At 64.4% G+C, this 57,671-nt stretch carries 48 protein-coding genes (1 of these 48 only partly in view); 12 read left to right on the forward strand and 36 right to left on the reverse strand.

What is annotated here, in order from left to right:
• The 3 genes in view from AC1RP5_RS18285 to AC1RP5_RS18295 are tightly spaced (at most 42 nt apart) and all read right to left on the reverse strand, a layout consistent with a single transcriptional unit that may run on beyond the window.
• Positions 1–380: the start of an AAA family ATPase gene (locus AC1RP5_RS18285; protein WP_493112850.1), read on the reverse strand. Its footprint begins 595 nt before the window's first position; only the first 380 of its 975 coding nucleotides appear in the window; its start codon is at positions 378–380; its stop codon lies beyond the left edge, outside the window.
• Between the two features lie 17 nt (positions 381–397).
• Positions 398–2,023 carry an arylsulfatase gene (locus AC1RP5_RS18290; RefSeq protein WP_493112852.1) on the reverse strand — a complete coding sequence of 542 codons (1,626 nt, stop codon included), beginning with the start codon at positions 2,021–2,023 and terminating at the stop codon, positions 398–400.
• Positions 2,024–2,065: 42 nt separating this feature from the next.
• Positions 2,066–3,718, reverse strand: coding sequence for an arylsulfatase (locus AC1RP5_RS18295; RefSeq protein WP_493112854.1), 1,653 nt, complete (start codon positions 3,716–3,718; stop codon positions 2,066–2,068).
• A 163-nt stretch (positions 3,719–3,881) separates the two neighbouring features.
• On the opposite strand from AC1RP5_RS18295, the gene AC1RP5_RS18300 reads away from it, so the two are divergent.
• Entirely contained in the window at positions 3,882–4,841 is a 960-nt protein-coding gene (locus tag AC1RP5_RS18300) for a Gfo/Idh/MocA family protein (RefSeq protein ID WP_493112856.1), read from the forward strand.
• On the opposite strand, the gene AC1RP5_RS18305 is transcribed toward AC1RP5_RS18300, so the two are convergent.
• From AC1RP5_RS18305 to AC1RP5_RS18335, 7 genes are all read right to left on the reverse strand, one after another.
• Complete coding sequence (locus AC1RP5_RS18305) at positions 4,838–5,401, reverse strand: cytochrome b (protein ID WP_493112858.1); 564 nt, start codon at positions 5,399–5,401, stop codon at positions 4,838–4,840. The two genes, AC1RP5_RS18300 and AC1RP5_RS18305, sit on opposite strands and share 4 nt — an antisense overlap.
• Positions 5,398–6,459 carry a catalase family peroxidase gene (locus AC1RP5_RS18310; RefSeq protein WP_493112860.1) on the reverse strand — a complete coding sequence of 354 codons (1,062 nt, stop codon included), beginning with the start codon at positions 6,457–6,459 and terminating at the stop codon, positions 5,398–5,400. Before AC1RP5_RS18310 ends, AC1RP5_RS18305 begins: the two co-directional genes overlap by 4 nt.
• A 300-nt stretch (positions 6,460–6,759) precedes the next feature.
• Positions 6,760–7,503 carry a glycerophosphodiester phosphodiesterase family protein gene (locus AC1RP5_RS18315; protein ID WP_493112862.1) on the reverse strand — a complete coding sequence of 248 codons (744 nt, stop codon included), beginning with the start codon at positions 7,501–7,503 and terminating at the stop codon, positions 6,760–6,762.
• A gap of 14 nt (positions 7,504–7,517) precedes the next feature.
• Positions 7,518–8,438 (reverse strand): ABC transporter permease subunit, encoded by a 921-nt coding sequence (locus AC1RP5_RS18320; protein ID WP_493112863.1) that lies wholly within the window; start codon positions 8,436–8,438, stop codon positions 7,518–7,520.
• 1 nt (position 8,439) lies between these two features.
• Positions 8,440–9,423 (reverse strand): ABC transporter permease subunit, encoded by a 984-nt coding sequence (locus AC1RP5_RS18325; RefSeq protein WP_493112864.1) that lies wholly within the window; start codon positions 9,421–9,423, stop codon positions 8,440–8,442.
• Positions 9,407–10,735 carry an extracellular solute-binding protein gene (locus AC1RP5_RS18330; protein ID WP_493112867.1) on the reverse strand — a complete coding sequence of 443 codons (1,329 nt, stop codon included), beginning with the start codon at positions 10,733–10,735 and terminating at the stop codon, positions 9,407–9,409. Before AC1RP5_RS18330 ends, AC1RP5_RS18325 begins: the two co-directional genes overlap by 17 nt.
• Positions 10,736–10,764: 29 nt before the next feature.
• The gene (locus tag AC1RP5_RS18335; protein WP_493112870.1) at positions 10,765–12,129 is read right to left on the reverse strand and encodes a sn-glycerol-1-phosphate dehydrogenase; all 1,365 of its coding nucleotides are present in this window, start codon (positions 12,127–12,129) and stop codon (positions 10,765–10,767) included.
• Between the two features lie 131 nt (positions 12,130–12,260).
• Here AC1RP5_RS18335 and AC1RP5_RS18340 point away from each other — a divergent pair, with 131 nt between their 5' ends.
• The 3 genes from AC1RP5_RS18340 to AC1RP5_RS18350 are packed head-to-tail and all read left to right on the forward strand — an operon-like array spanning position 12,261 to position 16,237.
• Positions 12,261–13,217, forward strand: a complete 957-nt coding sequence (locus AC1RP5_RS18340) for a sugar-binding transcriptional regulator (RefSeq protein ID WP_493112871.1) — start codon at positions 12,261–12,263, stop codon at positions 13,215–13,217.
• A gap of 11 nt (positions 13,218–13,228) precedes the next feature.
• Positions 13,229–14,686 (forward strand): xylulokinase, encoded by a 1,458-nt coding sequence (xylB, locus tag AC1RP5_RS18345; protein ID WP_493112873.1) that lies wholly within the window; start codon positions 13,229–13,231, stop codon positions 14,684–14,686.
• On the forward strand, positions 14,687–16,237 hold the full coding sequence (locus AC1RP5_RS18350; protein WP_493112875.1) for an alkaline phosphatase D family protein: 1,551 nt from the start codon (positions 14,687–14,689) through the stop codon (positions 16,235–16,237).
• A 2-nt stretch (positions 16,238–16,239) separates the two neighbouring features.
• On the opposite strand, the gene fghA is transcribed toward AC1RP5_RS18350, so the two are convergent.
• Positions 16,240–17,085, reverse strand: coding sequence for an S-formylglutathione hydrolase (fghA, locus tag AC1RP5_RS18355; RefSeq protein WP_493112877.1), 846 nt, complete (start codon positions 17,083–17,085; stop codon positions 16,240–16,242).
• A 184-nt stretch (positions 17,086–17,269) separates the two neighbouring features.
• On the opposite strand from fghA, the gene AC1RP5_RS18360 reads away from it, so the two are divergent.
• Positions 17,270–19,609: a Tex family protein gene (locus AC1RP5_RS18360; RefSeq protein WP_493112879.1), complete on the forward strand. Its 2,340-nt coding sequence runs from the start codon at positions 17,270–17,272 to the stop codon at positions 19,607–19,609.
• A 15-nt stretch (positions 19,610–19,624) separates the two neighbouring features.
• Here AC1RP5_RS18360 and AC1RP5_RS18365 read toward each other — a convergent pair whose 3' ends face one another.
• Together AC1RP5_RS18365 and AC1RP5_RS18370 are read right to left on the reverse strand one after the other, a co-directional pair.
• A complete protein-coding gene (locus AC1RP5_RS18365) occupies positions 19,625–20,806 on the reverse strand; it encodes an SAM-dependent methyltransferase (protein ID WP_493112881.1) in 1,182 nt (393 codons plus the stop codon).
• Between the two features lie 25 nt (positions 20,807–20,831).
• Positions 20,832–22,262 (reverse strand): hypothetical protein, encoded by a 1,431-nt coding sequence (locus tag AC1RP5_RS18370; RefSeq protein ID WP_493112883.1) that lies wholly within the window; start codon positions 22,260–22,262, stop codon positions 20,832–20,834.
• Between the two features lie 517 nt (positions 22,263–22,779).
• On the opposite strand from AC1RP5_RS18370, the gene AC1RP5_RS18375 reads away from it, so the two are divergent.
• From AC1RP5_RS18375 to AC1RP5_RS18385, 3 genes are all read left to right on the forward strand, one after another.
• The gene (locus tag AC1RP5_RS18375; RefSeq protein ID WP_493112885.1) at positions 22,780–23,484 is read left to right on the forward strand and encodes a C40 family peptidase; all 705 of its coding nucleotides are present in this window, start codon (positions 22,780–22,782) and stop codon (positions 23,482–23,484) included.
• 231 nt (positions 23,485–23,715) lie between these two features.
• Entirely contained in the window at positions 23,716–25,629 is a 1,914-nt protein-coding gene (locus AC1RP5_RS18380; protein ID WP_493112887.1) for a diguanylate cyclase domain-containing protein, read from the forward strand.
• Positions 25,630–25,651: 22 nt separating this feature from the next.
• Entirely contained in the window at positions 25,652–26,806 is a 1,155-nt protein-coding gene (locus tag AC1RP5_RS18385) for a GGDEF domain-containing protein (RefSeq protein ID WP_493112889.1), read from the forward strand.
• Positions 26,807–26,816: 10 nt separating this feature from the next.
• Here the strand turns inward: AC1RP5_RS18385 and AC1RP5_RS18390 are convergent, their stop codons facing one another.
• The 12 genes from AC1RP5_RS18390 to AC1RP5_RS18445 form a co-directional block, all read right to left on the reverse strand.
• Positions 26,817–28,034 carry an EAL domain-containing response regulator gene (locus AC1RP5_RS18390; protein ID WP_493112891.1) on the reverse strand — a complete coding sequence of 406 codons (1,218 nt, stop codon included), beginning with the start codon at positions 28,032–28,034 and terminating at the stop codon, positions 26,817–26,819.
• 104 nt (positions 28,035–28,138) lie between these two features.
• On the reverse strand, positions 28,139–29,182 hold the full coding sequence (locus tag AC1RP5_RS18395; protein ID WP_493112893.1) for a family 8 glycosyl hydrolase: 1,044 nt from the start codon (positions 29,180–29,182) through the stop codon (positions 28,139–28,141).
• A 2-nt stretch (positions 29,183–29,184) separates the two neighbouring features.
• Positions 29,185–29,673, reverse strand: coding sequence for a cellulose biosynthesis protein BcsD (gene bcsD / locus AC1RP5_RS18400; protein ID WP_493112895.1), 489 nt, complete (start codon positions 29,671–29,673; stop codon positions 29,185–29,187).
• A gap of 23 nt (positions 29,674–29,696) precedes the next feature.
• Complete coding sequence (locus AC1RP5_RS18405) at positions 29,697–33,623, reverse strand: cellulose biosynthesis protein BcsC (RefSeq protein ID WP_493112897.1); 3,927 nt, start codon at positions 33,621–33,623, stop codon at positions 29,697–29,699.
• A gap of 174 nt (positions 33,624–33,797) precedes the next feature.
• On the reverse strand, positions 33,798–36,584 hold the full coding sequence (locus AC1RP5_RS18410) for a cellulose biosynthesis cyclic di-GMP-binding regulatory protein BcsB (protein WP_493112898.1): 2,787 nt from the start codon (positions 36,582–36,584) through the stop codon (positions 33,798–33,800).
• Complete coding sequence (gene bcsA, locus AC1RP5_RS18415) at positions 36,581–38,743, reverse strand: UDP-forming cellulose synthase catalytic subunit (RefSeq protein ID WP_493112899.1); 2,163 nt, start codon at positions 38,741–38,743, stop codon at positions 36,581–36,583. Before bcsA ends, AC1RP5_RS18410 begins: the two co-directional genes overlap by 4 nt.
• Positions 38,740–39,516, reverse strand: coding sequence for a cellulose synthase operon protein YhjQ/BcsQ (locus AC1RP5_RS18420; RefSeq protein WP_493112900.1), 777 nt, complete (start codon positions 39,514–39,516; stop codon positions 38,740–38,742). Before AC1RP5_RS18420 ends, bcsA begins: the two co-directional genes overlap by 4 nt.
• Positions 39,516–39,959 (reverse strand): hypothetical protein, encoded by a 444-nt coding sequence (locus AC1RP5_RS18425; RefSeq protein ID WP_493112901.1) that lies wholly within the window; start codon positions 39,957–39,959, stop codon positions 39,516–39,518. Before AC1RP5_RS18425 ends, AC1RP5_RS18420 begins: the two co-directional genes overlap by 1 nt.
• A 454-nt stretch (positions 39,960–40,413) precedes the next feature.
• The gene (locus AC1RP5_RS18430; RefSeq protein WP_493112902.1) at positions 40,414–42,018 is read right to left on the reverse strand and encodes a GMC family oxidoreductase; all 1,605 of its coding nucleotides are present in this window, start codon (positions 42,016–42,018) and stop codon (positions 40,414–40,416) included.
• Between the two features lies 1 nt (position 42,019).
• Positions 42,020–42,496, reverse strand: coding sequence for a hypothetical protein (locus AC1RP5_RS18435; protein WP_493112904.1), 477 nt, complete (start codon positions 42,494–42,496; stop codon positions 42,020–42,022).
• A 29-nt stretch (positions 42,497–42,525) separates the two neighbouring features.
• Positions 42,526–43,302, reverse strand: coding sequence for an SDR family NAD(P)-dependent oxidoreductase (locus AC1RP5_RS18440; protein WP_493112905.1), 777 nt, complete (start codon positions 43,300–43,302; stop codon positions 42,526–42,528).
• Between the two features lie 10 nt (positions 43,303–43,312).
• The gene (locus AC1RP5_RS18445; RefSeq protein WP_493112906.1) at positions 43,313–44,197 is read right to left on the reverse strand and encodes a LysR family transcriptional regulator; all 885 of its coding nucleotides are present in this window, start codon (positions 44,195–44,197) and stop codon (positions 43,313–43,315) included.
• Positions 44,198–44,297: 100 nt separating this feature from the next.
• Between AC1RP5_RS18445 and AC1RP5_RS18450 the strand changes: the two genes are divergently transcribed.
• Entirely contained in the window at positions 44,298–45,620 is a 1,323-nt protein-coding gene (locus AC1RP5_RS18450; RefSeq protein WP_493112907.1) for an aspartate aminotransferase family protein, read from the forward strand.
• Positions 45,621–45,638: 18 nt separating this feature from the next.
• Here the strand turns inward: AC1RP5_RS18450 and AC1RP5_RS18455 are convergent, their stop codons facing one another.
• Complete coding sequence (locus AC1RP5_RS18455; RefSeq protein WP_493112909.1) at positions 45,639–46,616, reverse strand: Bug family tripartite tricarboxylate transporter substrate binding protein; 978 nt, start codon at positions 46,614–46,616, stop codon at positions 45,639–45,641.
• A gap of 404 nt (positions 46,617–47,020) precedes the next feature.
• A complete protein-coding gene (locus AC1RP5_RS18460) occupies positions 47,021–47,452 on the reverse strand; it encodes a DUF6173 family protein (protein ID WP_493112911.1) in 432 nt (143 codons plus the stop codon).
• A 247-nt stretch (positions 47,453–47,699) separates the two neighbouring features.
• On the opposite strand from AC1RP5_RS18460, the gene AC1RP5_RS18465 reads away from it, so the two are divergent.
• Together AC1RP5_RS18465 and AC1RP5_RS18470 are read left to right on the forward strand one after the other, a co-directional pair.
• Positions 47,700–48,350 carry a hypothetical protein gene (locus AC1RP5_RS18465; protein WP_493112912.1) on the forward strand — a complete coding sequence of 217 codons (651 nt, stop codon included), beginning with the start codon at positions 47,700–47,702 and terminating at the stop codon, positions 48,348–48,350.
• Between the two features lie 181 nt (positions 48,351–48,531).
• Entirely contained in the window at positions 48,532–49,296 is a 765-nt protein-coding gene (locus AC1RP5_RS18470) for a hypothetical protein (RefSeq protein ID WP_493112913.1), read from the forward strand.
• Positions 49,297–49,540: 244 nt separating this feature from the next.
• Here the strand turns inward: AC1RP5_RS18470 and AC1RP5_RS18475 are convergent, their stop codons facing one another.
• Both AC1RP5_RS18475 and AC1RP5_RS18480 read right to left on the reverse strand, forming a co-directional pair.
• A complete protein-coding gene (locus tag AC1RP5_RS18475; protein WP_493112914.1) occupies positions 49,541–49,945 on the reverse strand; it encodes a GFA family protein in 405 nt (134 codons plus the stop codon).
• A gap of 21 nt (positions 49,946–49,966) precedes the next feature.
• Complete coding sequence (locus tag AC1RP5_RS18480) at positions 49,967–50,176, reverse strand: hypothetical protein (protein ID WP_493112915.1); 210 nt, start codon at positions 50,174–50,176, stop codon at positions 49,967–49,969.
• Between the two features lie 362 nt (positions 50,177–50,538).
• On the opposite strand from AC1RP5_RS18480, the gene AC1RP5_RS18485 reads away from it, so the two are divergent.
• A complete protein-coding gene (locus AC1RP5_RS18485) occupies positions 50,539–50,931 on the forward strand; it encodes a response regulator (protein WP_493112917.1) in 393 nt (130 codons plus the stop codon).
• A gap of 542 nt (positions 50,932–51,473) precedes the next feature.
• Here AC1RP5_RS18485 and AC1RP5_RS18490 read toward each other — a convergent pair.
• From AC1RP5_RS18490 to AC1RP5_RS18520, 7 genes are all read right to left on the reverse strand, one after another.
• Positions 51,474–51,746 carry a hypothetical protein gene (locus AC1RP5_RS18490; RefSeq protein WP_493112919.1) on the reverse strand — a complete coding sequence of 91 codons (273 nt, stop codon included), beginning with the start codon at positions 51,744–51,746 and terminating at the stop codon, positions 51,474–51,476.
• Positions 51,747–52,107: 361 nt separating this feature from the next.
• A complete protein-coding gene (locus AC1RP5_RS18495) occupies positions 52,108–52,656 on the reverse strand; it encodes a hypothetical protein (RefSeq protein WP_493112921.1) in 549 nt (182 codons plus the stop codon).
• 577 nt (positions 52,657–53,233) lie between these two features.
• The gene (locus AC1RP5_RS18500; protein ID WP_493112923.1) at positions 53,234–53,791 is read right to left on the reverse strand and encodes a hypothetical protein; all 558 of its coding nucleotides are present in this window, start codon (positions 53,789–53,791) and stop codon (positions 53,234–53,236) included.
• Positions 53,791–54,333 (reverse strand): N-acetylmuramidase family protein, encoded by a 543-nt coding sequence (locus AC1RP5_RS18505; protein ID WP_493112924.1) that lies wholly within the window; start codon positions 54,331–54,333, stop codon positions 53,791–53,793. Before AC1RP5_RS18505 ends, AC1RP5_RS18500 begins: the two co-directional genes overlap by 1 nt.
• On the reverse strand, positions 54,330–54,749 hold the full coding sequence (locus AC1RP5_RS18510; protein WP_493112925.1) for a hypothetical protein: 420 nt from the start codon (positions 54,747–54,749) through the stop codon (positions 54,330–54,332). The genes AC1RP5_RS18505 and AC1RP5_RS18510 overlap by 4 nt, the downstream gene beginning before the upstream one ends.
• 54 nt (positions 54,750–54,803) lie before the next feature.
• Entirely contained in the window at positions 54,804–56,891 is a 2,088-nt protein-coding gene (locus AC1RP5_RS18515; protein WP_493112927.1) for a hypothetical protein, read from the reverse strand.
• Positions 56,891–57,655 (reverse strand): hypothetical protein, encoded by a 765-nt coding sequence (locus tag AC1RP5_RS18520; protein WP_493112929.1) that lies wholly within the window; start codon positions 57,653–57,655, stop codon positions 56,891–56,893. The genes AC1RP5_RS18515 and AC1RP5_RS18520 overlap by 1 nt, the downstream gene beginning before the upstream one ends.
• Between the last annotated feature and the right edge of the window lie 16 nt (positions 57,656–57,671).

Genomic DNA, 57,671 nt, shown 5'->3' on the forward strand with positions numbered 1-57,671 from the left:
TCCTCCATGGCCTCGAGCAGCGCGGACTGCACCTTGGCCGGCGCGCGATTGATCTCGTCGGCCAGCACGAGGTTGCCGAAGATCGGCCCTTCCCGGAACTGGAAGGTGCCGGCGCCCGCCCCCTGGCTGAGATAGATCTCGCCGCCGGTCACGTCCGACGGCAGCAGGTCGGGCGTGAACTGGATGCGGCTGAACTGCGATTCGAGGGCACGCGAAAGGCTTTTGATTGCCCGTGTCTTGGCGAGGCCAGGCAGGCCCTCGACCAATACGTTGCCGTCAGCCAGCAACGCGATGATCAGGCGCTCGACGACGCGCTCCTGCCCGATCACCGAGGCGTTGACCCTTCGCTGGATCTCTCCGATCTGATTGCGGGCGCTCATGACGCGCGGCCCTACCTCTACTTCGGTAATGCGTCGAGCGACCGTTGCATCCTCTCGACGGCCTGATCGATACTGAAACTGTCGGGCCGCTGGCTGGGTGGATACTCCTTGAAGGTCGCCAGGAACTTGCCCACCACTTCCTGCGCCGCGAAGATGATGTAGGGCTGGGAGATGAACCAGTCGTAGTAGGTGTTCGACGTGACGTCGGCCCGTTCGTAGGGATCGGATCGCAAGTCGAAGAGCTTGGGCAGCCGCAGCTTGGTGAAGGGCTCGGCCCAGACCCGCATCGTGCCGGGTGCGCGTTGCTCCTCGAACACGACCTTCCAGTTCTCGTAGCGGATGCCGACGAGATCGCCATCGTCGTTGAAGTAGATGAACTCCTTGCGCGCGCCCTTCGGCTGCTGGCCCGTGAGGTAGGCGAGCTGGCTGTAGCCGTCGAGATGCACCTTGGCCGTCTTGTTGCCGAGCGGCATGCCTTTCAGCAGCTTTTCCTTGATGTCGGCGTCACCGGCGGCCGCCACCAGCGTCGGGAACCAGTCGAGGCCGCTCACGATCTCGTTGTAGACGGTGCCGGGCTGGACCCGGCCCGGCCAGCGGATGAAGCAGGGAACGCGGTAGGCGCCTTCCCAGTTGGTGTTCTTCTCGCTGCGGAACGGAGTCGTGGCGGCATCGGGCCAGGAGTTGGCATGCGGCCCATTGTCGGTCGTGTAGATCACGATCGTGTCGTTGGTGACGCCGAGATCGTCGAGCTTCTTCAGGATCTGCCCGACATGGCCGTCATGCTCGATCATGCCGTCGGCATACTCGGTGAGCGCCGTCAGGCCGGCCGGGCTGCGGCGATCTTCCTTCACGTGGGTGCGGAAGTGCATGCGCGTCGAGTTGAACCAGCAGAAGAACGGCTTGCTGGCCTTCACTTGCCTGTCCATGAAATCCATGGCGGCGGCCGACGTCTCGTCGTCGATGGTTTCCATCCGCTTCTTGGTGAGCGGTCCGGTGTCCTCGATCTTGCCGTCAGCGGACGAGCGGATGACGCCGCGCGGGCCGTACTTCTTTCGGAAATCTGGATCCTTCGGATAGGTGCGCTGCTCGGGTTCTTCCTCGGCGTTGAGGTGATAGAGGTTGCCGAAGAACTCGTCGAAGCCGTGCGCGGTCGGCAGGAACTCGTCGCGATCGCCGAGATGGTTCTTGCCGAACTGGCCTGTGGCATAGCCCATCGGCTTCAGCGCCTCGGCGATGGTGACGTCGCGCGCCTGCAGGCCCGCCTTCGCGCCGGGAACGCCCACCTTGCTGAGGCCGGTGCGCAGGGTGGCCTGGCCGGTGATGAAGGTCGAGCGGCCGGCGGTGCAGCTCTGCTCGGCATAGTAGTCGGTGAACATGCCGCCTTCGCGGGCCAGGCGGTCGATGTTGGGCGTCTTGTAGCCCATCAGGCCGAACGTATAGGCGCTGATGTTCGACTGGCCGACATCGTCGCCGAAGATGACGAGGATGTTCGGCCGGCGCGTGCCGCCGGTCGGCGGGGTCGCGGGGCGGGGCTGTTGCTGCTGCGCCTGCGCGAGTTGCGTCGTGCCGAGTCCCACCGTTCCCAGCACCGTGAGGGCCGATCCTCCCAGCAGCAGGTTGCGCCGTCGTGTATCGCGGTCCATGGACATCCTCTCCCCGTTTTTCAAATCATGAAGTGGCGCACGTCAGCGCGGCCGCAGGTTCTCAAGATCCTTCAGCCGCTTCAGCGCTTCCTGCTGTCGCAACAGGCCGTAATTGATGTTGGCCGCGTTCAACGTGCTGCCGGTCTGGTAGGGGAACTGTTCGAAGTCGGAGAAGAATTCCTTCAGCTTCGCCTGGACAGGCACAAGCAGCCACATCTGCCGGGCGATGAAGTCCATCGCACCAGCGCCCTCCTTCGCTCCCCTCTCGTAAGGATCCATACGCAGGTTGGTGATCAAGGCCCATGACGGCGTCTCGCGCAGCGCCGTCGCGATATTGCCTTCCGACGATACCGCGAAACTCACCTTCCAGTCGTTCCAGCGGATGGCGTTCAGATTGCCGCCCTGATCGAAGTAATAGAGGGCGTCACGCGGGCCCTTCTTCTCGTCGCCCTTGAAATAGGGCATGAAATTATAACCGTCGAGATGGACCTTGAAGGTCTTGGATCCCGCCTGGAAGCCCGTCTTCATCTTGTCCTTGATGTTCGGTTCTCCGGCCGCCGCGCACAGGGTCGGGAACCAGTCGAGCAGCGAGATGATGTCGTTGTACTGGGTGCCCGGCTTGATGACGCCGGGCCAGCGCACCATCATCGGGATGCGGAAGCCGCCTTCCCAGGTGGTCCCTTTCTCGCCGTGGAACATCGTCATGGCACCGTCCGGCCACAGCGCGATCTCGGCGCCATTGTCGGTCGTATAGAGCACGATGGTGTTGTCGGCGATCTTGAGGTCGTCGAGCTGCTTCAGGAGTTCACCCACCATCGCGTCGTGCTCGACCATACCGTCGGCATGGATACCCACGCCCGTCTTGCCCTGCGATTCCTTCTTGAGGTGAGTGAAGATGTGCATGCGGGTGGAATTGAACCAGCAGAAGAACGGCTTGTCGGCCTTCACCTGCCGATCGATGAAATCCTTGGCGCCGGCCAGGAACTCCTCGTCGATCGTCTCCATGCGCTTGGACGTGAGCGGTCCGGTGTCCTGAATCTTGCCGTCGGTCGAGATCTTGAGCACGCCGCGCGGTCCGTACTTCTTCCGGAACTCGGGATCCTTCGGATAGAAATAGCCTTCCGGCTCCTCCTCGGCATTGAGATGGTAGAGGTTGCCGAAGAACTCGTCGAAGCCGTGGTTGGTCGGCAGGTGCTCGTCGCGGTCGCCGAGGTGGTTCTTGCCGAACTGGCCGGTCGCATAGCCCTGGACTTTCATCACGTCCGCGATGGTCGGCATCCAGGCCTGGATGCCATGCGGATCGCCCGGCATGCCGATGGTGAGCAGGCCGGTGCGAAACGGCTCCTCACCCAGGATGAACGAGGCGCGGCCGGCGGTGCAGCTCTGCTGGCCATATGAATCGGTGAAGATCGCACCTTCGTTGGCGATACGATCGATGTTGGGCGTGCGATAGCCCATCATGCCCATGGTATAGGCACTGATCTGCGGCACGCCGATATCATCGCCGAAGATCACCAGGATGTTGGGTTTACGGCCACCAGCCGGCGGCGTCGCCGGCCGGGCCGGTGTCTGCTGCGCCTGCGCAAGTTGCGGTCCGCCCAATCCTACCGTGCCGAGCACGGAGAGTGCTGTGCCTCCGAGGAGGAGGTTGCGTCGCTTCGAGCCCTTTGAACCGTTCCGGCCATCGTCACTCATCTGCCCCTCCACGTCAGGAGACCAAACGCTAGCACCAAAAAAGCGACAGCGCGCCACGGTTTCGTCTATGCAGCCGCGCATTTCTCGCAGTATCCCGCTCCGGCACCGCAGGTAGTAATCTTGCGCGAACCAAATGGATGAAATGGACATGACGAACAGTAGCGTGGCGATCGGCATCATCGGCGCCGGCATCATGGGCGAGCGGCTGCTCAATGCGATCCTCCAGCAGGATCCCGCCCTGGTGCGCGTTTGCGGTATCTGGGATCCGTCGATGGAAGCGATGCGGCGCATGGAAAAGACCTTTCCCCAGGTGCGGCGATTGCCCGATGCCCCCGCGGTCATCGCCGCGAGCGACTGCGTCTACATCGCCTCGCCGCCGGCCTCGCATCTCGAGCACGCGCGCGCGGCCCTTGCTGCGGGCAAGAGCTTCTTCGGCGAGAAGCCGCTGTCCGTCGACGTCGCCGACGCGCGCGCCTTCGTGGCAGAGGCCGGCGACCGCGGCGCCGTGAATTTCCCCTTCGCCTCATCCTTCGCCGTGGCCTCGATCCGGAACTGGATCGACAAGGGCGGTATCGGCAAACCGCAACGGATCGAGATCGAAGTGGGCTTCGCCAGATGGCCACGCCCGTGGCAGGCCGATGCGGTGGGCTGGCTGGACAAGCCGATGCAGGGCGGCTTCACACGCGAGGTCGTTTCACACTTCCTGTTCCTCTCGCGCCGACTGGTGGGACCGCTGCATGGCTTGACAGGCAAAGCGTCGTTTCCGGAAGCCGGCAAGTCCGAGCGCAGCATCACCGCGACCCTGAAAGCGGGCGATTTGCCCGTCACGCTGACGGGCGCAGTCGGTGAAACAAAGAAGGACGATCACAACATCTGGATGCTGGAAGGCGACAAGGGCGCCGTACGGCTCTGCGACTGGTCGTTCGCGGAACGGCGCCTGCCGGATGGCACGTGGCAGCGCGCTCCGGATGCGATGCCCAATGAGCAGGCCCGACCTCTCGCGCTGAAGCGTCAGCTTGAAGGCGTGGCGCGTCTCTCGCGCGGTGAGCCCCACCACCTCGCGACGCTGGCAGAGGCGCTCAACGTCCAGGAGATCGTCGAAGCTATCCTCGCCGCTCGCTAATCGGGAGCGCCACTGCGAACCGGCAATGGCGACATCGCCTCGAAGACACCGTCACGCCGAACCAGGGCGTGGAACAGCGCCGCCGCGACGTGGAGCAGGATCAGCGCAAAGAAGGCGAAAGCCAGCCAGCGATGCGCAGCCCACAGCAGCGTATGCAGCGAATCGCTCTGCGGCAGGATCGGCGGCAGCCGGATGCCGCCGAACAGGACGATCGGATAAGCAGCCGTCGACATCATCGCCCAGCCGATCAACGGCATGGCAATCATCAGTCCGTAGAGCGCCCAGTGCGAGAGAATCGCGCCGAGCCGCATCAGCGGCGGCAGGTTCGCGGGCAGCGGCGGTGCGCCCAGCACCAGGCGCAGGCAAAGACGCACGAGCACCAACAGGAAGAGCGCGAAACCCAGGGTCTTGTGCGTGGCAACCAGCGGCACGTAGGTCGGCGCGACGGTCGAGAGCATGCCGACGCCGATGAACAGCATCGCCACGATGCCGGCGGCCATCAGCCAGTGCACCAGGCGCTGCGCGCCCGAGAAGCGTGTGTGAGTCATGGCGCGGCTCATGGCTTGGCACTCCCGGTGGCCGGCGTGCGGGGATAGTCCTTCGCTTCCGCCGTACGCGCGTCATAGGACCTCGCATAGGCGGACGAGCGCGCCGCCGGGAACGGATCGTCGGACACACTGACGCCGCGCGGCAGAACGGTGGGATCGAAGTTGATGTCGCGGCACGGACCGTCGGGCTCGGCGATCACCTTCGTCACCACCAGCGTGCCCACCTCGGCCTTGCGCCGTTCCGGCGGCCAGGCCTTGCTGGGATCAGCTGTGACGTCGCCCGGCTCGGCCACGGTCACGACCATCGTCCAGCGCTGCGGTTGGGTAGCGACGCGCTGCGCGATCTCCTGCTCGAGATAATTCGGTCCCTTCTTGGCCAGCTCATCGGGCTTGATCGGTACCGGCGTCGCGGCCGGCTGCAGCGACCAGCGCACCGCGCGCGACGCGCCCGATGCATCGGTGAACAGGAACGAGTTGAGACCGTTGAACGGATCCTCGGCATAGCTCGACGTCCAGGGTGCTGTCCCCGCCCAGCCGGCGAAGGCCGTGAACTCCGGATGGCGGCCGATGAAAGCCTTCATCGCCTCCGCTCCCTTGGGCGCGGACTGCAGCAGGTCGTAGAAAGCCTGCGGCGTCGCCACCGCAAAAACCGGCGCGTCGATCATGGCGCTGCGCCAGACATCGCCGTCCGGTGTCGCGATCTGCAAGCCCATGCCGCGCACCCGGACCGTCGCATCTGCCGCATTGGGATTGGGCGTGGCGAGATTGAACCGACCCAGCACGGGATAGCTGCCGGCCTTGAAGACCTGCGCCGTGGAAAGCGACGCGCCGCTGCCGTTCGACTGAAACTCGCCCGTGAAGCAGACGCCCTTGGCGTGATTACGCCTGTGACCGAGCGCGGGACCGTCGGACGGCGCCAGCGCGGCGACGAGCCTGGTCGGCGTCAAGCGCTCGGGCGACAGCCAGCCCGCGGTGTAGGCGAAGGCGCCCGCTGCACCAGCGACCACGAGCGCGATGACGGCGAGCGAGGCCAAGGGGATGCGGGAGGGTGGAAGGGAAGGTCGTGACATGGGTAAGCACCTGCCTAATCGTTGGCTCGAAGTATGCCTGCAAGACGGAGTACGCGTCGCTCAAGAGCACGTGAATGTTCCATGGAACCACCACCTGCGCCCCGATCCGGGTCTCGACGAGATCAACCTCGCACACCGCCTCGTTGGACAGACGGTTGGCCCAGCTCGTCAATCCCGGCAGCGGCCCTTACGCCGTGTTCAAGGCCACACTGGAAGTGCTGACGAGCTACGAGGCAAGGAACTTGGAACGCGCCGGATCGTGGCCAACGCGGTCGCGTAAGGGGGCAATCAAGACTGACTTCAGCGGCGGGACGATCGCTCGGCAAGCGCCGTATCGGGCCGATCGGTCGTGATCCGGCTGATCGGCTGGGTGAGCCAGAAGGCAATGTCATCCGGCTCGTTCGGCACCCAGGCCCCGAGCCGGTCGCTGCCCAGGCGCTCCCGGCAGAGGTCGAGACTGTCGACCAGCAACCCCTTCTCGACGGCGACGAGGCAGCCGTCGATCCAGCCGAAGCGGGCGAGCGCACCTTCGAGGCCGCCCATCAGCTCGGCCGAACGCCGGTCGAGCGATCCCAGTACGCGCTGGCACGGATCGAGGCGGCGCACCGTCTCGAGCACTTCCGGCACGAAGCACGTCAGAATGGCCTGCTCCTGGAGCTTTCTCCGGGCGATGAGCTCGACGAGCTTCGCCTCCAGCCCCTGATAGGCACGACCGAGGAAGTCGGTCTTGATCTCGATATGCAGCTCCATCGCGGTGCCGGCATAGATGTCGAGCACCGCATCGAGCGTCGGCACCCCCTCGCCGTTACCGTCTCGCAGTTTCGTCACGGCGAGTTCGGCGGCGGTCCTGTTCGCGACTGGCCCCTTCCCTTCCGTCGTGCGCTCGAGCGAAGGATCGTGGATCACCACCATCTCTCCGTCACGCGAGAGATGGACGTCGAACTCGACACCGTCGATACCTAGATCACGCGTCTTCGCGAAGCCCGCCAGGCTGTTCTCGGGCCACAGGTTGCGCGCGCCGCGATGACCGACGATCAGGACCATGACGAGCCTCTCTCCTACTTGCCGCTGTCGACCAGGCCCTTCACGAGCCAGCGCTGCATCGCCACGACCACCAGTGCCGGCGGCAGCATCACCAGCAGCGCGGCGTTCATCGCAACGTTCCAGGCCGGCTCCGAGTCCGATTGCGGGATCAGGTGCTTCAGGCCGATCACCGCGGTCGCCATGTCCTTGTCCGTCGTGAACAGCAACGGCCAGAGATACTGGTTCCAGCCGTAGAGGAACAGGATGATGGACAGCGCCACCATGTTCGAGACCGAGAGCGGCAGCAGCACGTGCCAGAAGAAGCGCAACGGCGAGGCGCCGTCGATCCGCGCCGCCTCGCACAGTTCCTCAGGGACGGTGAGGAAGAACTGGCGGAACAAGAAGGTCGCCGTGGCCGAGGCGATCAACGGCAGGATCAGGCCGCTGTAGCTGTTCATCATGTTCCATTCGAGGCTGATCTCGACCGTGCGGCCGGTCAGTGCGCCGATCCAGCGGCCGACATCGAGCGCGTCGAGCACCCATTGCAATGGCAGGGCCACGTTGGCCACCGCTTCGTAGGTCGGCAGGATGCGTACCTCGACCGGCAACATCAGCGACGCAAAGATCAGCCAGAAGGCCAGCATCCGGAAGCGAAAGCGGAAATAGGAGATCGCGAAGGCCGAGAGCAGCGACACGGCGATCTTGCCCACCGTGATGCCGACCGCGACGACCAGCGAATTGAACAGCAGCCGGCCGAGATTGCCCTTGGTCCAGGCGGTCCGTGCGTTCTCGAAGAACTCGGCGCCCGGTAGCCAGGGTGGTGGCACCGCCAGCACGTCGCCCACCGTGTGCGAGCCCACGACGAAAGCGAAGTAGATCGGCACGCACACCAGCAATCCGCCGAGGATCAGCAGCCCGTGGCAGACAATGTCGAGGCCGCGCGTCCGTTCGACCATGTCAGACGTCGTAGTTCACGTTCCGCTCGACATAGCGGAACTGAAGGAGCGTGAGGGCCACGGCGAAGATCATCAGCAGCACCGACTGCGCCGCCGAGGAGCCGAGGTCGATGTGCACGAACCCGTCCTGATAGACCTTGTAGACCAGGATCATGGTGGCGCCGCCCGGCCCGCCGCGCGTCACCGCGTCGACGATGGCGAAGGTCTCGAAGAAGCCGTAGACGAAGTTCATCACCAGGAGGAAAAACACAGTCGGCCCGATCATCGGCAGCGCGATCTTGAAGAAGCGCCGTGCGGGCCCTGCACCGTCGACGGCGGCGGCCTCCAGCAGCGACGCCGGCACGGCCAGCAGCGCGGCGACGAGGAAGATATAGTCGTAGCAGATGTGCTTCCAGGCAGCCGCGACGGTGACCAGCAGGAAGGCGTCGAAGCCGCTGCGGCTCGGATCCCAGGCGATGCCCAGCGCCTTCAGCACGTAGGCCAGCGGCCCGACATGGGCGTTGAACAGGAAGGCCCAGAGGATGCCGGCAATCACCGGCGCGATCGCATAGGGCAGCAGCACGAGCGAGCGGTAGAGACCGCGGCCGCGGATCACTCGATCGGTCGCGAAGGCCAGCACGCCCGCAATGCCGATGGTGAGCACGTTCTGCGCCAGCGTGAACCAGATCGTGACCCAGATCGAGTCGCGATACTCCGGGCTCGCGAACAGAGCGCGGAAATTGTCGAACCAGACGAACTGGACGCTGTTGCCGAACGGATCGGTGATCACGAACGCCTGGACGAGCGCCCGCACCGCCGGAATGAAGAAGAACAGCAGCAGGACCAGGAGTTGCGGCAGCAGCAGGAGAAGCGGCAGCCGCGAATTGCGGTAGTGCGCGCGCTTCAGCCCCGCCGTGCCGCCCGCCTCCGACGGACGCCGCCGGCGAGCGGTCTTTGCGACCGTCGCCGGCAACGCCTGATCGGCCAGGCTAGTACTTGCCTGCATAGATTTTCTCGAACTGCCGCAGTATCTCGTTGCCACGGCGGACCACGTCGTCGAGCGCTTCCTGCGGCATCTTCTTGCCGGCCCACACGGCCTCCATCTCCTGGCGCAGCGCGAAGGTCGACTGCGTGTAGTTGCCGAAGTGGAAACCCTGCGAGTTGGCCGTCGGCGTGCCGCGGTTGAGCTGCAGGATGGCGATCTCGCGGGTCGGGTTCTCCTTGTAGTACCCCTCCTGCTTGGCGACCTGGTAGGCCTTGTTGGTGATCGGCACGTAGCCCGTCACCTTGCTCCACCAGACCTGCAGCTCGGGGCTGGCGACGAAGGCCAGGAAGTCGGCGACGCCGTCATAGTCCTCCGCCTTCTGGCCCTTCAGCGCCCAGATCGTGGCGCCGCCGATGCTGCTGTTGCGCGGCGTCGTGCCCTCCTCCCACGGGAGGTAGGTGGCGCTCCACTTGATCTTGGCGTTGCGCTCGACGCTGCCGTGCGCCGCCGTCGAGGCGAAGAAGGTCGAGCACTTGCCCGAGGTGTAGAGCTGCTCAGGGTTCAGGCCCTGGCCGGCGATCTGCATGATGCCGTCGTCGATCCACTTCTTGAGGCGCGTCACCTGCCCCACGACCTTCGTCTTGTTGTAGACGAAGACGGTGTCGAGCCCGTCATAGCCGTTGGCCTTGGTGCCGAACGGCTGGTCGTTCACGGTGCTGTAGTTCTCGATCAGGCTCCAGAAGAAGTCGCCCGCGAGCGAGGAGCCACAATCGGCGATGCCCTTGCTCTTGATCGCATAGAGCTGCTTCTCGAGTTCCTGCCAGGTCTCGGCCGGCGCGGCATAGCCCGCCTTCTCGAAATGCTCCTTGTTGTACCAGAGGATCGGCGCCGAGGAGTTGAAGGGCATGGTCATCAGCTTGCCCTTGTACTGATAGTAGCTGGCGACCGGCTTGATGAAGTCGGCCCAGTCGATCTGCTTCTTCTTCTCGGTCAGCAGGTCCTGCACCGGCACGATCGCGTCCGACAGCAGCATCGTCATGAAGCCGCGCTCGTAGATCTGCACCAGGTGCGGCGCCTTCTTGGCGCGATAGGCCGCGATGGTGCCGTTGATCACTTCGTCGTAGTTGCCCTTGTTGGTGGCGACCACGGTGTATTTCGTCTGCGAGGCGTTGTAGCGGCTCACGATCTCGTCGACCCGCTCGCCCAGCACGCCGCTCATTGCATGCCAGAACTGGATCTCGGTGCGCTGCTGCGCGACCGACGGAGCGGCAAACCCCGCCATCAGTCCGAGGGCCAGCACTCCGCCGACCAGGGTCCGTCTCGTCCTCTCCATCTCATCCCTCCCTTTGTTGAACCGGTCCCCTAGGCCACGGCCCGGGACTCTCTCCAGAATCCGTTGGCGCCGAACATCTCCGCCACCGCGACGTCCAGCAATCCGAGCTCTTGCAACACGTCGAGGCCGGTGAAGCGCCGACGGATGAGCCTCGCCCGCGCAAAATCCCGCGCATGCTTGTCTCGCTCGACACCGATGGCCTCCGCTGTCGCAGGCGCACCGACCGCTTCCAGCCACCGCCGCACCGTCTTCGGCTTCGGCAGGCGGCCGCGCAGTCCAGCCGCGATCCGAGGCCATTCGCACATCAGCAGTTCCAGGCGCTTTTCGACGACCCGAGGCTCTGCCGATTTGGCGGCGACCTCGACCGAGGCGTTCGCGGCCATGAAGGAGAGCGGAAACGACGCCTTCACTTCCGCGTCGAGCATCGCAGGCGATGGTAGCGCAGCGGCGCGCCCGGCCGGATCGAGGTCCGACAGGTCACGGTCGAGCAGCCATTCGTAGGCCGCCAGCATCGACAGGCAGCCGATGCCGACACAGGCGCCGTGCGAGACCGGCACGCCGCCAACCGACACTTCTTCCATCTCCCAGAGATGTGCGAACTGATGATCGCTGCCGCTGGCGGGTCGCGAGTTGCCGTGCGCTTGCATGGCCAGGCCTGACATCACGAGGCCGCGCATCAGCCCGTCGAGTGCGCCCGCCTCGCCGCGCCGCACGCCGGCCGGATCGGCCAGCCATCCGCCGAGATTGCCCTGCACCATCGCGAAGGGGCCGGGATTGAGCGCCTCGACGCCCAGCGCATCGGCCAGGATCCAGTCGGCGCCGGCCACGATCTTGCCCACGAGGTCGCCATAGCCCCAGCCCGCCATGGCAGCCGGCGCGGTCGCGATCACGTCGAGATCGGCCACGATGGCAACGGGGGCTGCACAGGCAAAGGTGCGCTTGAAGCCGCCATCTCGCAGAGCCGCGCCCGAAGCGGCATAGCCGTCCATCGACGCGGCCGTCGGCACGCAGACGTAAGCCGTCCCGGCAAGCTCGGCGGCGTATTTCACGAGATCGTTGATGACGCCGGAGCCGACGGCGATCGGCAACGCGGCTTCGGCCTGCAGCGACGCCGCGACGCGCCGCGCCGTCTCGGCACTCGCCTTCACCCGCGGCTGGCCTTCGAGAATCACAGGGCCAGTCGTCGCGAGCCCTTCCGACCTCAGCAGCGACGCCACGCGGGTACCGGCGGCCGCCCAAGTGTGATCGTCCGCGACGACGACGTAGCGGCTGGCGGGCGCGGCGCCTTTCAACACAGCGGGCACGGCGCCGAGGCTTCCCGCGGCGATCCTGACATCGCGGGTCGTCGAAGCGGCCGCAAGCGCGGTCGAAAGCGTCTCGTCCTGCCCGTCCATGTCCTGCCCGTTTTGCCTTGGGCCCTGCTTATCAACTCCGGGAACATTTGTATAGAATAGGATACAAATGTTCCCGGACCATGACAGACGGCCGCCGACGCGGCATGGTCCGGCCGGGAGGCAATGGACGTATGTCGGACGACGACGAGCAGCTTCGCGTGCGCGTGGCGTGGCTTTATTTCATGGAGGGGCTCACCCAGGCCGATATCGCGGGCAAGCTCGGCATCACGCGCCTGCGCGCTAACCGGCTGCTGGGCGAAGCGCGCGAAAGCGGGCTGGTGAACATCCAGGTGAATTCGCCGCTGGCCGCCTGCGTCGAACTGGAACGGCAGCTGGTCGCCGAAACCGGCCTGAAGGATGCAGTGGTCGTTCCCACACCGAGCGACGCCGACCAGATTTCGGTCGCGATCGGCCGAGCCACCGCCGATTACCTCTCGCGCCATCTCGATCAGACCCGCGTGCGCGGCCTTGGACTGGGCTGGGGCGCGACGCTGCGCGAGACGATCCGCCATCTTCCCGGGGCCAACTTCCCCGACCTCAGCATCAACTCGATGATGGGCGGCCTCACCCATGGACTCGAACTCAACACCTTCGAGATCGCCAGCGAGTTCGCGCGGCGCATCAACGGCCAGTGCAACTACCTCGCCGCACCGATCTATGCCGGTAGCCCGAAGTCGCGCGACACCATCCTGGCGCAGGACGTGTTCCGCGAGACCTTCCAGCGGCTGGCGACCTGCGACGTCGCGCTGATGAGCGTGGGCGACCTCAGCCGCCGCTCGCTGCTCATGCGCTATGGCCTGCCGCGCGATGTGACGGTCGATTCGCTGCGCGCCGCCGGCGCCGTCGGCGACATCATGGGAACCTTCCTCGATTCCCGGGGCGCCCCCATCAAGCATCCTCTCAACAATCGCGTCATCGCAACGCCGGTCGGCATGCTGCGCGACATCGCGACCGTGATCGTCGCGTCGGGCGGGCTGAACAAGGTGGCCATCCTTGCCGCCGTGTTGCGCGCCAGGCTCTGTTCGGTCCTGGTGGTCGACGAGGCGGCTGGCCGCGCCGCGCTCGGCCTGCTGCGCGGCGCGGGCTGACTGCCGGCGCGATGTATCTCGGCATCGACATCGGCACGTCGGGCGTGAAGGCCGTCGTCATGGACGAGGACGACCGCGTGGTCGCGGAAGCGACGACGCCACTCACTTCCTCGCACCCGCAGCCGCTGTGGTCGGAGCAGTCGCCGCTCGATTGGTGGAACGCCGTCGTCGCCGCGCTCGATTCGTTGGCCGCCAATGCGCGCCAAGCGATGGCATCGGTCCGCGCCATCGGCCTGTCCGGCCAGATGCTGGGCGTCGCCCTGCTCGACGACGCACACCAGCCGCTCCGGCCGGCTTTGCTGTGGAACGACGGCCGCGCCTTCGCCGAATGCGAGGAGCTGCACCATCGCTTCCCCGATTTCGCCGGCATCGTCGGCTGCCGCGCCATGCCTGGCTTTTCCGCGCCCAAGATCACCTGGCTGGCACGGCACGAACCCGCGCGGCTCGACCAAGCGCGCTCCATCCTGCTGACCAAGGATTACGTGCGGCTCCACCTCACCGGCGAGACGGCCAGCGACCGCGCGGATGCCTCGGCGACCTTGCTGATGGATACCGCACGCGGCGACTGGCACGACGAGATCCTGGCCGCGTGCGGCATCGATCGCGCGCGCCTGCCGAGACTGGTCGAATGCGCCGAAGTGTCCGGCACCTTGCGCGACGAGCACGCACTGCGCTGGCACCTGCCGCGCGGCCTGCCCGTAGCGGGCGGTGGCGGCGACAATATGTGCGCCGGCGTGGGTGTGGGTGCAGTCCAGTCCGGCGCCGCCTATGTCAGCCTCGGCACTTCCGGCGTCTGGTGCGTCGCCAACGACCGCTTCCTGCCGGCGCGCGACGGCGGCATGCATACGCATCGCCATGCCGTTCCTGGCCTGTTTGCGCAGCATGCCGTCGTGCTGAGCGCCGGCGGTGCGCTCGCCTGGACGGCGAACCTTCTCGGCCGGCACGATGTCGGCGCGTTGCTCGCCGAGGTCGAGGCCGCGAAACTATCGCCGGCCGACACGCCGGTCTTCACACCCTACCTCGCAGGCGAGCGCACACCGCACGACGATCCGCAGCTCACCGCCGCCTTCTCCGGCCTCACCCATCGCACGGGACCGCTCCATCTCGTGCAGGCCGTGCTCGAAGGCGTCGCCCTGGCGCTCGGCGACTGTCACACCGCCCTGACCGGCAGCGGCGCCACGATTGGGCGGATCGTCCTGACCGGCGGCGGCGCGCGCAGCGATCTCTGGGCACGTCTTGTCGCCGCCGCGATCGGCCAGCCGCTCACCCTCACGGCAGACCAGCAGGCAGGCCCCGCGATCGGCGCGGCCCGGCTGGCGCGATCCTCCATCGGTGGGCCGCTGCTGGCGGATCGCCGCGAGCCCGACGCTCTCATTGTCCCGGTGGATCCATCACTCGCGGATCAGCTTGCCCAAAAAAGGTCCCGCTACCGTGCGCATGTCTCCCTGTCCGCCGCGGAGATTGGCTAGATGAACGGGAATCCGGGTCTCGCGCGCCGCAGGTTCCTGGCGGGATCACTTGGAGCCACCGTCGTTGCCGCGCCCTTCACGATGGTGCGTGGGGCGCCGCTGGGCTTTTCCGGCGATCCCTTCACACTGGGCGTCGCCTCGGGCGCACCGAGAGAGACCAGCGTCGTGCTGTGGACGCGACTCGCACCGCAGCCGCTCGAAGGCGGCGGCATGCCGGACGGCGCTGTTGCCGTCGACTGGCAGGTTTCCGAAGATGAATCCTTCTCACGCGTCGTCGCGCGCGGCACCGAGCAAGCTGTCGCCGAACTCGGTCATTCGGTGCATGCCGAGGCACGCGGCCTCAGGCCCGGCCGTCCCTACTGGTACCGGTTCCGCGCCGGCAGTGCGCAAAGCCCGATCGGGCGCACCCGTACCGCGCCGGCGGTTGGCACGTCAGGCCAGCATCTGCGCTTCGCCTTCGCCTCGTGCCAGCAATACGAGCAGGGCTACTTCGCTGCCTATCGCGATATGGCCGGGCGCGACCTCGACCTCGTGGTCCATCTCGGCGACTACATCTACGAAAAATCGTGGGGCTCGCGGCACGTACGCCGGCACGAGGTCGGCATTCCGACCACGCTGTCGGAGTTCCGTGACCGCTACGCGCTCTACAAGCTCGATGGCGACCTGCAGGCCGCTCACGCCGCCGCACCGTGGCTCTCGATCTGGGACGATCACGAGGTCGCCGACGACTATGCCGACGATCGCTCTTACACGACGCGCGATCCCGCGCGCTTCCTGAAGATCAGGGCCGCCGCCTACCAGGCCTATTACGAGCACATGCCGTTGCCCGCCTCGGCGCGGCCGCGCGGGCCCTCCGCCACGATCTACGAACGCTACCGCTTCGGCGACCTGCTCGACGTCATGCTGCTCGACGACCGGCAATATCGTTCGGCGCCTGCCTGCGTGAATGGCGGCCGCCCGACCACGGTGCCAGATTGTCCCGAACGAACGCTTGAAGAGCGGACGATGCTGGGCCGGGCACAGGAGGCCTGGCTCGACACACAGATCGGGACCTCGAAAGCCCGCTGGACCGTCGTTGCGCAGCAGACCCTCATGGCCGAACTCGATCGGCCGGCCGAGGGGGTTCATCGATTCTGGATGGACGGCTGGGACGGCTATCCCAATGCGAGGCGTCGGCTGCTCGACTCGATTGCCACGCACAAGCCGCGCAATCCGGTCGTCATCGGCGGCGACCGTCATGCGTTCTTCGTGGCCGATCTCGCCCGCGATTCCGCGAAGCCCACGGCGCCACCGATCGCCACGGAGTTCGTCGGAACGTCCATCACGTCCGAGGGCCCGGGTACCAAGGGTCTGCAGGATGCCCTCGCGGCCAACCCTCATGTGAAGTACGCGCGGGGCGATCGCCGCGGTTATGCGACGGTCGAGCTCACGCCAGCCCGATGCACCGTCGGCTTCGAAGCGATCGACGATGAAAAGAAGAAAGACGGTGCTGTTCACCGCCTGGCGACGTTCGTCGTCGAGGACGGCGCAGTGGGAGCCCGACGGGCCTAGCTTCACCCGCGAAGTCTATCGGCGTGCCATTTCAGATGGTCCTCGATGAAGCTCTGGATGAACCAGTAAGAGTGGTCGTAGTTCTCGTGCCGCCGCAGGACCAACGCCTGCCCTGAGCTTTCGGCGGCGGCTTCCAGTGCCTCGGGCCGGAGCTGCGTCGCGAGAAATTGGTCCTTCAGCCCCTGATCGACGAGGATCGAGCCCGGGAAACGGTTCGCGCGCATCAGGACGCTGGCGTCCCATTCCGCCCAGCGTGCACGATCGGGACCGAGATAATTGCCGAAAGCCTTCTCTCCCCAGGGAACGCTCACGGGATTGCAGATCGGCGCGAAGGCCGACACCGACTGATAGGCTTTCGGATTCCTGAGCGCGATGACCAGCGCGCCGTGACCGCCCATCGAATGGCCGAACAACCCCCGCCGTCCCGCCTCGACGGGGAAGTTGGCTTCGATCAGCGGGGGTAGTTCCTTCGTCACGTAGGAGTACATGCGATAATTCCGCCGCCACGGTTCGGCCTCCGCGTCGAGATAGAAGCCGGCGCCCGTACCGAAATCCCAATCATCGTCTTCGCCCGGCAGGCCAAGGCCACGTGGGCTGGTGTCCGGCGCCACGAGGACGAGGCCGAGTTCGGCGGCATGACGCAAGGCGCCCGCCTTGATCATGAAGGTCTCTTCCGTGCAGGTGAGGCCCGCCAGGAAGTAGAGCGCCGGAAGAGGCCGCGTCGATGACGTCGCCGGCATGAACACCGAGAACTTCATCTCGGTGCCCGTCTCCGCCGAGGAATGGCTGTAGAAGCCGATCGTTCCCCCGAAGCAGGCTTGCTCGCTGCGCGTCGTCACAATCGTCATTTGCCCACCAGTATTTGAATGGTCCCGGCATACAGGAGAAGCCGTTTCGCGCGCAACGCTTGGCCTCCATCAATGCAAGCTAACAAACAGCTTGAAGTCCCACAGGCGCGACGTCCATATCCGCAGCCCGACTCGCAGCCGAACTTGCGATCCTGTCTCACACGTCCGACCGAAGAGGTGTTTCTTGGCGGTTTCCATCCAGGCGCGTATTGCCGGAGAACTCGGAGTCCAGGAACAGCAGGTCCAGGCCGCGGTCGACCTGCTCGACGGCGGAGCGACCGTCCCCTTCATCGCGCGCTATCGCAAGGAAGCCACCGGATCGCTGGACGATGCCCAGCTTCGCACGCTCGAGGAGCGGCTGAGTTATCTCCGCGAGCTGGAGGCACGGCGTAAGGTCATCCTCGACTCCGTCCGCGATCAGGGAAAGCTCGATGCGAAGCTGGAAGCCGCGATCCTCGCGGCCGACAGCAAGAGTCGCCTCGAGGACATCTACCTTCCCTACAAGCCCAAGCGTCGCACCAAAGCCGAGATCGCCCGCGAAGCGGGGTTGGCGCCCCTCGCCGATCTCCTGCTGAGCGAACCACAGAATGTGCCCGCCGTGAGTGCGGAGGCTTACGTCTCGGCGGACAAGAACGTCGCCGATGCCGCCGCAGCGCTCGAAGGCGCGCGCGCCATCCTGGTCGAACGCTTTGCCGAGAATGCCGACCTGATCGGCGCACTGCGCGAGGATTTCTGGGCGAACGGACGCCTCGCTTCGAAGGTGCGCGAAGGCAAGCAGGAAGCCGGCGCCAAGTTCAGCGACTATTTCGATTTCTCCGAAGCCCTCGCCAAGATGCCGTCGCACCGGGTGCTGGCGCTGTGCCGCGGCGAGCGTGAGGAGATCCTCGGCCTCACGGTGGAACCGGACGATCCCGCGACGCGGCCGCCGGCCAGCCAGGCCATCCCCAGCACCTACGAGCTGCGCATCATGCGCACCTACGGCATCTCCGACCAGGGACGCCCGGGCGACAAGTGGCTGGCCGAGACGGTGCGCTGGGCCTGGCGGACGAAGATCATCATCATGCTCTCGATCGACCTCCGGCTGCGGCTGTGGACGGCGGCCGAGGAAGAAGCGGTGCGGGTGTTTGCTTCGAACTTGCGCGACCTGCTGCTCGCCGCCCCCGCCGGCACGCGGCCAACCCTCGGGCTCGATCCCGGCTTTCGCTCCGGCGTGAAGGTCGCGGTGATCGACGCCACCGGCAAGGTAGTGGCCACCAGCACGATCTATCCGCACGAGCCGCAGCGACGCTGGGACGAGGCGCTCGCCATCCTGGCGAGGCTCGTGCGCGAGCATAAGGTCGAACTGGTCGCGATCGGCAACGGCACCGCCTCGCGCGAGACCGACAAGCTCGCGATCGAACTGCTGAAAGGTCTTTCGGAGATCAAGCTGCAGAAGGTCGTCGTGTCGGAAGCCGGCGCCTCGGTCTATTCGGCGTCCGCCTATGCATCGGAGGAACTTCCCGGCCTCGACGTGACCCTGCGCGGCGCTGTGTCGATCGCGCGCCGCCTGCAGGATCCGCTCGCGGAGCTGGTGAAGATCGATCCCAAGTCGATCGGCGTCGGCCAGTACCAGCACGATCTCAGCGAGTTCAAGCTGTCGAAGTCGCTCGACGCCGTGGTCGAGGACTGCGTGAACGGCGTCGGCGTGGACCTGAACACGGCATCGGCGCCGCTGCTGGCCCGCGTCTCCGGCATCGGCCAGGGCCTGGCCCAGAGCATCGTCTCCCATCGCGACACGAACGGCGCCTTCCGGTCGCGCAAGGCGCTGAAGGATGTGCCGCGCCTCGGCCCCAAGGCGTTCGAGCAGTGCGCGGGGTTCCTGCGCATTCCGGGCGGCGACGATCCGCTCGATGCCTCGGCCGTGCATCCCGAATCCTATCCGGTCGTGCACAGGATCATCGCGGCGACCAAGAGCAAGATCGACGGCCTGCTCGGCAATAGCGCCACCCTGCGTGCGCTGTCGGCGAAGGACTTCGTCGACGACAAGTTTGGCCTGCCCACCGTCACCGACATCCTGCGCGAGCTCGAAAAGCCGGGACGCGATCCGCGCCCTGCCTTCAAGACGGCGGAGTTCAAGGCCGGCGTCGAGACGCTGAACGACCTCGAGCCGGGCATGGTGCTGGAGGGTGTCGTCACCAACGTCGCCGCGTTCGGCGCGTTCGTCGATGTCGGCGTTCACCAGGATGGGCTCGTGCACGTCTCGGCGATGTCGAACAGTTTCGTGAAGGATCCGCGCAGCGTGGTGAAGCCGGGCGATATCGTGCGCGTAAAAGTCCTGGACGTGGACAAGCCGCGCAAACGCATCGCCCTCACCTTGCGTCTCGACGATCAGGCCGGCAGCCAGCCGGCACGGGGCCCTCGCCCCGAAAGCGGCGGCGGTGCTGCAAGGCGCAACCAGCCCGTCAGGCCGCCCGAAAAAGCCAGCGCGCCGGGCAGCGCCCTGGCCGACGCCTTACGGCGGGCTGGCATGGGCATGCGCAAGTAACGGCAATCGAAGGATTTAGTCGGCGACCCTGAGCGTCGCCGACTTCACCTGGAACCTGCTGCGTCCTTCGGTGCGCAAGTTGCGGAACACCAAGGTGGCCGGCACGCCCGTCCGCACGGCGCGGAGGGTGACCAGCCTCGTATCCAACGACCCGTCGACGATCGTCTCGGCGGCCGGCAGATAAGCGCCATCGCGATCCACCAGGCCGACGCCGACGGCTCCATCGGTGACCTGCATCTCGAGGTCGACTGCGACATCCGGAGGATCCCCGAGCCGGCGCAGGGCCGCCGCGAGATCGACCTTTGCCGCCACCGCAAAGAGTCCGCGAGGGCAAAGGAGCGACCAATCCCGCGTCCAGAAGGGGCGATGGCCGGCACCCGACTGCAGATGAAACGCCTCGGCCTTGAGATCGACCGAGCGCACCGCCGTGCCAGTGGCGGATTTCAGCGCGCCGGCGGGCTGCTCTCCGACGTGCCGGAGATCGATCCAGCGATAATTGTGGGAGCAGAACTCGAAATCGAGCAGCACGTCGAAAGCGAACGGATGGAGACGCCGCCGCACCTTCTCGACATCGTGCCATTCGGCCCACGGCGTACGCTCGCCGTCCGTCAACTTGCCCCAGCTTTCGAAGGCCGGCGCACCCTCCCGCAACCAGCGCTCGCGCGGATAGACGAGCTCCAGCCATCGGCCTCCTGGCTTCAGATGCTGAAGGACGGTCAGGGCCTCGCGGCGCGCAATCTCGAAGGGCACATGATGAATCGAGCCGAACACCCAGATGGCATCGAAGTCACGCGGCAACCCGGTAAACGACAGATCATCGTCGATCAGATGGAATCGCACCTGATCGTCCAGCCCCTTGAGCGACGCGATGCGGCGGATGACCTCGAGATTGTCGGGAACGATATCGGCGAAGGTCCAGCGCGCGCCGTGGCTGGCAAAGCGCAGGCCGTCGAAGCCGAGGCCCGATCCCAGCTCGATGATGTTCCTGTCGCGGAAGGTGTCGAAGTAGAGCGGGCCGACCCAGCCGATTTCTCCCGCATAGCGACGAGCGGCCATCTCGTCCCAGGCCGCCAGCAGGCGATCGCCGGAGAGCTTGAGCAGATCGGTCGAGAAGATGCGCCCGTCGGTGTCGCTGCCGCGCGGTGCTTCGCGCCACTTCTCCCGAAAGTCCCGCAACGTGGTCTTTTTCAACTCCATCAGACTTCCATACCGATTCACGCCGCTAGCTCAAAGCGGGGACCAGACGGGGTTTTGCGATTTGCCAAAGCCAGTGAACCAGGTTTTCGGCCGCGACACCCAGCATCGCGATCGTGAAAACGCCGATGGGTGCTGCGTAGAACCGTGTGGGCTGGGCGAGGCTCGCCTGGGCGAGGAACAACGCGATGAACGCGAGACCGATGAGATTGACGGCGAGCCGCCTGTCACAGCCCGCGCTGCCGTAAGTCACTGCGCGACCGTTCGTCAGCCAGTGAACCGACGCGGCAAGCGCGAGGAATAACCATAGGGGCGGGAAGAAATCCGGTATTTCATCGCCAAGAACCATCCAGAGTTTCTTGAAATAGATACGCAGGACCTCGACCGGATCTTGCTGCCACCGCGCGAAATACAGCGACCACATCACCCGGAAGTAGTCCCGGGACAGGTACGCGGCATCTGGAGCAACCTTCGCGGCAGCCTCCTTGCCCACGGCATCGTCGTACTGGATGCCGAATTTGTTCTCGACCACGCCGAGCCCGATATAGAGCGTATGCGCCATGCCATGCGTGGCCACGAGTTTCGCGGGCTCGACCTGGTAGATCCGGTCCCGCAGGCTCACCGTCAGGCGCGCCGTCTGCGAGGCGAGGAGCGCCGCCAGCGCGACGACGAGCAGGCCGGCGAGACGGCGCTTGTCCCACCGGCTCCCTGACGCAATCCAGACGATGACGCCGAGTGTCACGACAAGCGTCATCTGCGCAATGACTTCCCGGATCAGGGACGCAAACGCCAGGGTCAGGATACCCATCACGATCAGGGAAAGACTGCAGGCCGGCGATACCCAGCGCCGCCAGCGCGCGATCAGCCCGAGCGGCAGCAAGGGCTGCATGGCGGTGAGGCCGATCAGCGCCCAGTGCGGCGAGGTGCCGAACCATTCGAGGAAAACATAAGGACCAAACATCAGCAGGCTCAGTGCCGGCAGATAGGCCCGGAGGCTGAGCAATACCGCCGCCAGCAGCAACAGCCCGACAATGTCGATCGTCAGGTTGAGACGCGCGACATCGACCAGGGTTACGGCGCGGTCGGCAAGGCGGCTCCAGCAGGCAAGGATGAGGGCATGTCCCGGATCGTCCGCGAGAGCCCGGTCGGAGATGGGGACGAGCTTCCCCTGCTCGCAGATCACGAGCCAGGCGCCCGTCTCCCGCGCACATTCAGCGCTTTTCAGCCAGACGTTGGTGGCAATCCAGTCGGAGGAGGCAACGGTGCGATACCTGTTCGAAGCCTCGAACGACGACTGGATCTGCGGCACCAGGATCAGCCAGACGCATACGACCAGGCCGATCGCCTTTACTCCGACCAGGACGAAGGGCGCCGTGAGGGAGGCGATCGCGTTTTTCATCTTTACCGGGGAGCCGCGGTGATCGCCCTCAAAGCCCGCGCCGTAGCGCTCGGCGTCCAAACAGCAGCAATCCTTCCGCTTGGTCCTTCATCGCCCCATCCCCGCCCCGCCTGCGTCCAGGCTCGCTTTCTTGCGACGCGCTCACCCCGATCGCGTCGGACGCATTTCTTCTCTCATTAAGGCAATGACCGGCAGCTATTTCAATCGGGACGGTACCCATCGGGACGGTGTCCGCAAATCAAGGCAACACGGTTCCCGGCAGCGCTCGAATCAGGGTCTCGACAGGTGGTTTTTTGCACAGACCGATAGACTTGCGCCTGCACGTCGTTGCGAAGCCGGTTTGCGAGTCCACGCACCTAATCTTTTCGATTTATATAATAATTACAATGGCTTATGAGATTAATTCGCAGCGCGCTCGGGCCGATTTTCTCAGCAATCGTGCACCCGTCGACGCTTGCTGCGTCGCAAAAATTTATTGTGGCAAATTTGCAACATTTGTTGGACCGGGCCATCGCCCTTCGCCAGTATGGCCTCGGCCGTCGGGCCACCTGGAATGGTTCCAAGGGGAATGAAATTCATGGCTTTGAGAAACGGGCGCGGCACCTCCTCAAACGTACGACGGATTTTCCAAGCGACGGCCTATTCGATCACGGTACTGGCCGCGCTCACCTTCTTCGGGGCGGCGGGCGTCCTCTCCCCCGCGAATGCCCAGGTCAAGGCACCCGCCAAGGCGAAGCTGAAGCCGGTCGCCAAGGCCGATCCGACCGACAGCGTCGCCGACCAGCTCAATGCCAAATGGCAGCAGGACAACGGCACCTTCTCGGGTTTCAACCAGACCGGCCCAGCCGCAGTCCCGGCCTCGTTCTCCACCGGCGCCCCGGCCCCCGCCGCCGCGGGCGGCAACGAGTGGGGTGACCGCCTGGTCTCGCGCGCCATGAATTACCTCGGCACGCCCTATCGCTACGGCGGCATCTCGCCCAGCACCGGTTTCGACTGCAGCGGCTTCGTCTACTACCTCTACGGCGCCGTCTTCGGGCAGCGCATTGGCCGCATGCCGCACGAGATGCTGCGCCAGGGCACGCCGGTCGCGCGCAGCGACCTCAAGCGCGGCGATCTCGTCCTCTTCGGCTATCGCAACACCTTCACCCACATCGGCATCTATGCCGGCGACAATCAGTTCGTCCATGCCACGCATCGCGGCTCGCCGGTCATGGTGACGAACCTCGACGCCGACTACTACCGCACGCGCTACATCACGGCGGTCAGGCTCCCGCCGCAGTAGAATCGACCGTCCGAGATCATGTCGCGGCCGCCTCCCGAAAGAGGCGGAAAATCGGCCTACAGCCTCGACTATTCGAGTTTGTTTGACGCCCGTGTTGGCCTATGCTTGTCGGGCTTTGGGTAACTCGACGCCTACCGCCGATCGGGAATTTTCGATGGACCTGCCCGCACTCCTCGGTGCGACACCATCCAGGCGCACCAATCGGGGTGTTCGTTCTTGCGGATACGCGGAATGACCTTGGGCCTGCGCGACGCCAGCCTCCGTCAACTTGCCTTTGTGGCGACCGGCTTCGTCGTCCTTATCTGCGTGGCCCTTCTTGCCCTGAGCGTGGCGCGCGAAGTCGAACTGCGGCACGACGCGCTGAAGAGCGCCGAAGTCGACGTCGCCAATATCGCGCAGTCGCTGGTCCAGCATGCCGAGGATTCCTTCGAACTGGCCGACAGCCTGCTGATCGGCCTCGTCCACCGGCTGGAGGCGGAGGGCACGGGGCCCGTCGCCCTCGCCCGGCTCCAGGGCGACATCAATTTCCGGCGGGGCTCGATGGGCCGTGTCCGCGGTCTCTTCGTCTATGACGAGACGGGCCGCTGGCTCGCGACGTCGGAGGCCGTCGACATTTCCGGCCTGAACAACAGCGACCGGGAATATTTCAAGCGGCATCGCGACTCGCCCGACAAGGGGCTACTGATCGGCAAGCCCGTGAAGAGCCGCTCCGGCGGACAATGGATCATCACCGTCTCGCGTCGCTTCAATCACACGGACGGTTCGTTCGCCGGCGTCGTGCTGGCCAGCATCGATGCGAGCTACTTCGCGCAATTCTACAAGCGCTTCGACCTCGGCCCGACCGGCGTCATCACGCTGCTGGAACGCGACGGCATTGTCATGGCGCGCAGCGTCGACAACGAAACCTCCGTCGGCCGCGATGTCTCCAATACGCCGCTCATCAGGGACCTGTATTCCCGACCGTCGCTCGGCCTCTACTACTTCAGGTCGCCGTTCGATGGGACGTGGCGCCTGAGCTTCTACAAGGTCAGCGACCGGTTCCCGATCCTGGTCCTTGCCACCGAGGCGAAGGACGAGGTCCTGGCGCCGTGGCGCCAGGAAGCGACGATCCGCATGGCGCTCGTGCTGGGCCTGATCGCGTTGATCGCGGGCACCGGCTTCTATCTGGTGCGCCAGTTGCTGGACCGGCAGCGCATGGCGGCGGTGCTGTCGGCCAAGGAGGCGGACTTCCGTCTGCTGGCCGAGGAATCGAGCGACATGGTGATGCGCATCAGCTTCGATGGGCACATCCTGTATGTCTCTCCATCGTGCCTCCGCATCCTGGGGTGGAGCGCCGAGCAACTGGGCGGAACCCTCGCGCTCGCGGGCGTCAATGCCGAGGATCTGCCCAACGTGGAAGAGACCGTCCGCGCCCTGCGGCACGGAGAAGTCGAGGAAACCAGAGTCATCTACCGGACACGCCATCGGCAGGGCGGCGAGATCTGGCTGGAGACAGCGTTGCGCGCGACCCGCGATCCGGGCACCGGCCGCATCAGCGGCGTCGTCGCGATTTCGCGCGACATGACCGAGCACAAGGATCTCGAAGAGAAGCTCGCGATCATGGCCCGGCAGGACGGGCTGACCGGCCTCTCCAACCGTCGCCACTTCGACGACAGGCTGCAGGCGGAGTGGCGGCGCGCCGAGCGCGAAGCAACCCCGCTCTCGCTGCTGATGGTCGACGTCGATCACTTCAAGAAGTTCAACGACCAGTACGGCCATCAGGCCGGCGATTCGTGCCTCAAGTCCATCGCCAAGGCGCTCGCCTCCGAGGCGCGGCGTCCCGCCGATCTCGCGGCCCGCTATGGCGGTGAGGAATTCGTCCTGCTTCTGCCGAATACGGACGAAGTGGGCTGCGCACTCGTTGCGGAACGCCTGCGCCAGGCGATCGAGGCCCTCGGCACACCACATGCCCTCAACCCGCCCACGAAGCGGGTGACGCTGAGCCTCGGCGGCGCGACGGGTTGGCCGAACGCCGAAAACCCGAACGGTCACGCATCGCTGGTCGCGGCGGCCGACAAGGCGCTCTATGCCGCCAAGCACGCCGGTCGCGACCGGTTCGTCATGTCGGGCCAGGTCGTTGCCTGGCGGGGCGCCGAGAGCGCCTAGACGAGGCTTTGCGCAGAAATCGATGTCGATCGACGTCCTCACGCTCTATCTGCTGAATTTCGTGATCGGCCTCGTGATGGCCGGGATCTACTTCTTTTCCTGGTTTCATCACCGCGACATCCTCGGCATCCGCGGCTGGGCCACCGCCCTTGCGCTGGGAGCACTTGGCTCCCTCGAACTCAGCCTTCGGACCAACAGCTCGCCGCTGCCACTGGTCATCATGGCCAATTCACTGGTCGTGGCGGGCTACGCCACCGTCTGGATGAGCGTGCGGCGCTTCAATACCGGCGAGCGCGCCCTCAACTACGCCATCGTCCCGACGATCCTGTTCGTCGTCCTGTTCACCATCGCCCTCGTGGCCGGCACCGACGTCAATGTCCGCGTCGCGATCTGCTCGTTTGCGATCGCGATCCTGTCGGCACTCGCGAGCTGGGAGGTCTTCCGGGCGAGAATCACCGAGCCCCTCAGCAGCCGGGTCCCGACAGCGCTTGCACTGTTGCTCATGGCGGCCGCCATGGTCGTGCGCCTCGTCTTCTCCCTTCTCGAAGATCCGCCGAAGGAGCCGACGACGCCCTTCTACGATCCGACCCAGGGCATAACGCTGCTCATCAATACGATCTGCGTCGTGGCGATGACGCTCGGCTTCCTGATGATGGCCAACGAGCGCCTGCGTCAGCACTACACGAAGCTCGCGAGCACCGATCAGCTGACCGGCCTGCCGAACCGCCGGTTCCTGCTCGAGGAAGGTGAAAAGGCGGTCGGCCCGGCCTGCGTGCTGATGATCGACCTCGACCACTTCTCCGAGGTCAACCGGACCTTCGGTCATGCCGGCGGCGACCAGGCGCTCATCGCCTTCGCCCGCCTTGCACGCCAGCAGCTCCGTCCCACGGACCTGATCGCTCGCTATGGCGGCGAAGAGTTCTGCGCACTGTTGCGCGACGTCGACGAGCCGCAGGCCTTGCAGATCGCCGAGCGGCTGCGGGCGGGCGTCGCCGACCTGTCGATCGACGTCGATGGCCGCCCCCTCCGCATCACGACGAGCATCGGATTGGCGCCACTTAACGGAGACTTGCAGACGGCGATGCGCAACGCTGACGTCGCGCTCTACCGGGCCAAGGCCATGGGACGCAACCAGGTCCGGAGTACGGAAGAGCTATCCGCCGCCGCCCCTTCCTAGCGTCTTTCGGTCAGTCGGCCCGCGGCGGGAAATAGCGGCCGGCCTTCGCCATCTTCGCGATCCAGCCCGTCACCTGATCGGCGGGCATGGGTCGGGCGATCAGGAACCCCTGGGCAAAGCCGCAGCCGAGCGCTTCCAGCGCGTCCCACTGTTCCTGTGTCTCGATACCCTCGCCGGTCAGGCCGACTTTCTCACGGGCCGCAAGAGAGGCCAGCATCGAAACGATGTCCCTGCCCTCCCGGTCGTCTGGCAACCTGGACACCAGGCCGCGATCCATCTTGAGATCGCTGAACGGGTAGTATTGCAGCCGGCCGAGATCGGAATAGCCGACGCCATAATCGTCCATCGATATTCCGACGCCCGCTTCGCGCAGCCGCTCCAGCAGACCGCGCGCGACCGTCGGATCGGGCGCCCTTTCCGTCTCTGTGATCTCGAGGATGAGCGTCCGCGGATCTGCTCCCTTCGCCTGGAGCAAAGCGAGGATGTCGTCCGCCGTCTGCAGGGACGTGAGAACGAGCGCCGACATGTTGACGGAAACCGAAAGGGAGAGCCCTTCGCTCTTCCACGCCACCTGCTGGTCGACCGCTCTCGCGAGCACATCCCAGGTGAGCGGGATGATGGCGCCGGACCGCTCGGCCAGGCCGATGAATCCTCCTGGCTGGATCAGCCCGTATTCCGGATGCCGCCAACGCACCAACGCTTCCGTCCGGCGCACGACGCGATCAGGCATGGAGACGATCGGTTGGTAGTGCACCTCGATCTCGTTGCTGGGGATCGCGTAGAGGTCGCGCGCCGCGAGCTCGGCAATGGGATCGTCCTTTTCGCGGGCCTCGAGCGCGGCCAGTTGCGTGGCCAGGGCGGAAAAGGAAAGAGGTTTCGCGAGAGTGCCAACGACATCGAGCCCGGCGAGAATGGCCTTCCGTCGAATGTCGTCGAGGTGCGCGGCTTCGATGGCGCCGACCAGCACGGTCCGCGGGCGCCAACCGGTGTTGAGCGTGGCAATGACCTGCAGGCATTGCGCATGCCCGAGCTCGACGTCGAGGAACAGCCAATCGAAATGACGTCCCTTCAGGAACTCCGGCAGTTCCTCGGCTGAGCGAATGGCACGGACGGAGAAATTGCGAGCGATCGCCCTTTCGGCCAACTCCGCCCTGAATTCATCATCGCCGCTGGCCACGAGGGAGCGGAATTTGCGCGACATCAAACGGGCCTGATCGGTGTTGGCCAAACAATATCCTCAAGGCCACGAGCCTCACCGTATCGAACCGGGTCGGTTATGTCATGGTCCATTACAGTACCGTGACCCCTCGAGACCTTGCCCCGAGCAGCCGGCTATGTGCGTTTTGCACTGGGTGCTTCTTGGCTCGCCAGATTCGAGAGCAGCTTCAGGCTGGCGGAATAGTAGTCGTCGTCGTCGGTGATCGCGGCAACCGGCGGCGCGCCCTTGGCCCCGTCGGCCACGAACTGCACGGAGGCGGCCACGGCCACATAGCCGCCGCTGGATGAAAAGGGCGCCACGGCGCCGTCGTCCAAATTGATCCAGGCCGGCGGACGTCCACCAAATCTCGGCGTCTTCCAGGCCGTCACGAACCGGCCAAGGCGCGAGGCCTGGTTGTGCCAGGCGAGGTAAAGCGGGATGCGTATGGCATCGAACCCGAAATAGGGCTTCCAGTCGTCGGCCACCCTGAAGGCCTGGTGGCCGAACAGCAACCAGTCCGGCGGCAGCCGGTAGTCGCCGAAGGCTGCATTGTCGAGGAGCCACAACCCATCGGCTTCGAGGCGGCGCCATTTGGTCCGATCACCCGCGCCCTCGGCAAAATCGTGGATCGCCGACCAGACGTAGTAGGAGAGATTGACCACGTACCGGCTGCCGCGGGCGAAGCCCTGCGCGCCGGGCAGCAGGATCAGCTTGCCCTGGAATTCGATCGCCAGGCGCTCGAGGATCGCCGACTGGATGCGCCGGGACGGTTGCAGCCAACGCGATTCGTTCCACTTCGCGGCGGCGCGCATGAGCGCCCAGGCGATCAGGATGTCGCCGTCGGCCGCGTTGTTCTTGTCGGGAACCGGATCGACCGTGTTGGGAGACCAGCGCCAGGAAAACAGGCCATCGCCCCGCTGCAGGGACTTCGACGTCCAATCCCAGATCTTCTCGAAGGTCGCCTTGTCGTCGTAGCTCTGGGCAAACAGCAGCCCCCAGCCCTGGCTCTCGGAGTGGCTGACATTGTTGTTGCCGCTGTCGATCACGCGGCGGTCGTCGACGATGAACCGGCGCTTGTAAGCCTGCCAGTTCGGATCCGTTTGAGCGGCGGCAGGACGACCGAGCGCAAGCGCCGTGAGACCGATGCCCGCTTTCAGCAGCCGTCGGCGCGAATCCATCGCTACAGGCCGGACCGTTCGTATCGAAAGACCAACGGTGGGTAGGATCCGCCGCCGCGTTCGACGAGACGCATCGAGAGGCCCGGCCGCGCCGCCTGCTGGGTCAGCCAGCCTTCCAGAAGCGCCTCGAGGATGGCGGCGAACGCGGTCTGCGCCTCGACGCCTTCGAAGCAGGGATAGCCAATGACGACGAACTCGAGCGCCTTCTCGGCCTCGTAGATATCGACCTGCCCCCAGTCGAGGATCTGCAGGCTCGCGTTCATCGCCGCCCTGAGGTCGACGAGCGAGTTGCAGGCCGGCACGGCCTGCTCCTTGGCGATGGCCGAGCCGACACCGGCCAGGACGCGCAATGCCTGCTCGTCGCCAGCGATCTGGGACAGCGACGATGCCAGCGCCTCCATGAAGATCCGCCACTGCGGCGGACAGGAGCGTTTGGCGGCGGCCGCGAGGGTCATCGCATCGAAGGAAGTGTTTGCGGGGCGGACAGCCATCAAAAGTCCGTTCTGAACCAGAGCTAGTTAAACGAGCTTCTCAGGAATAGCAGAATTGTGCCCTGATCGTACTGGTAGGCGTTGTCGAAATTCGCCTTGGCGCCGATCGAAGTCCGCTCGGTCGCTGCGTATTCGAAACCCAGCCGCAGGCCGAAGGCGATGCCCGTGTTGCTCTGCGACGGGAAAATCGGGGAAATCGAGGAAACGCCGCTCGACGCCAGAATGTTTGCCGCGTTCTGGAAATAGTAATTGTTTGGGAAGAACAGCGCCGAACTCTGCTGGATGCTCTGCACGCCCAAGGTCGCGCCGGCGTTGTACTTGAACTTGCCGGAGGTTTCCGTCCAGTCGACCGGGAAGGTCAGGCTGTAGAAGCTCTGCGGGCTGAAATAGCCACCCTGGCCGAAGGTGAAGTAGCTGAGATTCTGGTTGTAGCTCAGGTAGGTCGCCGAGATCCCGATCTTGAGTTCCTGGTCCTCCTCCTTGATCGGCCTGAAGTAGGCGCCCGAGGTGAACTCGTAGGACTGATTGGTCGGGACGTTCGTGCCCATGTAGTAGCCATAGGAGAACTTGGTGTAGATGCCGAGCGCCTGATCGTCGTAGCTGATGATCGCCTCGCCGCCGTAGCGCGTCACCGCACCCCAGGTCGTACCTGTGATGGGATCGGTCACACCGGCATACGACAGCACGGAATCGGTAACAGCCCGGCGCGACGCTTCGAGCTTCATGTTCATCGTATTGCCGAGCGGCTGGTTCCAGGCGATGCCACCGACGATGTTGGCGATCGGGAAGCCGAGCGGCGTGCTGCCGACGTCGAGGCTGAGCCGCCCCCAGTCGATGCCCATGCCGAAGGCGATACCCGTGGCCCGCGCATTGTTCGGCTGGATGGCGCCGGCCAACCCGACGATGCCGTTCGCGCCGTAGCGCGACAGGGTCGCAGGATCTCCGGCGATCGTACCGGCGTCGATCGTGACCGGCATGATCGTCGGCACGAGCGACGCATTGCCGATGGGGATGCGCGCCTTGATCGGCACGTTGAGTTCGTTGATGCGGCCGAGACCCGATTCGCCGGAGCGGCCACGGAAGCCCAGGCCACCATCCACGATGATCGCCGTCTGCTTCTTCAGCGACGTGAGTTCACGGTCGATCTCGCGGCTGAGCGGATCGGTGTCGCCCATCGAGCCCGAGGGCACGCCGGGCGTGCCCGGGATCGGCGGCGGCGTCATCGAATTCATTGTCGAGCTCGGCGCGCTCTCGCCGCCCGGCCGACGCAAGGGAACCAGCGGATTCTGCGCCACCTGGACAGGCGCCGGGATCGGCCCGGCCTGCGCCGTCAGCACGGCCGGCGTCGCCAGCGACGGCCGGTCGAGCGACAGCACCTCGTTCCGGCTCGGTGCGCCATCGGTGCTGGTGCCCGAAGCCTTCTTCGCGGCAACGCGCCGTTCGAATTCGGCCATCAGCGCGGCATCGTCGCTTCGGCCATCGGGTCGCAGCGCCGCCACTTCCGCAGGAGCGGCAGGAGCACTCTTCGTGGCAGGCACCTCTGCAGCAGCGACTGCGGCGCGCTGCACGGGAGCAGTCGAGGCCGGCACCGGCTCGGGCGTCGGCGCCAATTCGGTCTGGCGCAGGCCGCGGTTGAGCTGCTGCGCCGTATCGAGCGCGCGCTTGGCGCCCGTCGTGTCGCCGCGGGCGCGCAGCAGGCGCGCCTGGACCATGTAGAGACGCGGATTGTCCGGCTGCAGGCGCAACGCCTCGGCCATCCAGACGTCCGCCCGCTCGTAACGCTTGAGATCGACCGCGATGTTCACGGCCTGCTGCAGCGTATCCGCATCTGCCGGCGACGAGACCATGATGCCGTCGAGCACCTGGATCGCCTGATCCGAGAAACCGGAGGCCGTGTAGACCCGTGCCAGCGCCAGCCGCGCGCCGACACTGGGCGACGCGCCGGACACATAGGGCAGCAGCACGTCGTAGGCGGCCGTCAGGTTCTTCTGTTGGCGCAACCGGTCGGACTGCTGGATCGCCAGCGACTCCTGAAGGTTCGCCACATCGCGGCCGCCGGTGTTCTTGGAGATGCGCGCCAGCAGCGCGTTGGCCTCGGCGTCCTGACCCGCTTCCGTTGAGGCGTAGAACAACGTGCGCAGCGTATCGGCGCTCAGGTCGTTGCGGACCTGAAGACGACGGACGACGGCCATCGCCTGTGCCTTCTCGCCGACCTTGGCCAGCGCCAGCGCCGCATTGGCCTGCTGTGCGGGCGTCGCGTTCGCGGCGTTGGCACGCGCGGCCAGCGTGGCACGTGCGCCGGCATCGCCTGCCTTCGCCGCGGCGATGAGCTGGTCGGTATCGCCGGCATTGCGCAGATCGTTACGCAAAGTGTTCATCCGCGCCGAGCGCTGGTTGACCGGAATGCGATCGAGCAAGGCGACGGCTTCGCCGGTGCGCTGCTGTTCGGAATAGTAGACGGCGGCGGCGTAAATGCTCTCGGGCCGCCCGCTGGCGACCAGATCGTCGATCAGCGCCTGTGCTTCGGCAGCGCGGCCACGCTTCACCAGGAACTTCGCGAGGTCGTAGCGGATCCACGGGCTGGACGGGTCCATGCGCATGGCATCGCGGAAGAGCTGTTCGGCACGCTCGGGCTGCGAGCGTTCGAGGCCGACGGCCTGGGTGCGCAGGCGCTGCGCGGCTTCCTGGCTGCCGTCGGACTGGATGCGGTTGCGAACGGAGGGATCGAGATTGGCGAGCAGCGGATCGGTACGCGTGTCGCGACCCTGAGCGGTCATGACCTGATAGAGGCCGGCCTGCGCTTCCTTGTTGCCGGGATCGCGATTGAGCGCCTCGCGATAGTAGCCCTCGGCTTCGCGTGCCTTGCCCTGGCGGCGCAGCAGGTCGCCCATCAGGGCCTGCGCCATGCCGCGTTCCTTGGCGGTCCCGGTATTATCGGCGAGCGGCCGGACGATCTTCTCTGCCTGGGCAAAGTCGCCGCGATCGCGCATCGCGACGGCGTCGCGGTAGGACAGCCAGAAATTTGCCGACTCGAGCGCCTGCGCCCATTCGCCCGAACGGCTCGGCGCCATCTTGATGGCTTTCTCGAGCTGGTCCTTGGCATCCGCGAAGCGTTCCTGGCGCAGCCGCACGATGCCGATGCCGGCCACCGCATCGGCGTTGGTCGGATCGGACTGCAGCACGCCCTCGAAGCGTGCGGCCGCTTGGTCGGGCAGGTTCTGATCGAGAAGCCGGTAGCCCTCGTTGATGGCCGCGCCCAGCGGATCCTGTCGCACTGGCCGTTGCGAATCGGTGAGTCGGTCGCGCACCACCGTGTCGCCGGGGAAGCGCTTCAGGTAAGACTCGAAGAACGGCTTGTCCTGTGGCCCGACCGTCAGCCAGAGCATGGCCTGACGCATCGCTTCGAACGACGCCTGCCCGACGGCGGGGTCGCTCGCCAGTTCGGCCAACAAAACAATGCCTTCGCGCCGTGTCTGCTCGTTGTAGGTGAGCACGCGGGCGTAGGCGAACTTGGTGCGTGACGTCGCGTAACTGCGTTCTGCCAACGCCTTGAGGCGGATCCGCGCCTCCTCCCAGCCGGTGCCCGTTCCCGCCAGCGTTTCGTAGTATTCGACGGCGAGATCGAAGGGCGGCGGCCCACCACGGAAGGCGCGCTGGTACATCGCGATGGCGCGATCGTAGGCGCCGGCCGCAGCAAGCCGGCGGGCTTCCGCCAGCGCCACTTCGTCGGTCTGTCCGACCGCCATCGCACGCTCGAGTTCGGCCGCCCGCGCATCGTTGGGATCGATCTGGCGCAGGCGCTGGATGGTCGCGCGCACCTGGTCGAAGCGTTGGCTCTGCAATTCGATCGAGCCGAGCTGGAACAGGGCCTCGGTATTGTCGGGCTGGCTCTCCAAGATCTTTCGCAGCGACTGCGCGGCGAGGTCGGGGCGGTTGCGCTCCCGCCACATCGTCGCCTGTTCGAACAAAAGCCCGTAGACGGATGACGAGGAGGAATCAGCGGACGGCTGAGGTGCCGCCCATGCTTGGCCCGGAACAGACAAGGCAACGACGGCGCTGGCGAGAACGCTCCTGATGGCCCCGCTTCGCTCCGAACGCTTTGTCTTACCCATGACTCCTCAAAATCAAACGGCTTCCGTTCGTCTGTCCGGCAATCCCCGAACAAGAAGCCGGTTCGCCCTGTTCGCCGAGAATCGTTCAATCGTAACCGCGAATATCAATATAACACAAATCACGCAAATGAATGCAGCAAGTTCAAAAGACCCGGCAAGCCATTGAATTCGCCACCAAATTGGCAACCCACCGACGAACTTCCTCACACCGGACGTGTAGAACTCGCCCTTACCACCTGTAACATAATAAAAATCGCCCTGCACGTTGGCGACCTGCTCTGGATCGCCCAGCTGATTGCTCATCTCCACCAGGGACGCCGGCTGGGTGCTGCCGACCATGACGACCAGCCGGTCTTCGTTCAGCGGCGACCAGAAACTGGAAAGGTAGGCAAAGGGCTTCCCGAGATTGGCCTTGGCCAGTTCCGGGGCGGCACCTCGATAATAAGGTGCCCGCGGATCGACCGGCTGGAACTGTCGCTGCAGGAAGCTGAGCCCGGGCGTGGCGGTGACGCTCGTGCTGGTGATTTGTACGGAGTTGTTGCTCGCCCACTGCTTGAGCAAAGGCTGGGTCGAGTCGAGGCCGATGACGATGAGATCCCGGTCCGCGACCTGGTCGACATGGGCGGCGTCAACGACCTTGTAGCGGTTCGGCGTGATACCCGTGGAGTCGGCCATCATGCCGAGCATGTTGAGAAGCGCCTGGACCTCTTCCGGCGACGAGGTTTCCGGCATCACGAATGCGGTGGTCGCGAGATCGGCGTAACGGGTGAACGGGAAGCCCGCGTTGGCGAACAGCGCCAGGTTCGGGAAAGCCGCGAAGTGGGCCACGCGGCTGAGATCGATCGTCGAATTGGGATCGATGCCCGTGCGATCGCTCCAGTCGAGCATCTCGCAATCGGCGTCGGGCTTGGCGCGCAGCTCGAACATGAAGTCGAGATGGTTCTGGCTCACGAGCTGGAAGCCCGGCAGCAGCACCTGGCTCACGCGATCGTCGGCCTTGCCCGGAAACAGCCATTCCTTCAGGCGCGACAGCACCTTCAGCTTGGGCTCCAGCGGGATCTCGCCGACGATGCGCTGGTTGAGGTCGACGAAGACGCGCGAATTGCCGGCATCGACCCAACTGTCGTCGGCGCGACGGATATGCAGGTACATCGTGCCGCCCGACAGGGCGCCGAAGAACAGATCCGGCGCCGTGCGGAAGGACACCTGAGCGGAATCGATCAGCCGGCGGCCGTTCAGCGCCCCGCCGTCAGGGAGTTCGCCGAGTCGCACCGGCCGATTGCTGGGAATCCACTTGGGCGCGTCATAGGGCTGTCGCGGCGGCGGCAAGGCTTCGTTGGCGACCGACCAGCCGCCATTCAGGCGCGGCCCCGCCGTCGCCACGGTCCCCGCGGCCGCCTGCAATTCCTCGGCGCTCTCGCCGATGATCAGCAGCAGTTTGCTGTCGACCTGCGAGGGGTTGGCGACGATCGCCACGCGCGGGCCCTGCCCGGGAATGGCGGCGACACCCGTGGGATAGTGGTCGCCCTTGACCAAGACCACGGCGTTGCCGGCGGGCAGGCCCGTGTACTGCACGGGAAACGACGCACCCTTGGCTCCGGCGATCAGGCCGAAATAGCCGGCGACCATGCCGGCCGCCTGTATCACGCCGGGTTCCGGATTGGTCGGCAGGACGAACGGCAGGCTGAGCGGCAGCGGGTCCTTCGGATCGGCAAAGGGACGCGGCAGGAAGGACAGATCGTCGGCGAGCGGTAGCCGTGTCGTGCTGAGGAAGATGAACGTGGCGGGCTCGATGTTCACCCAGACGTTCTTGTCGCGCTCGAGCTTGCAGGCATTGGCGCCCTGGCCCTTGAGGGCGAAACGGAACTGCAGGCGGTTGTCGGTAGAGAGCAGCGCCGGCGTGAAGGTGAAGTCGGCGCGCGCCTTGGGCCCCCTCGACTTGCCAAGGAGAACCGAGCCGATCGGCTCGTTGTTGAGAAACACCAGGAGCTCGCCTTCATCGCGGGCGACGGCTTGGGAATAACTGAAGACGAGGCTGATGCGTGCCGCGACGAAGGCATCGTCCTGGCGGGTCGTGAAGGCGACGCCGGCCTCGGACGCAGCCCCTTCGAGATGAAGCGCGCGGCCGCGAATGTCACGCAGGCGGATGACCTGGTTGCGGGCATCCGTCGTGCCGGTGAACATCGGATACCCAGTCACCGGCAGCGGTGACGGGACCGGCGACACGTCGGGCCGGCCCGGTCCGGGCGGCGGAACAGGTGTCGCCGTCACGGCGGGAGCCGCGGGCGGAACAGTCGACGGCGGCGACGTCACCACCGGTGCGGCAGGCGCCACGGGCGCCGGCGCAACCGCGACCGGCGACGGGGTCTGAATTGGAGCGGGAGCCGGGGCGGCCGGCGGAAGCGCTTGCGGAGAGGACGGCCGCTGTGCTCCGGCGGGCACCGGACTGCCGGTGGACGGAATCGTCGGCGGCACGATCGGCGTTGCCACGTTTGCCGGCGGCATCGGCGTGGTGGTCGGCAAGGGCCCCTGCAGCCGCTGACCCTGTGAATCGGGCGGCGGAATGACCGCGACACCCGACGGGATGGACGGAAAGGTCGTGGGCAGCTCGAACTTCGGCGTGAGCTGGGTGGGCTGCGTCAGCTGGACCGGCTGGACCTGCGGCTTGCCCGGCTGCGCGAAGATCATCGGCAGCGGCTCAGACCCCGGCAGCGTGTCGAAGGTCTGTTGCGCGGCGGCAGGGGCAATGATCGCGAGAACAAGCACCGTCGCGGTACGACGGACCGTTGCAAACCTCACGTCGGCCTCGGCGGCGCCGGCAACGGCTGCTGCACGGGCTTGGGTCGGCGCAGATTGCGACGGGCCATGCCGGCCAGGCCGCGAATGGCGCCGGACAGATCGACCAGGGACTTGCCGACAGTGTCCGGCGGCCGGTCGTCCCAGTTGAGCCAGGCATCGGCGCGCCCGAACACGGCGCTGACGATCGTGCGCTCGTCGTCGAGCGATTCCGGCATGAACTCGAGACGGACTTCACGACCGTTGACGGCGACGACACGTGCAGGAACCGCTGAAGTGCCTTCTATCTGCTCGAAGTTGATGACGACTTCCTCGTTCACGCCGAGGTCGGCCGCGATGTCGTCCATGCGCAGCAGGCCGCCACCCAGGGAGAGATCCTCGGTACGTCCCATCAACGAGCGCCGACCATCGAAGTAGAGTGCGATGGGCTGCCTGATCCGCACGCGCGGCTGGGCGCGGACCTGGCGTCTCTCGCGGCCGACCGCGAGGGCGGCGAACACGGTGAAGGCGCTGTAGAAGCACCAGAACAGGTTCATCCAGAGAACGGGAGCATCGCCCGGGAACAGCTCGGTGAAGAGAAGCCGGTAGAAGCCGATGCCGATGGCGCCCAGCAGCACCACCGCGAGGATCATCAGCGGGCGCATGATCGGCGTGTCGTAGAGTTCCTTCTCTAGCACGCCGCCCTTGCTGGTGACGTTGAAGCTGCCGGCCTTGGGGTTGATCAGCGCGAGAAGCGTCGGCCCCATGATGTGGAACAGCAGCACGTTGTCGTAGATCTCGCCCCAGAACGAATAGCGGTAGCGCCCGTCGAGGCGCGACTGCGTACAGAGCGTGTGGAACATGTGCGGCCCGGCATAGGCCATGACCATGAGCGCGCTTGCGACGATGATGTTCTGCGACGTCAGCAGATAGGCCACCGGCGCCGTGAGGAAGACGAACCGTGGCACCGGGAACAGGAAGTACATCATCGCATTCAGGTAACAAATGCGCTGTCCGAAGCTCAGGCCCCGCCCCAGCAGCGGATTGTCGGTGCGGAAGATCTGGATCATGCCGCGCGCCCAGCGCATGCGCTGGCCGATATGAATCGAAAGGCGCTCGGTCGCCAGACCGGAGGCCAGCGGCCAGCGGAGATAGGCGGTGTTCCAGCCCTTGCGATGCATGCGCAGCGAGGTGTGCGCGTCCTCGGTCACCGTCTCGACGGCGATACCGTTGACTTCGTCGAGCGCCTCGCGGCTCAGCACCGCGCACGAGCCGCAGAAGAAGGTCGCGTTCCAGAAGTCGTTGCCCGGCTGGATCAGGCCATAGAAGAGCTGGCCCTCGTTGGGCACGCGGCCGAAGGTGCCGAGATTGCGCTCGAACGGATCGGGCGAATAGAAATGATGCGGCGTCTGCAGCATGCCGAGCTTGGGATCGCGCAGGAACCAGCCGACGGTCATCTGCAGGAATGCCCGCGTGGGAATATGGTCGCAATCGAAGATCGCGATCAGCTTGCCCTTGGTGATCGTCAGCGCGTGATTGATGTTGCCGGCCTTGGCGTGCTCGTTGGTCGGCCGGATCAGGTAGCCGCAGCCCGCCGCCTCGGCGAAGCGCTTGAACTCCGGCCGCCGTCCGTCATCGAGAATGTAGACGTTGAACTTGTCAGCCGGATAATCCATGGCCATCGCCGCCAGCACGGTCGGCTTCACCACGTCGATGCTTTCGTTGTACGTCGGGATATAGACGTCAACGGTCGGCCATTCCTTGACCTCGGCCGGCAACGGCGCCGGCTGCCGCTCGAGCGGCCACAGCACCTGGAAATAGCCGATCATCAGCACGACCCAGGCATAGACCTCGGCGGCATAGAGGCCGTAGCCGAACATCATGTCGAACGGATCGACGAAGCCCAGCGTCTGGGTCGTCCGCCACCACAGATAGCGGGTCGACACGATGGCCGACAGCGAGACGATGATCAGGGTCGCCGTGCGACTCTGGAAGCGGTTAACGATCAGGAAGATGACTGCCGTGAAGACGGCGAAGATGGCCTGCGTCTGAAGATCGAAGGGCGTGATGATGACGAAGGCGGCCGGCGCCAGGGCGATGAACGAGACAAAGAGATAGAAAAGCCTCGTGGCGATCGAGACTCGCCGTGTTCCGACTGGCAGCGCGTCGCTGAGCAGGCTCATGGCGGCCCCGTGTCCCCACCGGAAAGGATCAATCCCTGCACCGCCGCAGCGAGGCCACGCACGTCGGCCGCGGCTTTGCTCACCGGCGCCCGGTCGACCAGGAGCTGCTGGTGCGCCACCGAATCACCGAAGCTGTCGTCATAGTTCACGATGCCGATCATCGACTGACCGAGCCGGCGCCGCAGCAAGGTGATCACGTCGCGCGTCAGCTTGCGGCGCATGTCCACGAGATTGAAGACATAGCGCACCTGGCGCTGCCTTCCCTCAGGCGGACGCCCGAGGAAACTCTGCGATTCCACCTGCGACAGCAGCGACACGGAGGTGGCGTCGGCCTGCAGGACGACGATGTCGAGGGTCGAGATCGAACGGGTCTGGTCGAGAAAGACCGACGGTCCCGGCGGCGTATCGATGACGATGACGAAGCCGCGCTCGATGAACGGCGCCAGCGTGTTCGCGAGCCAGTTCTCGTTGCGCGCCAGGTGATCGGTCACGGCATGAAGCTGGCTTCCGTTGACCTGCCCGAACGGCAGGACGAGGAGATTGCTGCCGGCCGTCAGGACACCGTCGCGGATGGAGCGGCCATAGATCAGACACGGTGCCCAGCCACGATCGTCCGCGAGCTGGATGCCGGCATGCAGGCGCATCGAATTCTGGACGTCGAGATCCACGACGAGCACCCGCAGACCAGAACGTGCCAGCACGCCCGCCACGTTGATGCTGAGAGACGTCTTGCCTACACCGCCCTTCGGCGAACAAAAGCAGACAACCGACATCAGCCTGCCAGTCGTTCAAAAAGCCCGTTGAGATTGTCGCTCGACGGCGATTTCGCCGCCTGGTCGACAGGCTGGGTGATGATGCGGCGAATATCGCCAAGCGATCTCTGAGGCCCGGCGGATGCCGGGGCCGGCGCCCGAATGCCCACGCTGGCATGCGGCCGGGCGGGTTCGTCCCGCCAGCCGCCGCGATCGGCGGGCTTAGCGGCGCCGATACCGGGCGCGCGATCGAAAACATCCGCCAGCAGGTCGTTGCTCTGCCCCGAACTGAGACCCAACGGCATCTCCTCCTGAACAGGACTGGGAGGGGCCTTGCCGAAGATTGCATCTATGAGGGGTGCGGACATCTGATCCGACGCGCTTTCGAATTCCCGATAGGGCGTACCGGTGCGGCCCGTTGCATCCAGGAGATGGGCGACGTCATCGTTATTCTTGATGGTCATATTCGTACTCCACCCGCTGATTCTGATACACCATCGGTCGCGGCTCGTCACCTCTGCAAGCACCATATACGCGATCAAAATATGGGTGTTAGCGCTTCTTTCTCATGCGCAGTCACCATAGCCGGCCCATAACCCTTTGGATTCACCAAAGAAAATCCGTGTTGTTCGCATTTCAGACTAAAAGGGCCGTGTAACCTTGCAGTTTTGCAGCAGGCATTGGCACTCTTCGAGTTGAACGCGAACTCGGAGATCCCGGCCTGCCGGCGGGCAAAGCCACGACCAAAGACCTCTCCCTCAACGCTTTAACTGCCATCGACGATGCAGCGAAGGCATCGACATATGTGGCGGCAGGAGCTGAAACGCCTGGATAGGGACGCCGTCCCTGCCGGCAGCGCCGCCCTGGGCGTAGGCTGTGGCGCAGAGCTGGTTGCGGGACCCGGACAGGCTGGCGGAATCAGTCGAACAGCGTCGCCAGTCGCTGCTTCATCTGGTCGGCGATGTAGAGCGCCAGCGCCTGGATGGTGGAGGTCGGATTCACCCCGCCCGAAGTCACCCAGATGCTGCCGTCGACGATGAACAGGTTCTTCACGTCGTGGCTGCGGCCCCATTCGTTCACCACGGAGCGCCCCGGGTCGGTGCCCATGCGCGCCGTGCCGAGCAGATGGCCCGGATAGTTCAGCGCCGTCCGCGAAGCATAAAGCCGGGTGGCGCCGGCCTCGGTCAGGATCTCCTCGGCGCGGGCAATGCCATGCTCCATCATGCGGCGCGTGTTCTCGCTGATCGTGTAGTCGATCTTCGGCGCCGGGATGCCGTTGCTGTCCTTCAGCACGGGGTCGAGCGTGACACGATTGTGCTCCTCGGGAAGATCCTCGCAGGCCACACCGATGTTCAGCCGGTGATCGAGCAATTCTCGATACCGGCGATGGTGATCGCGCCCCCACGGCAGGTGGCCGGAGACCGCACCGGTGATCGCCTGATTGGCCGGGCCGGTGCCACGACTGAACTGCAGGGTGTAGCCGCGCACGAAGTCGCGCGACGGATCGGTCTCGTAGAACTGCTTGCTCCAGATCGTGTTGATCGGCCCGCGGCCGCCGTCCAGCGGCTCGTCGACATAGCCGGAGATCATCGGCCAGGGGTGCAGCATAAGGTTCTTGCCGACCAGGCCCGAGGAATTGGCGAGGCCGTTCGGGAACCTGGCGGAGGCCGAGTTCAGCAGCAGGCGCGGCGTGCCCACGCCGTTGCAGGCCATGATGACGACTTCGGCCGGCTGGAAATGCTCGACGCCATCGGCATCGTAGTAGATCGCGCCGGCGGCCATGCCGTTTTCGTCGGTCGTGATTTCACGCACCCGGCAGCGCGTGCGCAACTCGACGCCGGCGCGGATCGCCAGCGGCCAATAAGTAATGTCGGTGCTGGCCTTGGCGCCCTGCGCGCAACCCGGCGTGCAGTGGCCAAGATTGATGCAGCCGGCACGACCTTCATATTCGGTGGTGGCAATGCTGCTGTCGGACGGCCACCAGTGCCAGCCCAGCCGGTTCATCGCCTGCCCGTAACGCGTGCCGGTCTTGCCGAGCCCGATCGGCGGCATCGGCGGATGGCGCGGCGGCACGCCGGGATCGCCCGCGAGACCCGAGACGCCCATCATCCGGTCGTTTTCGTCATAAAACTTCTCGAGCGCCCAGTAGTCGACGGGCCAGTCGTCGGCCACGCCATCCAACGACTTCACCTTGAAGTCCGAGGGATGCATGCGCGGCCAATGGGCCGTGTAGATGATCGTGCCGCCACCGACGCCGTTGAAGTTCGCGATCTTCATCAGCGAGTTGTCGTCGTTGATCGGATAGTCGGTGTCCCGCCCGCGACGGTTGGGGCTGATCTCGAAGTCGGTGTAGCGACGGGCTTCCCAGTCGCGGCCGTTGCTGGGGAAGTCGGTCGGCTTCATCCAGTCGCCCTGCTCCAGGCACAGGATGCGCATCTTCGTCTCGGCGAGGCTCCACGCCACGGCGGCACCCGAAGCGCCCGAGCCGATGATCAGGACGTCGACCTTCTCGTTGCCGGCCATGTCAGCGCTCCTCGACCGGAGGGACGCGATCGTCGCGCCAGAGCGGCGCCCGGCCGCGCACGACGTCGAGCAGCGACCAGTCGCCCTGCTCCAGCACATAACCCTTCGGGAAGGGCGAGCGCGCTTCGTGCCCAAGCGCCAGCAGGACGCGATCGTCACGATAATAGGCACCCACGATCACCCGCCCGAGCGTAACGGCCGCGGCGTTCCGGTCGGCGTACCATTCGTTGATCAGGGCTTCGCGGCGGTCCCGGTCCATCGCAGCGAAAGCACCACCGGACTTCGCTGCGATCGCGGCCAATGCTTCGCGGACCAACGGAAGGTCGCGGCCCAGCGATCGCACGATGTCGTCGAGGATGGCGGGGTCGTCGGCGCCTGGCATTCGCAGGGCGGTGTCTTCGGGAACCATCGTCCCGGCGATTTTCTTGAGGTCACGTATTTCAGCGTCGGAAAGTCGAGTCTCGGGAGCGGCGGCCATGTGAACCTTGCTGACTTGCTGTGCCGATCCTAGGCGATCGAGCGGCCGCCATCGACGAACAGATTGACGCCGTTGATGTAGGTGCCGGCATCCGAGCACAGCAGCAGGGCCGCTCCCACGAGATCGCCGGGCTGGCCGAGCCGGCCGGTCGGAATGCGTTGCGCGAGCGCCTCGCCCTCGGTGGCCATCTGTTCGCGATTGCGCGCCGTCAGGATGGCGCCAGGCGCGAGGTTGTTCACGGTGACGCCCTGCCCGCCGAACTGCCGGGCGAGATTCCACGCCCAGTTCAATTGCGCCGCCTTGGTGCCGGCATAGACCAGCATCTGCGGATGCGGCCTGATCTGCTGCACGCTGCCGATGGTCACGACCCTTCCCCAGCCGCGTTGGCCCATCGGCGGGACGAGGTCCTGCAGCAGTTCCATCGGGCTGCGCAGGTTGACGGCGATCTGCTTGTCGAACCGCTCGCGCGTGATCGCGTCATAGGGCTCCGGCAATTCGATCGAGGCATTCAGCACCAGGATATCGACCGAAGACCAGGCGGAAACGGCTTCGGCCAGCCGGTGTCCCGCGTCCTCGAGCGCGAAGTCCTGGCCGAAGGCGCGCGCGGTGCCACCTCCCTGCTCGATCTCGCGCACCACCGAAGCGGCATCGGCCCTCTCCTCTTCCGTGTCGGCGTGGTGGATCGCCAACCGCGCGCCGACGCCGGCGAGCGCGAGCGCGATGGCCCGGCCGATCTCGCGACGGGCGCCGGTCACCAGGGCGGTGCGGTTCTCGAGACGGAACAGATCGAGCGGATTGGAAGACATGAAGATTCTCCTATGCCTTGCGCAGGGCAGAGGTTCTGCCGCGCCTTCCGAGATCGGGCAACACGGCCCGCATGTAGTCGCCCAACGCCTGCGCCGCCAGCGACGGTCGCGGGTCGGCGAATTCGACGGTGATGCCGATCGTGGGAAGCGGCGGTAATCCGGCGGTGACGATGTGGAGGTCCGGCGGGACGGCCATGCGGGTCAGGACGCTGATCGCGTGGCCGGAGCGCGCGATCGCGATGAGGCCGGCCAGACTGTCGCTGGCGAAGGCGATCCTGTAGCGCCGGCCGACCGCATCCATCGCCGCGCACGCAGCCCTGTAGTCGAGTGTCGTGGGTCCCGAGAGCGCCAATGGGAGACTGGCCTGGCGCAGGACATCAGGTTTGGCAGCGTTCGCCACCCACACGAACTTCTCCTGCCGGATGACCTCTTTGGCCTTCGGATCCGGAACCGACACGAGCGCCATCTCGATCTGCCGCCGGTGCAGCAGGGGACGAAGATCCGACGTCGGCGCGCAGATCATGCGCAGCTCGATATCCGGATGCCGCGCGCAGAATCCTTCGAGGATCTTGGGCAAGAAAGCGATCGAGTAATCCTCCGGGCATCCCAGGCTGATGGCGCCCCTGATCCCCGTCCCGCACATGTCCGCGACGATCTCGTCGTGCCGGCCGAGAAGGGCTTCGGCATGCGCCAGAAGCCTTTCGCCCGCCGTCGTGAGCCGCACGCCCGAACCGCTGCGGTGCAGGAACGCCTGCCCCAGCATCTTCTCGAGGCGAAGCATCTGCATGCTGAGCGCCGACTGCGTCCGGCCGATCTGCAGGGCGGCCACGCTGATCGAGCCCGTTCGCGCCACGACGGCGAAACTCCGAAGCAGTGCGAGATCGAGGGTCTGCATGGGCATCAGTATCCCTGATATCGGACTAAGCTAATATCAATTTGATTCGAGAAGCAGGCGACGTTAGCGATCGATGTCTGCAACTCCTCCAGGTGCTCCCATGTCGCTGCCCAAGTCGCTGAACGACGATCCCGGCTTCTGGGCCTCGGCCCGCAAGAACCTCACGCGCTATGGACCCGACTTCGAGACGATCATCGTGGAGAGGGCCGAAGGCAGCTACGTCTACGATGCCGACGGCAAGGCCATCCTCGATTTCACCTCGGGCCAGATGAGCGCCGTTCTCGGCCACACCCATCCCGAGATTGTCGCGACCGTCGGACGCCAGATGGGCAAGGTCGCCCACCTGTTCAGCGGCATGCTGTCCCGCCCCGTCGTCGAGTTGGCCTCGCGTCTGGCGGCGGCGGCACCGGGCCTCGATCGCGTGCAGTTGCTGACGACCGGCGGCGAGTCCAACGAAGCGGCCATCCGCATGGCCAAGCTGGTCACCGGCGGGCATGAGATCGTGGCCTTTGCGCAAAGCTGGCACGGCATGACGGGCGCCGCGGCGTCGGCGACCTACAGCGCAGGTCGCCGGGGATATGGGCCCGCGGCCGTGGGCTCGTTCGTCATTCCCGCACCCAACACCTACCGGCCGCGTTTCACGAAGGCGGATGGCTCGCTCGACTGGCAGACCGAACTCGACGACGCCTTCAGGCTGGTCGATCAGCAATCAACCGGCAATCTCGCCGCCTTCATCGCCGAGCCGATCCTGTCGAGCGGGGGCATCCTCGAACTGCCGCCCGGCTATCTCGCGGCCCTCAAGAAGAAGTGCGAGGAGCGCGGCATGCTGCTCATCCTCGACGAGGCGCAGACCGGCATCGCGCGCACCGGCCACATGTTTGCCTTCCAGCGCGATGGCGTGACGCCCGACATCATGACCCTGTCCAAGACGCTGGGCGCCGGCCTGCCGCTGGCGGCAGTGATGACGACCGAAGCCATCGAGCAGAAGGCCCATGAGCGCGGGTTCCTATTCTATACGACGCATGCGTCCGATCCGCTGCCGGCCGCGGTCGGCGTGACGGTCCTGGACGTGGTCGAGCGCGACGGCCTGATCGAGCAGGCAAAAGCGCGAGGACAGAGGCTCAAGGACGGGCTGCAGTCATTGCAACAGCGGTTCGACTGCGTGGGCGATGTGCGCGGCCGCGGCCTTCTCCTCGGACTGGAGGTCGTCGTCGACCGTCAGACCAAGGCAGCGGGTTTCGACCTCGGCGCCAAGGTCATGGAAGAGGCCATGCGGCGCGGCCTCAGCATGAACATCGTGAAGCTTCCCGGCATGGGCGGCGTGTTCCGCATCGCGCCGGCGCTCACCGTGTCCGAGGCCGAGATCGATCGCGGCCTCGAGATCATGTCGGATGCTCTCGGCGCGGCAACCGCCGCGCGTTGAGTTAAGACAGGGCGGCCGTCACTCGGCGCGGATGTCGGCCGCCTTGATCACCTGGCCCCAGCGGGTCACCTCGGCCCGGAGATACTGGTCGAACTGCTGCGGCGTGTTGAGCACCATATCGCTGCCCGAGGCGATCAGGCGTTCGCGCACCGCGCCCTGACCCAGCACGTCTTTGACGTCGGTGTAGATCTTCTGCACCAGCTCCGGCGCCATGCCTGCAGGACCGTAGAGCCCGTTCCAGGTCGCGGTGACAATGTCTCCCGCGCCGGTCTCGACGATCGTGGGAACGTCGGGCGCGAGCGGCGAGCGCTTCTCGCCAGTAGTGACCAGCGCCTTCAGCTTGCCGCTCTGGACGTAGGGCATGGCCGACGGAATGTTGGCGAACAGGACGCCCACCTGGTTGCCCATCACGTCGGCGATCGCGGGCTGTTCGCCGCGATAGGGCACGTGCACGGCCTTCATGTTGAGGCGCATGTTCAGAAGTTCGGAGGTCATGTGCGGCGACGAGCCGATGCCGCCGGAGGCAAAGGTCACCTTGCCCGGATTGGCGCGCACATAGGCCAGGAACTCGGCGAAATTGTTGGCCGGGAAAGACGGATGCGCCACCATCAGCATCGGCGTGGAGTTGAGGATGGTGATCGGCGTCAGGTCCTTCAGCGGGTCGTAAGGCGACTTCGCGAAGATCTGCGGCGCCACGGCGATCGAGGTCTGCGGCGAGACGAGCAGCGTGTAGCCGTCGGGCGGCGCCCGCACCACCTGCTCCGCCGCCAGCATGCCGCTCGCGCCGGTGCGGCTGTCGATCATGACCGACTGGCCCCACTTCTCCTTCAAGGCATCGGCCAGAACGCGCGCCACGAAGTCGGTGGCGCCGCCGGCGGCAAAGCCGACCACGATCTTCACCGGCTTGCTGGGGAACGCCTGCCCGAAGGCCGGCAAGGTACCTGCGGCCGTCGTCGCGACAAGCGAACCCAGCACCGTGCGGCGTGTGACTTTCATTGTGATCCTCCCTGACGCTTATTGATTCGATTGCGTGGGAGTGTCGGCAATATGCATTTTTGCGTCAACGTGCGAACGGGCGCGGACGTCCACGCGCCAGACCTGAAGAAGACGCAGTGCCGTGGGGTCACGCAGGTCGATCGAGCGGCTGCCGGCGCAGTCGCGCGCGAGCTACGCCAGCGTGCGCGACACCGGCTTGATGGTGAGACCGAGATGGCCGGCGATATCGGCGCACTGCATCGGCAGATCGACATGAAAGCTACCACCGCCGCCATATCGAGAAGGAAACACGCAATTTTCTCCCGGGCGGCCTAGCTTTGCAGCTTCCAGAAAACTCACGGATTTTGCCCTTTGGATGGTAAAATATGCCACCCGCGTTCGCCGCGAAGTAGCCCTTCATTCGGCTAATCGGCTGGTTGTTTCTCCTCAGCCAACTTGCCAACAAGCTCGAATCCTATCCGCAGCGCGGGCTCATTGATCTTTGGCAGTGCGGTAAGGATCACGTTCATTTGGGTGTAGTGCTGAAGAACGCGTACGGGTCGCCCCTCCGCGTTATTTCCCATCAGCATGATCATATCTGGGCCCCAAAAACTGACGTCCGCAATGCGAATCGCCAAGCCCGATGTAAGAGACATAGCAATCTCTTCATCCGCATTCAGACTGGCCTCAAACTCCTCGATCTCCTTGACAATACGTTCGTACATCCATTGCGCAGGATTCAGATTTCCGCGATCAAATTGCACATGGCTCAAAGATGGAATCGGAGCGGCAACTGCAACGGCTTCCGCGCGAGCCGACGTTGGCATACCGAATTTGTCTACTCTATTAATTGACATTGGTTTCTCTCATTGATTGTGCTTTGGAAAAGATATGCAGCGTGCATTATGCTTCTGTTGGTCAAGGTTGCAACGACTGCATTGCACGGAGACACGCTCTGTTCCCTAAAGGCAGAGGATCGCAAGAATACGCAGGACGAGCGGGCGAAACTTCGACACGCTCGTTTTGGGTCTGACCCCAAAGCCTAACGCCGCTCGCCTTTCAGATGACCACGGCTATCCTTAGTTGAAACCGGCGGAGACTAGAATGCCAGAACGCGAAAAAGGACTCTGGTCCAAGTTCTTTAGCTGGGCAGAACGATTCGGCAATATGTGGTCGCTGCTTTCCGGAATGGGGATTTTTTCCATCGGGGCTCTGACAGCGTGGGCTGCATGGGCAACTGAGCTTCTTGGCCAATACGCTCCATTTTCCTGGATCGCCTCAGGTATTACTGGGGCTCTCGCAGTATCTCTAAGCCTCGCCGCAGTGGCCTATATGAGGCTGAAGTGGGCTCAGGCCGCCGCAACCAGTAAATGGAAAGAGACGGTTTCTGTCGTCAACCCACTGGAGAGCACCTTTCGCAACCAGCGAATAAAGTTTTCCGATTTAGTTTCTCCGATTAACTCCAAGATTGAGAACAAGAACTTCATTGCTTGCGAGTTAATTGGCCCAGCTACCGTAATCCTTGAGGGAGGCGGACAATTTAGCGGCGTTTCATTTAACAACTGCGATTGGATTGTCATTAATGAAACCCCTATGCCCATCTATAATGTTATCGTCTTACATGAATGCAACTTTCTGGATGGCATAGTTTTTGGGGTCACAATTCTATTGGCACCGCATCACGCACGATCGATCATTTCTCAGGTTCCCCACATTCAATTACTCGCCGGAAGTCTAAGCACTCCGTCGAAATAACCTGCGCTACAAACCTAAGCGCACCGAGCCGCCGCAGCAGCACTGATTGGAATGAACGACATTGCCGGTGCGCTCTGCAAGGCCAGTCTGGCCAGCGCCCATGTCTGTACGCATGAGGCGGCCGGATAACCGCGGGCGCGCTGCGTGTGTTCAAAGCGCTCAGCAAACGGAGTAAAGCCGCATGGTAGCGATGCACCACCCTGACTTCCCGAGCGCCGCCCCCGAAACGAAAATTTGGCGATATTTGGATCTCGCCAAATTTCTCTCACTCATATCGACAGAAAGCCTCTTTTTCAGCAGCTTGGAGGCGATGAGTGCGGCAGACCCATATGAGGGGCATATCACCGACGCTCAACTGCGGAACTACGACGCCATTCGAGCGCTTCCCTTAGAGCATCAACGCAAGCTTCTTAATCTTGAGCAGATACCCGAAGCCTCCGCCCGCGTCATGATTGACTACATGCTGAACAGCACAAGTCCGGCTAGGGACATGATGTTGATCAACTGCTGGCATCAAAATGCTGGCGAGTCAGATGCAATGTGGCGGCTATACAGCCTTCAAGGACAGGGCATCGCCATCCAATCAACTGCCGACAGACTCCATCGATGCTTTCACATGCAGCCGCGTGTCGTCACAATTAGCCCGGTGGGATATCACGACTACGAAACGCACGTGATTCCAACTGGAAATGCTTTGCATCCAGCGTTCACAAAAAGGCGCAGTTTTCAGCATGAGGCCGAACTTCGATGTGCACTGATCGGCGCTCCAAACACGCCGGGTCTGAACTTGTTCGTCGACGTGGATGTGCTTGTCGAAAGCGTGGTCGTCTCGCCCCTTTCGCAACGCTGGGTGCATGACCTCGTCGTAAGTGTCATGAAGAAATATCGGCTTAACAAGCCGGTCATTCAGTCAGGGCTCTACACGCGTTGGACCGCTAGAACGTGAACGGAACGGGAAAGTGTCTAGCCACTGCGACGGAGCGTGTCTAACTCCCGAAGTGGCGCTAAAGAGCACTATTCACCCGACCCGCTCTAAGTCCAAGCGGATCAACATTTTAGCGATGTTGAGGGAATGGTGCCCAGGGGCGGAGTCGAACCACCGACACTGCGATTTTCAGCCGGACGGCCCCAATAGCCGAATCAAGAGCTTGGCGGGCCGACGGAGTGTCTAAAACCCTGTGGAAAACCGCTCAATTGTCTAAACCAATTCGAGCTTCTTGGTCCTCATGATGCTCAGGAATTCCCAAGTGAGGGAGCCAAGCCTCACGCCGCTTTGTCCACAGCTCCACATCGGGCGCGAACCCGTTTGGCGCCTCGTCTAGCGTGCCCAAGAAGACCTCGGCATCCACGTCGGACAGATAGAATAGCCTCGACCCGCACTTCTGGCAGAACGACCGCTTCCCGTACGTCGTCAGTTCGCCCGTGATTTGAATCTTCTCGCTGCGCCAAGTAGCCGTCGCCGAGACGACTGAGCCCGTCAGCTTGCGGCAGGTTGTGCAGTGGCAAAGGCAGGATTTGAAAGGCGGCCCGTGTGCTTCGTAACGCACCGCGCCGCAAAGGCATCCGCCTCGATGCACTACTTCGTTGGCCTCCACGGTTCGCTCCCTAGAGATCCGCTAAACCGCTGCGGCCTTCTCACGTCTTTTGAGCGACCAGTTGCTCTGCATCCGAATTTCCGGATGAGGGACCGTCCAGCACGCCCCTCCTTCATCCAGGAAGACAACCCAGAGCAGGTGCGATTCCGGCCCGTAATCGATAACGAAATGTGCGAGGCCCGAGCCTTTGGGCGTTTCGAGAGGCAGTGGCGGGTTGAGCTGGGTGATCATGGCGGTGGAACGGCTTGTCGTGATTTACGGTTCCGGTCCAATCGACGTCACGCTCGACGCGTGGCCTGTAAGGCACGCCCTCGGCGCTGGCTTCTAAGAAGGACTATGCCGGGCGTCGAAGATCCCGCCCTCGATGCCAGACAAACGGCGGCGCTCATCCGGGTTTGTGACCTCATCGAAAAAGTCCGCTCGGCCGGCCATTTACGGGGCTTCGGGTCGCTTGGATCTCCCCTTTGTCCATTTGGCAAAAAAATTTAACGCCCGGCAAAACCGGAACAAAACATTGTTGCCTATCGTTGCGTGCGCCTCCTTACAGGAGCAAGACGCAGCGCCGACACCAAGTGTCGGCCGGAGGGGGTGGCATGGACACTACATCGGTACTCGTACTTATCGCCGAAGACGAAGCGGAAATTCGGAGGGTTCTCGAAGCCTCGTTTGAAGATGGTGGGTTCGCCGTAGTCTTGGCATCCACAAGTCAAGAGGCGATAGCGATCCTCAATGATCGGGCGAATGAAATACGGGCGCTCGTCACAGACATCATCCTAGGAGCGGGGGGTTCGGGGTGGGATGTCGCGAGACATGCCAGAGAGCTGAAACCTGATATGCCAGTGATTTACACGACAGGCTCTGAAGGGAATGATTGGTCGTCTTTGGGGGTCCCCAATAGCGTTCTGATATCTAAACCCTTCGCCCCTGCCCAAGTGCTAACTGCAGTATCCCAGCTCTTAAATATGGGTAACACCCCATTGGCATGATGCCAAGAGATGGAGATGGCCAAACGGCTGGATTGAGAACGACGGGCTTTTGACTCGTGTCCGCTGTGGCACACCCTCGCCGCTGTCGGGCGTCTGAGGGGCCATCCACGATACCTAACGAAGCGGCGCTTACCCTAGATCGCGACCTCGTCGAACTTTGGCTTTAGTAAAAGTCTGCTCTGTCGGCCACGTGTAGACGCGCCGAGCGTGATCCCACACTTCGAATGCGTCGAAAAGATCGTCCTTGGCGCGACGGGCAAAATGATTGCGAGCCTGTTCAATCAGGCTATCGTCGGGTCCTGGATCCAGCATTTCCACGCCGCCAATATGGCCCCCTCTCATCAAGAAACAGCGCATTGATTTCCTTTACCTGGCGCAGATGGCTTCCGCCGTGGCGATGATTTAGCGAGATTTTCAGTGTGACAAGTACACTGTCCGGAATCGGGCAAAAATTTTCTGCGTGGCGCGGCTCTTCAACCAGCCGGCACATGGACGACGGTCAGAGATCAGCAACCGCAAGAAAAAAACAGCCCGTTGCCGGGTCAGTTTTTACCTGAGAGGGCCTTCAATTCGTTTACCGCCAACGAGCGCTCTTCCATAACGCTCGATCGCTCTTTCTTGAGTTCGCCGACCCGCCGATTCAGATATCTGCGCCTACGACGGATCAGGGCCATCTGCTCCGGCACGACGCTAGCTTCAAGCAGGTCTTTGGCGGACGCGGATTCATCTTGCAGCTTCAGAAGCTCGATCTTGAGTTCAGGCAGGCGGTCGTCGCAGTAATCGATTGCATGTTGAAGGTCGCTCTTCGAAGCCATCGGTTCTCTTACCTCGGACGTGGGCTGCCGCAAGTCGCCGAATTGTTTCGGCCGGCGGGCCACAAATTGCCACCAATTTATTACTGCAGTGTCAAGCAACCTTTCTCGCGGCTTACCGTTAGTCCCCAGTAACTTCTCTCAATCCCAAGCTACTGCACTCATGGGCCGGCTCCCTTGCCACACACCGGGGGAGTCGGCCCCACTCCTTGCTCGGAGCGGCCCATGGATGACGTTATCAATGTTCTCGTGGCGTCGGCGGTGGTGATCTCCGCCACAGGGATTTTTACGCTGTTCTTCATTTAGCGCCCACCTACACGTAGGGCCGTCTTAACGCCATCGGTAGTGATGTGTTCGGCGACACTCAGGTCGCCGGCCGCACTATCGAGGAACTGCGCGTCAGGGCTTCGAACAACGACAACGCCTGTTCCTCAGGCGTCAAGGTTGCGAGGCGTTGCAATGCCTGCGTCACCGAAGTGGTGCCAGTCGGTTCAGGTGAGCTGACAGCAGGCCCTACTTGCGAGCTGCCTCCCTGCACATCCCTGGTCCGAGGACGCTCGCCGAGTTTCAGAAGATGGAGGAGTTCCACCTTATTCGCCGTGAGTTCACGTTTGGATGCCCATCCAGGTTGTGTCTTCACCGTTATGGCGCCGATTTCGGCCGCCAAGCGGTCGGCGACCGCCTCGGAGGCAAACACGCAGTCGATTATCGTCGGGCCGGCGGCGAAGGAGCGGCGCAAGGCGAAGGGCTCGCCCTCAGCACGGACCTTGATCAAATTAAGCAGCCGCTTCTCGGCGCGAACCGCCAAGTGGGATCCGGGCTCTTCCTTCGACAGGCGGACACGAATCCCATGTGGCCGGGCAAACTCCCTGAAGAACGTGATCCAGTCCACGCGGCGACGCGGCAGGCTCATCGCGGGCCCGCCGATGTAGTTGCAGGATGCTTGGACTGCAGGAGTCTCGCGATGGTAATGCGCATTGATGCCTCACGCCGGGCCAATGCTAGTTTGCGAAGCGCCGCCAATTCGGCAGACGCTATCCGAATAGGTTTGTTCATGCGGCACCCCTCACGGTTTCACCGCATTAACGCCGCACTTCACGAAATGTTGCGAGGAACCGCATGTGTGAGACGGAGCCGGTGTCGGGCGTGTCGCGCCCGAACTGGCTGGCTGCAACGACCCATGTCACCGATCCTGCCCGGCCCCTAGCCTTCGGCCTTCATCAGTCAAACGCACCGACTCTGGTGGCTGGCCTTCGCCCTCCATCCAGCCGCGCGCGATCGCCAATGCGAGGGCTGCATCAAGGGTAGGCAGCGCCGTGTTCGGGTGACGCAGGCCCAATTCGCCCACCGTGATCCACTTCATAGGCTGGCCGGCGGTGACAGCATGGACGTCGTCACGCAGCTTGCGGGCAAGGCCGAGGGGAGGTCTGGAGGGTGCCATTTGGGCTCAACGGGTGCCCGGCCACCGGGTTTCACTACCATCAGAAAGGCTATCCCTTCCCGGTCGCGACTTGACGCAGAGCGGCGTCCTTCGAGGCCGAGCCGCTGGAGCTGCCGACCCAATAGGCCACCACGTCGCCCCACTTCGCCGCCAGCGTGCCGAGCAGGATGTAGGCGATCTCGCGCGAGTTGACGGGGATCTCCTGCGTCACGATCAGCCACAGGGCGCCCATGAAGGCCACGGTGACGAGCGTGCTGATGATCGGCGCACTCCAGGCGATCGCCGATCCCGCCTTCGCCAACTCGACAGTCTGGCCACGCGCGTTCTGCGTGTCCGCCAGGTAGGCCTTGATGGTCTCCCGCTCCTGAAGATCCATCTCGCGCTCATGCGCGCGGGCGTCGGCTTCGGCCTGCAGGACCGCGATCTTGAACTGCAGCGCAACGTTTGGATCGGCGGCCAACGCGCGCTCAATACCTGCGGCATCGGTCGTGCCCAGAATATCCTTGGCGAGGCCCGTCACCTTCTCGACGGCGGCGCCGGTCTTGTCGCCCATGATCCAGGACGCAACGGTCGGCGCGAGGCCGAGCAGCAGGGGAAGAAAGGGCATCAGCTGTTCCTTTCGTAAGCGGCGGCCATCAAGCCGGCGTAGTGATCGACCTGCCCCGGGCCGTTGTAGCGGGCGGCAAACGCGCTCCAGTCCTGGCGCTTGAGGGCGTCCATTAGAACCGGGTCAGCGGTCACGAACCGGACGAAGGCGTCTAGCTGCCCCTCGTCCGTGCCCATGGCATCGCGCATGGCCTGCGGACTCTCGTAGCCGAGCGAGTGCCAGTGGAAGCCCATGAGTTGATAGGCGCCCCAGCTCGTCGCCTGGATAGCCGCGCTTTCGTCCAGCGCCGCCGCCTCCTCGAATTGCTGCCAAGCTTCTGCCTGGGAACGTGCAGCCAGTGACGGCGTCCATGCGCGGCACGAGATGTGAGGGTGACTGTCGTTGTGCTGGTAGCCCGTGAGCTTGCCGAACCATTGCGCCTCGAGGCGGATGATCGGCTTGCCGTTGTAGAAGCCCCGGCCGCTGCTCTCGACTGCTGCGATGGCCTTCACGGTAGGAACATCGACGCCGATCTGATCGGCGGCTGACTGGTAGTCGATCACGGCCCACTCCTCACGTTCGGCGGCGCTGCCCACAGGCGGATTTGAATCTGGTCGATCTTGCTGTCCTGACGGTCCATGCGGGCGTCTTGGGCGGCATTGCGCTCGTCGACCCCTTTGAACCGGTCGGAGTGAGCATCGACGCGGTTCGCCAGCACGCCCTGCGCGCCGGTGATGCCCGTGATGGTCAGCCGGAGGTCATTCACCTCCCTGCCGGTTTGCTGGATGGCCGAGCGCGTCTCGGCGTTGCTGGTCTGGATGCTCTCCCAGACCTTGTTGCCCAGCCAGATACCGGTGCCGCCCAGCGCGCCCAGCAAGGGCACGATGGCGACCATGGAATAGCGCGCCACGAGCTTCAGGAGCGCGTTCTCGGCGGCCTTCTCGTATTTGGCGCTGCCGCCCTCTGGGGTCTCACTCATCACGCTCTCCGGGTTTCCCCGTTGGGCAAGACGGGCGGTTGTGGAATTGGGTCATCACGCCCACACCTCGTCACGCCACGCGCTCGCAGCGGGGTCATACCGAAGCTGGACCTGCTTGCCGGGCGGGATCGTCAGGTTGGAGCCGGTCGAGGTCAGGATCTTGTTTGTCGCGATGCAGAGGCCGCTGTTGTTGACCAGAACCTCGTCGTTCGCGCCGCTGTTGCGCCAGAGGATGCGGCGGTCGTCGGCCGCATACGGGCCGGGGTCGATGCCCTGGAAGGTGCGAGTGCTGCCGCCGCCGTTGACGTTGATCTGATCGGACTGCGCGAGGCCGACGGGATCGAAGTCCGTCAGGTTGTCGGTGCTGATCGTCCGGTTGAGGACGCACATGTCCTTACCGAGCCGGAGCGTCGTGCCGACCGGGAAGGCGCTGCCGCTGAAATGCGTCGTGGCGTTCGGACAGCGGATGCGGCGGAACTGGTAGGTCTTCGGGAGGCCACTGACGCAGTAGAATACCGCCATCGACGGATTGCCCTCGATGCGACAGTCCTCGAAATGAACGTCCTTGCTCTCCGCGCTCGGGGCGTCGAAGTAGCCGAAGGTCCGGATGAAAGGCCCCTTGGACAGAGCGCCGCTGATGTAGGCGCCGGTCATCCGATTGATGCGGTAGCAGTCGCGAACGTTGATAAACGTCTCGCCGATCGACCGCCCTCGGAAGCCATAGGCCATGTGGACGCCGGTGTCGTAGTTCACCGTCTGGCCGGCGCTAAGGGTCTGGTCTTCGGCTCGCAGTAGTGCCGACGCGTCGCTGGGGTTCTCGGTCGCCTCGCCGGTACTAACGAACGTGCCACCCAGCCGCTTCCAGTCACGAACGCCGTAGTGCGCCTGGAAGCAGGCCCCGAACACGTTGAAGCACTGAGCGGCGACGCACTCCAGATCGGAGGCGGGAATGCCGTTCACCCCGTTGGGACCACCATCAACAACGTGCCGGCCGCCGTACTGCACGGGGCGGATGAGCTTTACGCCGTGAAAGCCGTTAAAACTGAAGGACAGCGCATCTGGGCGCGTGTGATGCCCGTAGAGCTTCCGGACCTCCGTGTCTTCGAAGTAGCCATCCATGCCGTCGATGCACTGAATGTCGGATTTCCGTGTCTCGAAGAATTTGACGTTCTTGGCCTTGAAACCGATGCCGCCGTTGAACCCGTAGAACCGATCGGTGCCCATGTAGGTGACATCGGACGAGCCATAGACGGAGAAGTTCTCCAGCGCATGGTCGCGGATGGGATCGGTCAGGCGTCGCAGGTAAGCGCCTGCGTTGTAGGCGAACTGCAAGCGTCCGTAGAAGGTGACAATATCGCCATTGATGTCGGCAATCTGCGCCCGCTCGCCGGTGTTGCAGACCTTGCGGAGGAAATGGTTGTCGATGATCTCCTGCTGGGGGTCGGAGATGAACACCCACTGATCGAGCGACAGGTTCTCGACGCCGAGAACCTTCATGGTGAACAGAAAGCGGTCCTGTGTGACCGCGCACGTCACGGGAGACGTGGTTTGCCCGTCGAGCATCCCGCCCCAGCGGAACATGCCGCCGCCGGTGTCGGCCGAGTTGATCTTGTCCACAAAACCGCTCGACTCGGGGTCGATGCCGCGCAGCTTGACGTTGCTGAGCTTCTGGAGCCCACCCGCCCCTGCTCCGGTCAGCTTCTGCGTGATGACCGATATGCCCTCACCAAGGTCGAGCGTCAGGCCCAGAGAGCTTGCAACCGCGACCCATACCTTACCCTGCGCGCTGTCGTCGTCTCCGTCCCAGATGGAGTTGTCGTTGGCGCGCCGCATTGCGTTCAGCCGTGCGCTGAAATACGAAAAATAGAGCCGCTTATCCTTGCCGATGATTCGGCGGCGCCCGCCATTCGCTCCGGTCGGGCTGGATGCGTGGGGGACTGCCACGCCCTTGTAGGTGTCGAGCGCCACCAGCGACGTGAACTCTGACGACGGCGGCGCCCAGTAGAACAGCCCCTGTTTGCCTGGCTCAGCGAGATACACGTCGCCCGTGAAGCTCATGGGCACGCGCGCAAGCTCTTCCAGCGTCGCCACTCGGCCGACGACGTTCCCCTGATAGGGCAAGAGGGCGCGCGCGCGGAGCATCAGATGCCGCCCATCTCACCGATGGTGTAGGCGTAGAGGCTGTCCATCTGCGCCAGCGTCGGGATGACGCCCTGCCAGATCGCGCCCTTGGCGTACTTGCTGCCGGAGGAGAGGCGCTGGACGTTGTTGCCGCGCCCGCCCGCCTGCATCACGAAGGTAGCGTTCGATGCCGTTGGAGACGTGATCGAGATATTGACCGCCACCGACAGGAGGTAGCGGGTCACTGGATCGCCCCGGAAGAACGTCAGTGACGCGGCGCTGTCGTCAAAGATGAAACCGCTGAACTGCATGACGCCATCGGCAAGCGCCTGAGAAATATTGCCAGCAGACTGATTGAGGGCGACCGTCCCACTGCCATTGCGCGCTTGCAGGATTTGCACGTTCGTCGTGCCGACGATGTAGCTCAAGCCGATCATCGACGAGTTGTTGCCGTCCGTGCCGAAGAAGCCTTGTCCGACCCCGGCAACGATGCTGTGCCAGCCCGCATAGGCCAGCTTCACGCCACCTTTATGCAGTTCATTCACCCACGACGGGTTGACCCCGGCGGCAACGTTCATCACGCCCGTCCCGGCGGACGATAGATACGAGGCGCGATTGCCCGTCCCGGCGGCGGCATACGTCAGGCCCGAGGCCGTCAGGTTCGTCGCCGTGGACGACAGGTCCGTGACCGCCGTGCCCGAGCCCGGATAGCTGTTCGTGTCCCCGATATCGACGCACAGTTTCATGCCCGTCAGCATGTCGAGCGCCGTCAGGGCGTTGAGCATGCCGACACGCGGAGGG

The sequence above is a fragment of the Reyranella sp. GW821-FHT12G01 genome (genome assembly GCF_058806575.1).

Bases quoted from the DNA above. Each gene is read 5' to 3' on its own strand.
- AC1RP5_RS18500 (WP_493112923.1), bottom strand. From the start codon at position 53,791: ATGCCCTTTCTTCCCCTGCTGCTCGGCCTCGCGCCGACCGTTGCGTCC.
- AC1RP5_RS18480 (WP_493112915.1), bottom strand. From the start codon at position 50,176: ATGATCACCCAGCTCAACCCGCCACTGCCTCTCGAAACGCCCAAAGGC.
- AC1RP5_RS18340 (WP_493112871.1), top strand. From the start codon at position 12,261: ATGTCGGACGACGACGAGCAGCTTCGCGTGCGCGTGGCGTGGCTTTAT.
- AC1RP5_RS18405 (WP_493112897.1), bottom strand. From the start codon at position 33,623: ATGTGGCGGGAGCGCAACCGCCCCGACCTCGCCGCGCAGTCGCTGCGA.
- AC1RP5_RS18330 (WP_493112867.1), bottom strand. From the start codon at position 10,735: ATGGAGAGGACGAGACGGACCCTGGTCGGCGGAGTGCTGGCCCTCGGA.
- AC1RP5_RS18435 (WP_493112904.1), bottom strand. From the start codon at position 42,496: ATGGCCGCCGCTCCCGAGACTCGACTTTCCGACGCTGAAATACGTGAC.
- AC1RP5_RS18395 (WP_493112893.1), bottom strand. From the start codon at position 29,182: ATGGATTCGCGCCGACGGCTGCTGAAAGCGGGCATCGGTCTCACGGCG.
- AC1RP5_RS18315 (WP_493112862.1), bottom strand. From the start codon at position 7,503: ATGGTCCTGATCGTCGGTCATCGCGGCGCGCGCAACCTGTGGCCCGAG.
- AC1RP5_RS18295 (WP_493112854.1), bottom strand. From the start codon at position 3,718: ATGAGTGACGATGGCCGGAACGGTTCAAAGGGCTCGAAGCGACGCAAC.
- AC1RP5_RS18465 (WP_493112912.1), top strand. From the start codon at position 47,700: ATGCCAGAACGCGAAAAAGGACTCTGGTCCAAGTTCTTTAGCTGGGCA.
- AC1RP5_RS18460 (WP_493112911.1), bottom strand. From the start codon at position 47,452: ATGTCAATTAATAGAGTAGACAAATTCGGTATGCCAACGTCGGCTCGC.
- AC1RP5_RS18495 (WP_493112921.1), bottom strand. From the start codon at position 52,656: ATGAGCCTGCCGCGTCGCCGCGTGGACTGGATCACGTTCTTCAGGGAG.
- AC1RP5_RS18335 (WP_493112870.1), bottom strand. From the start codon at position 12,129: ATGGACGGGCAGGACGAGACGCTTTCGACCGCGCTTGCGGCCGCTTCG.
- AC1RP5_RS18430 (WP_493112902.1), bottom strand. From the start codon at position 42,018: ATGGCCGGCAACGAGAAGGTCGACGTCCTGATCATCGGCTCGGGCGCT.
- AC1RP5_RS18385 (WP_493112889.1), top strand. From the start codon at position 25,652: ATGTCGATCGACGTCCTCACGCTCTATCTGCTGAATTTCGTGATCGGC.
- AC1RP5_RS18290 (WP_493112852.1), bottom strand. From the start codon at position 2,023: ATGGACCGCGATACACGACGGCGCAACCTGCTGCTGGGAGGATCGGCC.
- AC1RP5_RS18455 (WP_493112909.1), bottom strand. From the start codon at position 46,616: ATGAAAGTCACACGCCGCACGGTGCTGGGTTCGCTTGTCGCGACGACG.
- AC1RP5_RS18350 (WP_493112875.1), top strand. From the start codon at position 14,687: ATGAACGGGAATCCGGGTCTCGCGCGCCGCAGGTTCCTGGCGGGATCA.
- AC1RP5_RS18520 (WP_493112929.1), bottom strand. From the start codon at position 57,655: ATGCTCAACGCCCTGACGGCGCTCGACATGCTGACGGGCATGAAACTG.
- fghA (WP_493112877.1), bottom strand. From the start codon at position 17,085: ATGACGATTGTGACGACGCGCAGCGAGCAAGCCTGCTTCGGGGGAACG.
- xylB (WP_493112873.1), top strand. From the start codon at position 13,229: ATGTATCTCGGCATCGACATCGGCACGTCGGGCGTGAAGGCCGTCGTC.
- AC1RP5_RS18425 (WP_493112901.1), bottom strand. From the start codon at position 39,959: ATGACCATCAAGAATAACGATGACGTCGCCCATCTCCTGGATGCAACG.
- AC1RP5_RS18450 (WP_493112907.1), top strand. From the start codon at position 44,298: ATGTCGCTGCCCAAGTCGCTGAACGACGATCCCGGCTTCTGGGCCTCG.
- AC1RP5_RS18365 (WP_493112881.1), bottom strand. From the start codon at position 20,806: ATGGAGTTGAAAAAGACCACGTTGCGGGACTTTCGGGAGAAGTGGCGC.
- AC1RP5_RS18375 (WP_493112885.1), top strand. From the start codon at position 22,780: ATGGCTTTGAGAAACGGGCGCGGCACCTCCTCAAACGTACGACGGATT.
- AC1RP5_RS18380 (WP_493112887.1), top strand. From the start codon at position 23,716: ATGACCTTGGGCCTGCGCGACGCCAGCCTCCGTCAACTTGCCTTTGTG.
- bcsA (WP_493112899.1), bottom strand. From the start codon at position 38,743: ATGAGCCTGCTCAGCGACGCGCTGCCAGTCGGAACACGGCGAGTCTCG.
- AC1RP5_RS18445 (WP_493112906.1), bottom strand. From the start codon at position 44,197: ATGCAGACCCTCGATCTCGCACTGCTTCGGAGTTTCGCCGTCGTGGCG.
- AC1RP5_RS18510 (WP_493112925.1), bottom strand. From the start codon at position 54,749: ATGAGTGAGACCCCAGAGGGCGGCAGCGCCAAATACGAGAAGGCCGCC.
- AC1RP5_RS18440 (WP_493112905.1), bottom strand. From the start codon at position 43,302: ATGTCTTCCAATCCGCTCGATCTGTTCCGTCTCGAGAACCGCACCGCC.
- AC1RP5_RS18515 (WP_493112927.1), bottom strand. From the start codon at position 56,891: ATGCTCCGCGCGCGCGCCCTCTTGCCCTATCAGGGGAACGTCGTCGGC.
- AC1RP5_RS18420 (WP_493112900.1), bottom strand. From the start codon at position 39,516: ATGTCGGTTGTCTGCTTTTGTTCGCCGAAGGGCGGTGTAGGCAAGACG.
- AC1RP5_RS18485 (WP_493112917.1), top strand. From the start codon at position 50,539: ATGGACACTACATCGGTACTCGTACTTATCGCCGAAGACGAAGCGGAA.
- AC1RP5_RS18320 (WP_493112863.1), bottom strand. From the start codon at position 8,438: ATGGTCGAACGGACGCGCGGCCTCGACATTGTCTGCCACGGGCTGCTG.
- AC1RP5_RS18325 (WP_493112864.1), bottom strand. From the start codon at position 9,423: ATGCAGGCAAGTACTAGCCTGGCCGATCAGGCGTTGCCGGCGACGGTC.
- bcsD (WP_493112895.1), bottom strand. From the start codon at position 29,673: ATGGCTGTCCGCCCCGCAAACACTTCCTTCGATGCGATGACCCTCGCG.
- AC1RP5_RS18470 (WP_493112913.1), top strand. From the start codon at position 48,532: ATGGTAGCGATGCACCACCCTGACTTCCCGAGCGCCGCCCCCGAAACG.
- AC1RP5_RS18490 (WP_493112919.1), bottom strand. From the start codon at position 51,746: ATGGCTTCGAAGAGCGACCTTCAACATGCAATCGATTACTGCGACGAC.
- AC1RP5_RS18305 (WP_493112858.1), bottom strand. From the start codon at position 5,401: ATGAGCCGCGCCATGACTCACACACGCTTCTCGGGCGCGCAGCGCCTG.
- AC1RP5_RS18310 (WP_493112860.1), bottom strand. From the start codon at position 6,459: ATGTCACGACCTTCCCTTCCACCCTCCCGCATCCCCTTGGCCTCGCTC.